This window comes from Streptomyces sp. NPDC000151, from assembly GCF_040301705.1.
In the GTDB taxonomy this organism is placed as follows: domain Bacteria; phylum Actinomycetota; class Actinomycetes; order Streptomycetales; family Streptomycetaceae; genus Streptomyces.
In genome coordinates this window covers 1-48051 of the sequence record NZ_JBEPFC010000040.1, presented here as the reverse complement: position 1 = coordinate 48051, position 48051 = coordinate 1, and the positions used below count along the sequence as shown (strand labels likewise).

Genomic DNA, 48051 nt, shown 5'->3' with positions numbered 1-48051 from the left:
CTCGGCGCGGCCCGGCGCAGCCTGCGCTGCCAGCTGTTCGCCTCCGTCTGTTACGTCGGCGGCGGGCTCGGCGGCGCTGCCGCGGCCGGCACCGTCGGCTCGGCCTGGGGCGTCGCCGCCGCGACCGTGAGCGCCTCGTCCGTGTGGTGGCTGCAGTTGCGGTACGCGCTGCGCGAGCGCCACCACCACCCCATCCCCGAAGTGAGGACCCCATGACCGCCCGACCCAGGCTGAGCATCGGCCTGCCCGTGTACAACGGCGAGGAGTACCTGGCCGAGTCGCTCGACGCTCTGCTCGGCCAGACCTACGAGGACTTCGAGCTGATCGTCTCCGACAACGCCTCGACCGACGGGACCCAGGACATCTGCCGCAAGTACGCCGCGCAGGACTCGCGCATCCGCTACATCCGGCTGCTCCGGAACGTCGGCGCCACGCCGAACCACAACTACGTGTTCACCCAGTCCCGCGGCGAGCTGTTCAAGTGGGCGTCGCACGACGACCTGTACGCCCGCGATCTGCTGCAGCGCTGCGTTCAGGCGCTGGACGAACGCCCTGACGTGATCCTCGCGCACTCCGGGCAGGCGGTCATCGACGGCGACGGCCAGGTGAAGGTCCCCTACGAGTACGGGCTCGCCACCGACTCGCCGCACCCGCCGGAGCGCTTCCGCAGCCTGCTGTTCGAGCCGGGCGGCGACGACTTCTACGGGGTGCTGCGGGCCGACGTGCTGCGCCGGGTGAAGCCGCTCGACAGCTACCACCACGCGGACCGCACGTTCGTCGCCGAGATCACCCTGCACGGGCCGTTCCACCAAGTGCCGGAGCTGTTGTACTTCCGCCGCGACCACCCCACCCGCGCCGAGCGGGCGAACCCTTCCAAGCGCGCCCGGTGCGTCAACCTGGACCCGCGCCGGGCGGGCCCGCTGCACCCGACGCCCCGGCTGCTCGCCGAGTACGTCCGGGGCTTCGCCTCGGCGATCCGGCGGGCGCCGCTGTCCCCGGCCGACCGGCGCGCGTGCTACCGCCACCTGGCCGCATGGATGACCAGCCGGGTCCGGCCCGGCGCCGGGGAACGGGTCGAGGACCGCGCCCCCGTCGACCCGAGCGGGCTCACCGTCTCCGTCGACGCGCTCGTCGCCGGCCGCGAGGGCCGTCAAAGGGGGCACGTATGAACTCCCGTGTGCGCATAGGGCTGTTCGGCCTGCTCGGCTCCGGCAACCTCGGCAACGACGGCTCGCTGGAGGCCGTGCTCGGGTACCTCCGCGCCGAGCACCCGGAGGCGGTCGTGGACGCACTGTGCGGCGGACCCGAGGCCGTCACGGCCCGATTCGGGATACCCGCGACGCGGCTGCACTGGAACCGCGCGGAGTACCGGACCGCGTCTCGTGCGGGCGCGATCGCATCGAAGGGGCTGGGCAAACTGGTCGACGCCTTCCGCACCGCCGCCTGGGTGCGTCGGCACGACGTGGTGATCGTGCCGGGCATGGGCGTCCTGGAGGCCACGCTGCCGCTGCGGCCGTGGGGCTTCCCGTACTCGCTGTTCCTGCTCTGCGCGAGCGGCCGGCTGCTGCGCACTCGGGTTGCGCTGGTCAGCGTGGGCGCCGCCGCGATCGGCAACCGGCCGACCCGGGCCCTGGTGCGCTGGTCGGCGCGGCTGGCCACGTACCGCTCGTACCGGGACGCCCAGTCCCGCGACGCGATGCGGGCGATGGGCGTGGACACCGCGCGCGACGAGGTCTATCCGGACCTCGCGTTCTCGCTGCCGTCCCCGCCGCGCGGCGCGCCCTCGGACGCCCCCGGCCCGGTCTGCGTCGGTGTCATGGACTTCCACGGCGGCAACGACGACCGCGCCCGGGCCGAGGAGATCCACCGCCGCTACCTCGACGGGACGATCCGGTTCGTGCGCGCCCTGGTGGAGGAGGGCAGGCCGGTCCGGCTGCTCACCGGCGACACGTGCGACGTGGCGGTGGTCACCGCGATCCTCGACGCGGTGGACTCACCACTGGTCACCGCTGCCGAACCGGCCTCGCTCGCCGACCTGATGCGGGAAATGGTGGCGGCCGACAGCGTGGTGGCGGTCCGCTATCACAACCTGATCTGCGCGCTGAAGACCGGCACCCCTGTGCTCGCCCTGTGCTACGCGGCGAAGAGCGACGCGCTCATGGACGGCATGGGCCTCGGCGCGTACTGCCATCCGGCGCGCGAGGTCGACGCCGATCGGCTGCTCGAGCAGTTCCGCGCGCTGGAGAAGCGCTCGGCCGAGCTGCGCCGGACCCTGGCCGAGCGAAACCAGGCCGCCGCACAGCAACTCGCCCACCAATTCAACGCGTTGACCACAGCCCTGTTCCCCGCGAACACCCACGCCCATGCCGATCGGGAGACACGATGAAAGCGACCCAAGTTCCGGAGATCGCCGGCGCGTACCTGTTCGAGCCGACCCCGTACGCCGACGAGCGCGGCTTCTTCTGCCGCACCTTCGACGCCGACGTGGTCCGCTCGGTGGGTCTCGACCCGTACGCCTTCACCCAGGACAGCGTGTCCCGCTCGGCCCGGGGCGTACTGCGCGGCCTGCATCTGCGCTCGGGCGCCGGCGAGGCCAAGCTGGTGCGCTGCTCGTACGGCAGGATCTTCGACGTGGTCGTGGACCTGCGGCCGGACTCTCCGACGTACCGGGGCCGGGCCTTCTTCGAGCTGTCCGACGAGATGCAAGCGACCCTGTACATCCCGGCGGGCTGCGCGCACGGCTTCCAGGCGCTGACCGAAACCGCCGACACCTCGTACCGGATCGACCGCCCGCACGATCCGGCCGAGGACGTGACGATCGCCTTCGACGACCCGGAGCTCGCCATTCCCTGGCCGCTGCCGGTCACCTCGACGTCCCAGCGGGACCGGGAGGCGCCGAGCCTCGCCGCGTTCCTGAAGCTCAGGGACGGGTGAAGTGGGCTTGAACAGCGAAGAGTTGAGGCTCTCCCGGTCGCGGACGGCGAACGAGCGGCTGCACGCCATGATCCCCGGGGGCGCGCACACCTACGCCAAGGGCGACGACCAGTACCCCGAGAACCTGGCCCCGGTCATCAGCCATGGCCGCGGTGCCCACGTGTGGGACATCGACGGCAACCGCTACATCGAGTACGGCTCAGGCCTGCGGTCGGTCAGCCTCGGCCACGCCCACCCGCGCGTGATCGAGGCGGTGCGGCGGGAACTCGACCGCGGCAGCAACTTCGTCCGGCCCTCCATCGTGGAGGTCGAGGCCGCGGAACGCTTCCTGGCCACCGTGCCGACCGCCGAGATGGTGAAGTTCGCCAAGAACGGCTCCGATGTCACCACCGCCGCGGTGCGTCTCGCCCGCGCCGTCACCGGGCGCCCGCGGGTGGCCGTCTGCGCCGACCACCCGTTCTTCTCCGTCGACGACTGGTTCATCGGTACGACGCCGATGGCCGCGGGCATACCGGCGACGACCACCGAGCTCACGGTGTCTTTCCCGTACGGGGATCTGGCCGCCACGGAGGAACTGCTCACCCGGTACGAGGACGAGGTCGCCTGCCTGATCCTCGAACCCGCGGGCCACACCGAGCCCCCGCCCGGCTACCTCGCGGGGCTGCGCGCACTGGCCGACCGGCACGGCTGCGTCCTCGTCTTCGACGAGATGATCACCGGCTTCCGCTGGTCCGAGGCGGGCGCCCAGGGCCTGTACGGCGTCGTCCCCGACCTCTCCACGTTCGGCAAGGCGCTGGGCAACGGGTTCGCCGTCGCCGCGCTGGCCGGGCGCCGTGAGCTGATGGAGCGGGGCGGACTGCACCACTCCGACGACCGGGTCTTCCTGCTGTCCACCACGCACGGCGCCGAAACGCACTCGCTGGCCGCCGCGATGGCCGTGCAATCCACCTACGTCGAGGAGGGCATCACGGCGCAACTGCACGTTCTTGGGGAGCGGTTGGCCGCCGGTGTCCGCGGTGCCGCGGCCGGCATGGGCGTCGGCGACCACATCGTCGTCCGGGGCCGGGACAGCAACCTGGTGTACGCCACCCTCGACGAGAACCGGCAGCCGTCACAGCGGTACCGCACCCTGTTCCTGCTCCAACTCCTCGCGGGCGGGGTGCTCGCCCCGTCGTTCGTGGTGAGCAGCGCGCTCGATGATGCCGACATCGACCGCACCGTCGAGGTGGTGGCCCAGGCATGTGCGGTGTACCGGAAGGCGCTGGACGCCGGTGATCCCACGCCCTGGCTGGGCGGGCGACCGGTGAAGCCGGTTTTCCGCCGCTTGGCGTGACGTCGCGTCGCGTCAGCGGCCCCTCCATGGACGGGCGTCAGCCATCCGGTCGACCAGCCACGCGGTCGCCGGAATCACCGCCAGCGCGGTGCACCAGCCGCCGAGGGCGTCGGTCGGGTAGTGCGCGCCCAGGGCGGCCTGGGCCCATCCCATCGCGGCGCCGGCAACCAGCGCCGTGGCGAGTACGAGTGACGTACCGGCCGTCCTGCCAAGGCCGAGTCGGCCGGTCGCGAGCAGCGCCACGATGAGGGCGAGCGCGGTGAGGAAGGCGGTGTGCCCGCTCGGGTAGGACAGATTGTCGCCGTGGATGGTGCGTCCCACCAGGGGCTTGAGCAACGTGGTCGCTCCCACGGTCATGCCGACCCCGGCAACGACGAACACCGCCGCCCGAGGACGCCGAAACAGCAGGCAGCCCGTCACGGCGGCCAGGACCAGCGCCACCGCTCCGGCGGGCTCCCCCAGGAAGTCCGTGGCCAGAGCGACGTACCGCCACGGCGGCGGCACACTGTCCGCCGTCGGCCGGATGATCCACCTGTCCACCCTGCCGGGCTCGCTGTGGCCGGCGTACAGGACCCCGAGCACGACGACCACCAGCACGGCGAGGCCCGCGATCGGCCCGAGCCACGCGCGCAGCGACGAAGGCAGCACCGCCAGGCGATCCAACGCGAGCCCCCTGTTCCGTAGCGTCCCCGAAGCCAGACTACGAGGCGGGGTCTGCGGTGCTGCACGCGGTGCCCGCTCAGCGCCGGGCACGCTGCCTGCTCAGTGGGCGAAGCCCCAGTCGAGCATCTTGATGGCGTCGTCGAAGCGGCCCTGGTCCGTGTCGTCCTTGAGAATCGCGCCGACCAGGGTGCGGTTGTTCCGCTCGGCGGCGAAGACGAGACAGTAGCCGTCCTCCGGACCACTGCCGGTCTTGATGCCAAGGGCACCGTCGTAGCTGCTCAGCAGCTCGTTGCTGTTGGTCCAGGTGTAGTACCGGGTATGGCCGTTGGCTGCCGGGGCCTCGGTCTTGAACTGCTTGTTCTTCACGACGTCGGCGAACAGCGGCTGCAGCATCGCGCGCTGGCCGAGCTTGGCCAGGTCGCGGGCGGTGCTGTGGTTGTTGCCGTGCGAGATGCCGTCGAACGTGTCGAAGTGTGTGCCGGTCAGGCCGAGTTGCTGCGCCTCGGCGTTCATCTGGTGCACGAAGTCGGCGATCCGCGCGTCCATGGTGTCCCCGGAGCCGTAGTTGTCGGCCAGGGCCATCGCAGCGTCGCCGCCGGAGGGGAGCAGCATGGCGTACAGCATCTGCTTGACGGTCAGCTTGTCGCCGGTCTGGAGGTCGGCGGTGCTGCTGCCGTTGTTCTGGACGTAGTCGCGGTACTCCTGCTTCACCGTGATCTGCCGGTTCATCCACTCCGGGTGCTTCAGTACCACCAAGGCGGTCATGATCTTGGTGGTACTGGCCATCGGCACGCTCTCGTCCGCCTTGGCCCCGGCCCACAGCTCCCGTTCCTGGCTGCCGTCGCGGGCGTCCAGCAGGAAGGCGTGGTCGGTGTGGATTTTTGGGGCGGTCTGGTCCTTCGCGTCCTGGTTCTGGTCGGCGGAAGTGGTGGCCGCAACGCTCTGCCGGCCGTTCTCGTCGGCGGAATGCGTGGCGCCGGGGGTGGCCGCCTCGGCGAGGCCGCCGGCGGTGAGCGGCAGGGCGGCTCCGAAAAGCGCCACCGTCGCGATTCTGACGCCGGTCCGGTGTATTCGGTTGGGGCGGGCGTGGGAACCCATGGGCGTCCCTTCTCCCGGCGTAGGGACGCCGGTTTTCAGTGAAGTCGTTTCGTACTGAACCTACTTGCGCAATGGCAGCAACTGTCAAGATCGCCATGTCATGGTCAGGTAACGGAGCGCCTCACCGTGGAGATGTTGTGCAGGCGACTGGTGGGGCCTGTGGAGGGCCTCGCGTACAGTGCTCGGCCGGCCCCCCGACGACACCGGATGACCGCTCGCCGTTCCGTGCGCGGTGCGACCGTGACGCCGTCCGGCAGACCCCCTCGGGCGGCGACGCCCCGCCCGCCGCCGGTCATCAGCACGAGCGGCCCCATGCGCGGCGTACGCCACGTCGGGTGCGCCGCGTAGGGCTAAAGTGACGCTGACTCAGTAGTCATACGGATATCGAGGAGCGACCACCCATGGCGGTCTCGGCCGGATTACATGTCAGCCCGGAATTTCCCGCGATGCTCGAGCGAATCGAGGCACTCGGCGGAGCGCTGGAGGCGAACGCGGACGAGGCCGAAAAGCTCGGCAGACTTACCGAGGACACCGCGCGGGCGCTGCTGGACGCCGGGGTGGTCCGGGCCGAACTGCCGCAGAACCTCGGCGGTTACGAGTTCTCGCCGCGCCAACTGATCGAGACGGTCGAGCGGATCAGCTACCACGATGCCGCGGCCGGTTGGACGATGCTGGCGCTGCAATTGATGACCGGCACCACTGCGGCCTATCTCGATGCCGTTGCGGCGGCCGACTTGTTCCCGGACGTCGCGGGCGGGGATCACGCGCTATTGGCCGGTCATGGCACCCGGCCCGGCCGGGCCGTCCCCGTGGAGGGTGGCTACCTGGTGAGTGGCCGTTGGCAGTTCGCCTCCGGTATGGCGCACGCCACCCACATCCACAGTGCGATCCAGGTCGAGGGCACCGGGGAGCTGCGGGTGCTGGCGATGCCGAAGTCGCAGGTGGAGCTCGTCGACAACTGGGATGTGCTCGGGCTGCGCGCGACGCACAGCATTGACTACCACTGCGCCGATGCGTATGTCCCGAAGACGCACACTTATCTCGCTACAACGACGACCCCGGCCAACGGTGGCGCGATCTACCGCCTCGGCCTGGTCAACATGTCCGCGATCGGGCACACCGGCTGGGCGTTCGGCGTCGGGCGCCGCCTGCTCGATGAGCTGAAGTGGGTCGCCGCGGCAAAGTCCGGCACGCGTAACGCCGCCGTCGACACCGCGCAGTTCCACGCGGAGTACGCCACCGCCGAAGCCAAGCTCCGTTCGGCGCGGGCGTGGGCGATGGAGGTATGGCAGGGCATCGAAGCCACCCTGGACGCGGGCGAGTTGCTGAGTACCGAGCAGGACACGCTGCTCAGGCTGGCGCTCAACCACGCGACGTGGACCGTGCAGGACGTGGGTCATACGGTGCACCGATGGGCGGGGACGGCGGCGATCCGGCGCGGGCCGATCGACCGGTTCCTGCGTGATCTCAGCACAGGTACCCAGCACATCACCTCAAGCCCGATGGTCCTGCAGAACTGCGGGAAATGGCTCAGCGGCGCCCAACCTCAAGCACACTGGGAATTCCTCGGCTTGACGCCGTGAACAACAGGTCGGCGTCGGCCCTCCGGCCGGGCGGAATCTCAGCTCGGGAGGCTCGGGTTATCGAGGCGCCTCTGCCTCGCTGGTCTTCTTGCTCGGTTCGGCGAGCGGTGTGGGGGCGTTTCGTCGGCCGCTGAGGATGGTGGCGACCGGCAGGACCGCTACCAGCCCGCTGAGCAGGATCCCGGCGAGTGCGCCCAGGATGGCGGGTTGGTTGTTGAAGGCGATGCCGATTGCGGCGAGGGCGGGGCCGGCGTTGCGGACGGAGGCGACGCCTCCCATGGTGGTTCGGCGTTCCGCCGGTCCCGTCGCCAGCAGCGTTCCGATGGCGAAGGCGGCAGCCGCGAGAAGGAATCCCGCGAGGAGAGTGAGTGAGCCGAGGAGGGCCACCACGTCCTTCCAGTTACCCAACAGCATGCCTGCGAGGACTACCAGGAATGTGATGTTGGAGACCTTGGTCGCGGTGGGGTGCCATGCCCGGGCGGTGTCCGTGGCGTAGCGGCGCAGGAGCAGTCCGATGGCGAAGGGCACCAGCTGGAGAAGGGCGACGGTGCGGATCAGTGCCCCTACGTCGAGAGAGACGTTGGTGCCGACATCGGCGGCGGTGAGCAGGGCGTTGACGGTCGGCGCGAAGGTGATGCTGCCGACCGCGGCGAGCAGGACCTGCATCGCCGCGCCTCCGACCACATCGCCCTTCTGCACCATGGCCAGTTTTGCCCCGAAGGGGCCGCCCGGCGAGGACGCGACCAGGATCAGTGCGACGAACGCGGCCGATGGGAGGCTGAGCAGCGCGCCCAGGCCCCAGCCGAGCAACGGAAGGATCACCATGTTGGCGAGCAATGCCAGTATCAGCAGTGGCGCGTTGGTGAAGACGCCGCGCAAACCGGTGAGGGTGGCTCCCAGGCCGGCGGCGAACATTGTGGCAGCGATGAAGATAACGGTGACGGCGTTGAGTACCAGATGCAGGGTGTCCATTGAACGTCCCCTCGGGCTCCGGAGCGTCTTCGGTCGGCGGCGCGGCGATCCGTTGCGGCCTGTCAGTCGCGAAGGTCGCCGAGCCAGCGCAGGGCGCTCAGACTCGGCAGGAAGCAGTACTCCCCGCCGCGGGTGACGACGAACTGGGGCAGGGCGGCCAGGCGGCGTCGCACCGGCCGTCGGGGGATGGTGTAACCGGTGGTGCCGTCCGCGGATCCGACGACCGGGTCCTTGGCGTCGTTTCCTCCGAAGAAGACGCCGTCGTTGATCCACTGCGACTGCACGAACTCGAACTGGCGCCCCAGGTGTGCGCCGATGAAGGCGAACATCAGGCCGCGGTCTGCTCCGTCGTCCTCCAGGACTCCTTCAGGCAGCGGCGGTCCGTAGACGGCACCGCGCCGGATCATTCGGTGCAGCCGTACCTCTCCGGCCACCGAGGCGTCCCGCGGGTTGGCCCGTCGGATATGGCAGCCGCGGGGCGTGTCGAAGCCCGTCGGATCGTCGCGCTCGTACAGGAAGGTGTTACGGCGGTGCGGGTCGGCGCCGAGTTCTGGGTCATCACGCTGCGGCGCGAGTGCCAAGGGGGCTCCGCTGCGCCAGCGGCCCATGACCTTGGCAGCGATCAGTTCCTCGTCGGCGGGTCCTGTGGAGTTGTCCTTCAGGTAGCGCCGGAAGCCGGCGACCTGCTGATGCAGCTTGCGAAAGACCGCGTAGCTGCCGTTACGGCCCAGAACGTCCGGCTGAGGGGTCTGGATGCCGCCGAGTTCGTCCCGGTAGCCCAGGATGAACTCCCCTGCTTTGAGGGGAACTTCCAGAGCGTTCGACCCGGGGATGCCGCTTGCCTCGATGGCCGGGTGGCTGACGCCGTCCCGGTAGCCGAAGTGCTCGGTCTCGGTGGGCAGGGCGTAGCAGTCCTGCCGCCAGACGGCCGTCACCCCAGGGAGGCGGTCATAGGCCGGGCGGGCCCGGTCGAGGGCCGCTGCCAGGAGCAGCGGGTCGGGCGCGACCGCTGTGAGCGCCACGTGGACGTCCGAGCTGCCCAGCGGTGCCTCCCAGTTCTCCGGGCTGCTTGCGCCGACGTCGCCGAGCGCCTTGGCGCGGGCCGCCATGCCTTGCCGGAACTCCCAGGCGAAAGTGTCCAGCGACGAGCGCGGCACACCGAGGGCCGACAGGCCGGCACAGGTGACGGCCACACTGACCCATGTCGGGCCGAGCGGGCTGACGGAGTCGGCGGCAGAGGTCACCGCTGTGCTCACCCTGCGCATCAGTTCCCGTCCGTGGACGCGGTCGTCGATACGGAAGAGGAGATACGTCGCGGCGTAGGGGGTCGGCCGGGGGCTGAGGGCCCCACGCTGAATGTCATCCAGTTCCAGTTCCAGTTCCGGTTCGGCTTCCCTTGGCCTGCTCACAGTGCGCCTCCCTGCGGTCCTACTTCGAAACGAGGTTGCGCCAGAAACTGCGCAGGCTGTCATCACCACCGAACAGGGAACTGAAAATCGTTGAGTCCGCCAGCAGCACGTCGCCGGCCCGGTCACCGCGTGGGGGCATCCACAGGAACATGTTGAACTCGGTGTTGCCGGCCTCGGTGAACGGATGCGGCCTGGACATATCGATCGGCTGCCTGGCCAGGACGCGGAGGGAGTCCGAGCCGTCGGTCAGCACCTCGTAGTGCGGCAGATGCATGTGAAAGTTGAAATTCCGCACCCCGTCCAGCCAGCCCTTGGTGTCCAGGTCCGCAACGGTGGACAGGGGAGCGATCCGGTTGCCCTCCTCAGTGGCGGGGCGCAGGCCGTAACGATTCACGGCCGGTATGCCCAGGCCCTTCATCAGGTCCCTGGCGTAGGTGGCGAAGCGCTGCTGGCGGGGCACCAGTGGATCGCGGTGGTGGCGGTATTCCATCTCCCGTTCCGACGGGTCGTCCGAGGCTCCGACGTCGTGGTGGGGGCCGAGCACCAGGCGGGCGTCCTCGCGGGCCAGGAAGTGCCGCAGAGCCTCGATCTCCCCGGGCTGCGCCTCCTGCTCGGTGATCATGTGGTCCAGTCCGAACACGAACAAGACGTCCGTGTCCGCCAGTACGCGCTCGTCCAGGGGCGTTGGGAAACCGGCCTGGTCGATGCGCTGGTACACCGGCACGGGATGTCCCGTGACGTCCTCGACGAAATCCTGGAACGGCACCCAGGCCCGGAAGAACAGTTCCAACGACCCGGCGATGCCTTGCTGGAACCGATAGGGGTCGGACCACTGGGGGTCCTCGTAAGCCGGCCACGCTGCTCGCCTGACCTCGGTCATCGTTGAGAAGCGGTTGTCCAGCTCCACCGCATACCGGCCGGCCTCGGCCGGATAGCTCCACGAAACGTAGATGCTCACCCGCCGTCCGCCCGGGGTGTACGCCCGTGGGCGGTGCCGCTGGTTGTAGACGCGCGCTGTCCTGGCCTTGCTCATGTCGATCGTCTCCGATCGCGGCGGTGCTTCGGTGCGGCGGCCCGCTCACACCGCAGTGCCGGGTCCCGGCCTCACTGCAACTGGTCGAGCATCTCGGACAGGGCGCTCTTGACGTGCAGAGCCTTCTTGATCTCGTCCGCCGTCACGTAGGGATACTCGCCATACTCGATGAAGCTCGGACAGTGATGCTCCCGCACGAACCTGACGAAGGCATCGGGGTTGGTCTGCCAATCCTCGGGAAACCCCTCCAGGTTCTCGAAGACCGTGTTCACGCCGGACTTCGAGAAGAGCGCGATCGCGTCCTCGGTGTACTTGTCGAAGTCGGTGTCGAAGATCCCCTGGTACATGAAACGCGTGTCGTCGTCGAAAAGCACCCATCGCAGATAGTGCAGCTTCAACGGTGCGAGGAGAGAGGGGTCTTGTTCCAGTGCTTTGGCCAGCGAGTGGCCGTATTCCCGCACGACGTCGGCGCGACCCGGTTTGACCCTCGCTACGATAGTGAATCCGTAGCAGGCGGGAGTCTTGGGGAAAACGGGCCCGTACTTACCCTGTTCGAGGTGGCCGGTGTCCTTGGGAATGACAGCTGCCTGCGGCTTGATCTCCATGTCCGCTCCCTCCCCAGCCGATGGACGGGGGACCGCAGTCTAGCGCTCCACCCGGTCACTTGGTGTGGTGCGCCTGCTGAGCAGAAACGGTCGATACACCGGGCTCCTGCTCACCCGAGACGATGGGTGCTTCGCGATGGACCAGGGAAGTCCGACCTGTTGGGACGCTCGTCGAGGTGCCGTGCCGCAAGACCGGAGGGAGGCTGAGGGGTGGCGCGATGTCCGCCCGAGCGACGACCTGCGGGCGGTGCCGGTCACCGCTGTCACGCCCGCATTCAACGCATCAGCGAAGGGACGTAGGTCGTACCTCGTCCGGCTCACACTACGTGATCGGTTTCCGGGGTACCTCACCCGCTGCGGAGGACGCGGCCTGGCGGTTCCGGCTGCTGAATGGGACCAGCTCCAGCCCAGCCTCATCGAGGAGTGATCGTGTGGTGGCACCGGCGCGGCAGGCCGGCCGGAATGCTCTCGCGTGTCCTGCCCTTCGCCCACCGTCTCGCGCAGCAACTCAGGCGCGTCGGCGTCCTGGACAACGCGACCCGCCTGGCCGCGCAGGCGTTCCTGACCGCACTGCCCATGCTGTTCGCGATCGCCACCTATTTCCCGGGGACCATACGCGCCGAGCTGCTCGCTTCGCTGCGCTCCGTCTTCGGTGCGCCGGCTGCTGTCGTCCGCCAGGTGGACGGGGTGTACCGAGGGGGCCCGGGGGCGCGGGAAACCTGGGGAGCCGTCGGCGTACTGGTCACACTCGTGTCCGCCACCGGCCTCGTCCGGGCCCTGCAACGGCTGTGTGAGCGGTCCTGGCAGCTGCCGCGTTCGGGAGTACGCGTCGCGGTCTGGCGCTGGTTCACATGGCTCGTCGTGTGGACGACGGCGCTGGTGTGCCAGGGAATGCTGCGCTCGGGCTTCGGCGTGGGGCCCGTACTGGGTGTCCCGCTCCAGCTGCTGGTGACGGTCCTGCTGTGGTGGTGGACCCAGCACCTGCTGCTGGCCGGCCGGATCGGCTGGCGTCCGCTCTTCCCCGGGGCCCTGGTGACCGGCGGTGCTGTGGTGGCATTCACCGGCGCGTCCGGGCTCTGGCTGCCGCACTCGCTCGAGCTGAGCGTGCAGCGCTACGGACCGCTCGGCTCCGTCTTCACGATGCTGTCCTGGCTCATCCTGTTTTTCGCCGCGGTCGTCCTGAGCATTGCCACGGGGTACGTACTCGCACAGGAGCGGCCCTTCGCGGTCGGCCAGGGGCCGGAGACAGGAGGCGGGGGGCCGGGGCCCAACGTCCCCGCAAGCCGACCGGATCGACCCTGAGAGCCGACACAACCCACCAACCGGGTTTCCGGTGTCACCCGGCCCGGGTGAGGCAGCGGCCGTGCCGCAGGCGGACCCTTGACGCGGACAGGTCGCTGAGCGTGCCTGCCTGTGCTGCCGCAGCGGCCGGGTCCTGCTCGTGATCGCGGCGCTGGTGATCCCCGGCGGCAAACTCACCGACCGCTACGGCCGCAAACGTTGCTTCCTGACCGGCCTCGTCGTCTACGGGATCGGCGCCCTGCTCAGTGCGGCCGCCCCGGAAGGTGATCGGCGTGTTTCGACCGTGAAGACGTGGGTGCGCCAGGCGGCCAGGTCGACGTAGAAGGCGGGGCCGGTCAGTTCGCTGCCGGGGCGCTCGTAGCGGGTGCCGTCCAGCAGGTCCGCCAGCCGGCAGGTGGCGGTGCCGAGGTCGGGCCACGGCAGGCGGATCCTGGCCTGGGAACCGTGCGCGGAGAGGTTGACGATGGTCAGGAACGTGCCCGCGGTGCCCCGCCAGCCCCAGGCGAGCAGGTCGTGATGGGTCGGGTTGTCGGCCCAGCCTTCGCAGTGCAGCGGTTCCCAGTGTCCCGTGCGCATGCCGCTGCGGTGCACGGCGGCCAGGAGCTGCTCGTGGAATGCCTGCAGATCGGCGTCGGACGGTTCGTCGGGGCGCCGGGTGAGGAACACGGGCAGGCGCGTCCGGCGCCCGGTGAACTGGCCTTCGTGCCACAGCGTCGCGCCGGGCAGCGTAGCGACGGCAACGGCTGCCGCACGCTCCTCGGAAGCGCCCATGACCGACGCGGCCCGGGGTTCGTCATGGTTCTCCAGGAACCGTACGAGACGCCGCTGGTAGCTCACGTCCGCCTGCAGGTGCTGGAACACCGAAACCGCCCGCTCGTGCAGCAGCCGGTCGTACAGGCGCTTGTCGTAGCAGTAGTCGAAGCCCTGTTGCTGCAGGGCCCATTCGAGGTCCCAGTACGCCTCGGCGATGAATGTCATGCCGGGCCGGCGCTGCCGGACGGCGGCCAGGACGGCGGGCCAGAACTCGGAGTCCGGTGGGGGACCGGCAAGGTGCCCCCAGGTCCGTGCGAAGACGTCGTTCATCAGCAGCATCGCCATGTCACAGCGCACCCCGTCGCACATCCCTCCGATGCGCGTCAGCACGTCGGCCGTGGCCTCCCGCATGCCGGGCCGAAAGGCATTGAGCTGCACCACGTCCGGCCAGGGCGGGAAGAAGGGGTCCCGGCCACGGGCGAAGACCTGTCCGCCTGCTTCGAGGTAGGCGGCCGGGTCGCGGCCCAGGTCGTCGACGGTTCCGCGCACGAAGTACTCGGGGTGCTCGGTCAGCCACGGGCTGTCCGGCGCGACGTGGTTGGGTACGTAGTCGAGCAGCAGGCCGATGCCGCGCCCGGCCAGCTCGGTACGCGCGGCGGCCAGTCCCGCCGCTCCGCCGAGCGCCTCGTCGACGGTGTAGGAGCGTACGCAGTACGGGGAACCGGCGATGTCGTCGTCCCGGACGTCCGGCAGCGCCTCGGTGAACGAGCGGCGCAGCTCGGGGTCCCGCAGCGCGATGTCGCGGCCTACGCCGCTGCGTTCCCATACCCCCATGAGCCAGACGGCGTCGATGCCGTGCGGGGCGATCCGGTCCCAGGCGTCCTTCGGGACGCCGTCGAGGCCGACCGGGCGTCCGATGCTCCGCTGCACCTCGCGCAGCCACACGCGAGTGTTGACCTCGTGGATGATGGGCTGTTCCGGGAGTGGGCTCATCACGTCTCCTTGCTGCCGGAGCCGGACGTCTCCTCGGCTCCGGGTGCCGGTGTTCCCTTCCCGCCCGGACCGGTGCGGAAGTGCTCGGGCGCGAGGGTGCCGAAGAGCGTCATCAACGTGGCGACCAGGCCGGTCCAGCCGGTCTGATGTGCGGCGCCGATGCCCGCGCCATTGTCGCCGTGGAAGTACTCGTGGAAGGAGAGCAGGTCGCGCCAGTGCGGGTCGTCCTGGAACTTCCGCTGGCCGCCGTACATGGGCCGGTGCCCCTCCGCATCACGCAGGAAGAGGCGGGTGAGACGGGTGGAGATCTCGCTCGCGACCTCGAAGAGGTTCATCCGGACGCCGGAGCCGGTCGGGCACTCCACGGTGAGATCGTCACCGTGGAACGCGTAGAGGTTGAGCAGCCCGCGGATGATGAGGGCGTTGGTGGGGAACCACACGGGCCCACGCCAGTTGGAGTTGCCGCCGAACATCCCGGAGTCGGACTCGGCAGGCAGGTAACCGACACGGTGCTCCGTGCCGTCGACGCGGAAGGTGTAGGGGTGGTCCGCGTGGTACCGCGAGAGCGCCCTGATGCCGTACGGACTGAGGAACTCGTCCTCGGACAGCAGCCGTGCCAGGACGCGGACCAGCCTCTTCTCGTCGACGACGGACAGCAGCCGTGGTCCGCCCTCGGCCCCCGCCATCGCCTCCGCGAGGCCGGGCGCCAGGGAGGGGTGGCGGTCGACGAAGCGGCGCAGCCGGTCGCCCAGGCCGTACACGCCGGCCAGCTGCCCGGGCTGCAGTACGGTCGCCGCGCAGAGCGGCAGCAGTCCCACCATGGAGCGGACCTTCAGACGCGTCGCCTGCCCGTCCGGCAGCCGGAGCACGTCGTAGAAGAACCCGTCCTCCTCGTCCCACAGGCCGTCCCCGCCGGTGCGTTCCATGGCAGCCGAGATCCACAGGAAGTGCTCGGCGAACTTGAGCACGTGGTCCTCGTAGCCGGTGGGGTCGTGCTGGACGAGCTCCAGCGCGATCTGGAGCATGGTCTGGCAGTACAGGGCCATCCACGCGGTCCCGTCGGCCTGTTCCAGGTACCCGCCGGTGGGCAGCTGGGCGCTGCGGTCGAACACACCGATGTTGTCGAGGCCCAGGAAGCCGCCCTGGAAGAGGTTGCGGCCGCTGGGGTCCTTGCGGTTGACCCACCAGGTGAAGTTGGTCAGCAGTTTCTGGAAGACGCGGTCCAGGAAAGCCCGGTCGGCATTGCCCGTGCGCAGTTCTTCCAGCGTGTAGATGAAGTACGCCGCCCAGGCGTGGACGGGCGGGTTGACGTCGCCGAAGTTCCATTCGTACGCGGGGACTTGGCCGTTGGGGTGCAGGTAGGTGTCCCGCAACAGCAGTTCCAGCTGCTCCTTGGCGAAGGGCAGGTCGACCACGGAGAGCGCCACGGTGTGGAAGGCCAGGTCCCACGCGGCGAACCAGGGGTACTCCCACTTGTCCGGCATGGAGACGATGTCGTCGCACGCCATGTGGAACCACCCGCCGTTGCGTACGGCGCGGCCCGGCGCGGTCCAGGGATCGAGGCCGTGCTCGGCCAGCCAGGTCTCCAGGTCGAAGGAGTAGTACTGCTTCGACCACAGCAGCCCGGCCAGTGCCTGGCGCAGCACCCGCGCCTCGTCCTCGCCCGCGCCGTCCGGGGTCAGCTCGCGGAAGAAGGCGTCGGCCTCGGCCTGCCGGTCGCGGAACACCGTGTCGAAGTCCTCTGACAGTGGCATCGAGGAGCCTGCGGGGGAGAGGCGGAGGCGAATGGTCTCGGCACCGCCGGCCGGGACCGAGAGTACGTAGTGCGCGGCGGCCTTGGTTCCCTGCTGCCCGGGGTCGACCGCCGTCTCCTCGCCGTTGACCACACAGCGGCCGATGCCGTCCTTCACGTACGGCGACGCGTTGGGCGTGCCGGACAGCCGCTCGGTGTTGGTGTCGTTCCCGGTGAACAGCAGTGGTACCTGCCCGCCGCACCGCAGCTCGTAACTGCCCAGCGCAGGATGGTCGGCCCGGACAGCGGTGGTACCCACCGGGCCGCGGGACGCGGACAGCCGCGGTTTCGTGGCGTCGTGGCCGTGGCTGCCGCCGTGGCCGTGGCTGTCCTCCCAGGACCAGGTGTTGCGGAACCAGAGGGTCGGCAGGAGGTGCAGGGTGGCTTCGTCGGGCCCGCGGTTCTCGGCAGTGATCCGGATCAGTATGTCCTCGGGCGATGCCTTGGCGTACTCGACGGTGACGTCGAAGTAACGGTCGTCGTCAAAGACTCCGGTGTCCAGCAACTCGTACTCGAACTCGTGGCGGCCGCGTGCCCGATTGGTCGCCACCAGGTCGTTGTACGGGAACTCGTCCTGCGGGTACTTGTACAGGTACTTCAGGTACGAATGGCTGGGCGTGCTGTCGAGGTAGAAGTAGTACTCCTTGACGTCCTCGCCGTGGTTGCCCTCGCCGTTCGTCAGCCCGAAGGCACGCTCCTTCAGGATCGGATCACGTCCGTTCCACAACGCGAGCGCGAAGCACAGCCGCTGCTTCTCGTCGCAGATGCCACCGAGTCCGTCCTCGCCCCATCGGTAGGCGCGGGAACGCGCGTGGTCGTGCGGGAAGGCGGACCAGGCGTCGCCCCCGGCGCTGTAGTCCTCGCGAACGGTTCCCCACTGCCGTTCGCTGAGATAGGGGCCCCACAGTTTCTCCCGGCCGCGGGTGTCGTCGGGCGGGTCGCTACGGCCGGTCTTCGTCGAAGTGGTCATCAGTACGCTCCCTGTCGACGGCGGCCCCGCCCCGGGCAGGACCGCGGCCCCCGCTGATGCTCTATTCCGCAGCCGATCCCGCCGAGCCGCATCACCCGGAGTGGGTGACCGGGAGCAGACCAGTTGGGTCACAGGCAACTTTGCGATCATGGCGGGGAGCCCCTGCATGGCTCCCCCCGACCCGTTGAGGAGCGGTATGGACATTGGCGTTTTCATTCCGATCGGTAACAACGGCTGGCTCATATCGAAGAGTTCGCCGCAGTACATGCCGACCTTCGAGCTGAACAAGGCCGTCGTGCAGAAGGCCGAGGAGCACGGACTCGACTTCGCCCTGTCGATGATCAAGTTCAAGGGCTTCGGCGGCGAGACGGAGTTCTGGGACCACTGTCTCGAATCGTTCACACTGATGGCCGGCCTGGCCGCCGTGACCGAGCGCATCAAGCTGTACGCCTCCACGCCGATCCTCGCCCTGCCGCCCGCGATCGTCGCGCGCATGGCGGCCACGGTCGACTCCATCGCTCCCGGGCGGTTCGGGGTCAACATCGTCACCGGCTGGGCGCCCGGTGAGTACACCCAGATGGGCCTGTGGCCCGGGGACGAGCATTTCGAGAACCGCTACGCCCGGGCCGTCGAGTACGTCACCGTGATGAAGGAGCTGTGGAGCGAGGGCGTCAGCGACTTCAAGGGGGAGTTCTACGAGATGGACGGCTGCGTGCTGTCCCCGCGTCCGGCGGACGGCCACATCGATGTCGTTGCCGCCGGTCAGAGCGGCACGGGAATGCGGTTTGCCGCCGAGCACGCGGACTACAACTTCGTCCTGGGCCGCGGTGTCAACACCCCGCTCGCGGTCTCGGACACCACTGCCGCGCTCGTGGACGCGGCGCGGACGACCGGCCGCGATGTCGGGGCGATGTCACTGTTCATGGTCATCGCGGACGAGACCGACGAGGCCGCCCGTGCGAAGTGGCTGGACTATCACGACAACGCCGACCACGCGGCGCTGGCGTACATGGCGGGGGAGACGGCCGCGGACGCGACGGACGACGCCTCTGCCACCGCCCGGACCATCGCCTTGCCCGAGGGCGCGGTGAACTTCAACATGGGGACGCTCGTCGGCTCGTACGAGAGTGTCGCGAAGATGCTGGACGAGATCGCCGGGGTCCCCGGCACCAAGGGAATCATGCTGGTCTTCGACGACTTCCTCGAAGGAGTCGAGAACTTCGGCACGCGCATCCAGCCGTTGATGAAGTCACGGTCGGGGCGGTCGGCACAGACGCCGTGACCGTCGGCGCTCCGCTCACTCGGGTGCGGCCGGTCGACCGGCCGCGCCCCAGTGCGGTGTCAGGTCAGGAACGTGTCCGGATCGGCGCTCACCGAGCACGTTGGGGCTCTGAACAATGGGACTTCCCTATGGGCCAGGTGCCACCGCCGACTCCGCGCCGCACTGCAGGAGGAGACCCGCTATGCCCGAAACAGGGGAGCACCCGCGCTCGGAGGCGTGGAAGACCGCGCTCACCGTGCTGCAGGAGGCCACTCCGCCCGCCATCCCGGAGGGCGCGCACGTGATGACCGTACAGATCGAATACCCGCCCGGTGACCCGGGCACCCCGCCGCACCGGCACCCCGGACCGGCCTTCGGCTACGTGCTGGAGGGCGAGATGCGCTTCGAGCTGGAAGGCGAGCCGGAGCGGATCGTCCGCGCCGGGGAGACGTTCTGGGAGCCGGGCGGGGACGTCATCCACTACCAGGACGGCAGCAACAGCACCGACACACGCCTGCGCTTCCTCGTCACCATGCTCTGCGTGCCGGGACAGCCCATGCTCGTCCTGGTCGACGACGAGGAACTGAAGCGGCGCGCACACCTGCGCGCCCCCCGGCCGTAAGAGCAGGCCAGAGCAGGTCAGAGCGAGTCAACGCGAGGAGTGCGCGGCGTGAAGATCGTGGTCATCGGAGGTACCGGCCTCATCGGCAGCAAGGTGGTCGGCAAGCTCAACGACCGTGGGCACGAGGCGGTGCCCGCCGCGCCCGGCACGGGCGTCAACACCCTCACCGGCGAGGGCCTCGCCGCCGCGCTGGCCGGCGCCCAAGTGGTCGTGGACGTGACCAACTCACCCTCCTTCGAGGCGTCGGCCGTGCTGGACTTCTTCACCACCTCCACCCGCAACCTGCTGGCTGCCGAGCAGACGGCGGGCGTGGCGCACCACGTGGCGCTGTCGATCGTCGGCATCGACGACCTGCCCGACAACGGCTACTTCCGGGCGAAGGTGGCCCAGGAGCAGCTGATCAAACAGGGGCCGGTCCCTTACTCGATCGTCCGGGCGACGCAGTTCTTCGAGTTCGTCAAGGGCATCGCCGACACCGCCACCGACGGCGACACCGTGCGCGTGCCGCCCGTGCTCTTCCAGCCCATCGCGGCCGTCGACGTCGCCGAAGCGGTTGCCAGGGCCGCCGTGGAGACCCCACTGAAGGGGACCATCGAGGTGGCCGGGCCCCAGGTGTTCCGCTTCGACGAGTGCGTCGCCGAAGCGCTGCGCGCGGGGAACGACCCGCGTACGGTCGTCGCCGACCCGCACGCCCACTACTTCGGTTCCGACCTGGCAGAACGCAGCCTCGTCCCCGACGACGGACGCGCCCGCCTGGCCCGCACCCGCTTCGACGACTGGCTGCGCCGCTCCTCCTGAGCGCGGCAACTCCTCCTGAGCACCGCAGCTCCTCCTGAGTACGGCCGCGGGCACGGCCCGGCCCAGCCCCCAGCCCGACCCGGAGTCCGCGAGGGTCCCCGGTCAGCGCAGTGTCCTGGGGCGAAGGCGGTCTGAGGCCGGACGGGTCGGGCGGGCCGGGCGAGTGGTGCTCAGGACCGCCCCGGTGCGCCGGCGCGGAGGCCCGCCATGACGAGGTCCAGGAGGCGGGTGGCGCGGGACTGCCAGTCGCCGTGGGCGCCGATCTGCCAGAGGCCGGCGATGGCGAGCAGGAAGTCGTCGGGGGTCACCCCCGGGCGGATGGTGCCGGCCTCCTCGTTCGCCGTCAGCAGGAGCGTGACGGCCGCGGTCAGCGGGGCGTGGCCCAGGCCGGCCAGGCTGCCCTGGGAGCAGGTGGCCCTGCGCATCGCGTCGGCCAGGCCGGCCTTGGCCATGGCGTACTGGGCGAGGCGGTCCATCCACTCCCGCAGCGCCTGGTCCGGCGGGCGGGTTTCGAGCAGCTGGGCCGCGGCGTCGGCGACCTGCTGCATCTCGTAGCGGTAGACCTCCAGGACGAGCGCCTCGCGGTTGGGGAAGTTGCGGTAGAAGGTCCCCTGACCGACGCCGGCCTTCTTCGCGATCGCGCTCAGCGGGGCGTCCGCCGAGCGCGTCAGTTCGGTCAGTGCCACTTCCAGGATGCGCTCGCGATTCCGTTGCGCGTCCGAGCGCAGTGGTGGGTCGTTCCGCTGCTGCACTCGTCCTCCTTCCGAGAACCGCGGACGGGAACCACCGCCGGGCGGGCCTTGCTAAGCGGACAGCTGTCCGATAGGTTCCATGGTTACGGACAGTTGTCCGCTTAGACTCACCATAGCGGCAGATGCGGGGGAGTGGACGGCCGGTGGTGACCGAGACCGGATCAGATCCTTCTGTGTGACGGGACCGTACGGTCCGCCGCCCGGCCGTGCCGACCACCGCCACCGCCCCGCGTCCAGTCGTCCACCGTGTATCCCAGGCCGATACCCACCGCGCACCACATACGCGAAAACCGCGCACCACATACGGAAACCGCGCACCACACACGCGAAAGAAGGCTGTTCATGGCCCCATCGACGTCCAGCGCCATCACCTTGCACGTCAACGGAGAGAAGTACACGCTGCCCGTCGACCACCGCACCACCCTGCTCGACGCGCTGCGCGAGCGGCTCGATCTGACGGGTACGAAGAAGGGGTGCGACCAGGGGCAGTGCGGTGCCTGCACGGTGCTGCTCGACGGGCGGCGGGCCGTTTCCTGTCTGCAGCTCGCGGTGGCCGCCGAGGGGCGCGAGATCACCACCATCGAGGGCGTGGCGGACGGCGACCAACTGCACCCGGTGCAGCAGGCGTTCGTCGACCTCGACGGTTACCAGTGCGGCTACTGCACGCCCGGACAGATCTGTTCGGCCCTCGCCGTGATCGAGGAGCACGCGGCGGGCTGGCCGAGCGCCGTGACCGACGACGTGCGGCCCGAAGCGGGACCGCCGCCGCTCACCGCCGACGAGATCCGGGAACGGATGAGCGGCAACCTGTGCCGCTGCGGAGCGTACGTGTCCATCGTCCAGGCGGTCGCGCGCGCGGCCGGAGTGGAGGCGGCGGTATGAGGGAATTCGGTTACCAGCGCGTCCTCGACGTCCCCGGCGCGGTCGCGCTGCTCGGCGTCGACCCCGACGCGCGCTTCCTCGGCGGCGGCACCAACCTCGTCGACCTGATGAAGACCGGCGTGGAGCGGCCCGCGCTGCTCGTCGACGTACGGGACCTGCCCCTCGACCGGATCGAGGTGACGGGGGACGGCGGTCTGCACATCGGTGCGACCGTGACGAACAGCGATCTCGCCGCGCACCCTGAAGTAAGGCGTCGTTACCCGGCGTTGGCGCAGGCCGTGCTGGCCGGTGCCTCGGGGCAGCTGCGCAACATGGCGACGGTCGGCGGGAATCTGCTCCAGCGCACCCGCTGCGGCTACTTCGCCGACACCGCCAAGCCGTGCAACAAGCGCGTCCCCGGCAGCGGTTGCCCCGCCATCGAGGGCGAGCACCACAACCACGCGATCCTCGGCGCCTCCGCGCACTGCGTGGCTACCCATCCCTCGGACATGGGGGTCGCGCTCAGCGCGTTCGACGCGGTGGTGACGTACGAAACGGCCGACGGGCCGGGGGAGTTGCCACTCTCGGAGTTCTACCTCCCCGTGGGCGACACCCCCCATTTGGAGACCGCCCTGCCGGCCGGCGCGCTGATCACCGGCGTCACCCTGCCGCCGGCGCCGGTCGCCACCGTCTCGCGGTACCGCAAGGTGCGCGAGCGGGCGTCCTACGCCTTCGCCATCGGCTCGGTCGCCGCCGCCCTGGACGTCCAGGAGGACGGGACCGTACGCGAAGTACGCCTCGCCTTCGGCGCGGTGGCGTCCCGGCCGTGGCGTGCGGCGACGGCCGAGCGGCTGCTGACCGGTGGCCCGGCGACCGCCGAAGCCTTCGCCGCAGCGGCCGACGCCGAGCTGGCCGCCGCCGAGGCGCTGCCCGACAACGGATACAAGGTGACATTGATGCGCAACCTCGTCACAGCCGTACTGACCGAGCTCGCCGAGGAGGCCGCCCGATGACCACGATGACCGGAAGTCCGGCGGTGACGGGCGCTGTCGGCACCGCGCACACGCGCGTGGAGGGCGTGGCCAAGGTCACCGGAGCGGCGCGCTACGCGGGTGAGGTCCCCTTCGCCGAACTCGCCCACGGCTGGCTGGTGCTCTCCACCGTCGCCCGCGGCCGTATCCGCTCCGTCGGCGCCGACGCCGTACTGGCCATGCCCGGCGTGCTGTCCGTCCTGCACCACGGGAACGCGCCGCGCGTCGACACCGACTACGTGGGGCTGCTCGGGCGGCCCGACCCGACCCTCGCGGTCTTCCAGAACGACCGCGTGCCGTACCTGGGCTGGCCGGTCGCGCTGGTCGTCGCCGAGACCTCCGAGCAGGCCAGGGAGGCCGCGGAGGCGCTGGTGGTGGAGTACGACCAGGAGCCGCACGACGTCGCGTTCTCCGCCGGCCGGGACGGTACGTACACCCCGGAGAACTCCGCCGTGGAGAAGGGGGACGTCGAGGCCGAACTCGCCGCGTCCGCCGTCGTCCTGGACGCCGAGTACACCACGCCCGAAGAGCACCACGCGATGCTGGAGCCGCACGCGGCGACGGCGCGTTGGGAGGACGGCCGGCTCGAGGTCGTCGACTCCAACCAGGGCACCATGTGGGTGGCGAACGAGCTCGCGAAGCTGTTCTCCCTCGACCCGGCCTCGGTGCGGGTGCGGTCCGAACACGTCGGCGGCGGCTTCGGATCCAAGGGAATGCGCGCGCACCAGGTGTGCGCGGTGATGGCCGCGACCACCCTCCACCGCCCGGTACGCGTCGTACTGACCCGCCGTCAGATGTTCTCGCTCACCGGCTACCGCAGCCCCACGGTGCAGCGCGTCAGGCTCGGTGCCGACGCAGACGGGCGGCTGCGCGCGTTCGACCACCAGGCGCAGAACCTCTCGTCGACCGTGCACGAATTCGTCGAGCCGAGCGCCGCTGTGGGGCGCGCGATGTACGCCTCCGACGCGCACCACTCCGTCAACCGCGTCGTACGCCTGGACGTGCCGACCCCGACCTTCATGCGCGCGCCGGGCGAGGCGCCGGGCTCGTTCGCGATGGAGAGCGCGCTCGACGAACTCGCCGAGAAGTGCGGCATCGACCCGATCGCGCTGCGGGTGCGGAACGAGCCGGACGCGGGGCCGATCTCCGGGCTGCCGTTCAGCAGCCGCAACCTGCTCGCCTGTTTCGACGAGGGCGCCCGCAGGTTCGGCTGGGCCGACCGCGACCCGCGCCCCGGCGTGCGCCGCGAAGGGCGCTGGCTGCTGGGCACGGGCGTGGCCGCGGCCTCGTTCCCCTCGGGCGCCGGCCCGTCCACCGCCGCCCTGACGGCGGAGGCGGACGGCACCTTCACCGTACGGATCAACGCGGCGGACATCGGTACGGGCGCGCGCACCGCGCTGACCCAGATCGCCGCCGACGCCCTGCAGGTGGAGTCCGGCCGCGTCCGTACCCGGATCGCGGACAGCGACTTCGGCCCGGCGTGGATCGCGGGCGGCTCGATGGGCACCCGCTCCTGGGCCTGGGCGGTCACGGCCGCGGCGAAGGACCTGCGGGAGCAACTGGCGCTCGGCGGCACCATCCCGCCCGAGGGCATCACCGTACGGTCCGACACGGGTGAGGCCCTCGCCGCACTGGCGCAGAAGGAGCGGCACTCCTTCGGGGCGCAGTTCGCCGAGGCCGCGGTGGACGTCAGCACCGGCGAGGTCCGCGTGCGCCGGATGCTCGGCATCTTCGCCTCGGGCCGGATCGTGAACCCGCTGACCGCGCGCAGCCAGTTCATCGGCGGCATGACCTGGGGCCTGTCCATGGCGCTGCACGAGGAGGCGATCCGGGACGCGGCATCGGGCGGCCACGTCGGCGCCGACCTCGCGGGCTACCACGTCGCCGCCAACGCCGACGTGCCGCTCATCGAGGCCGACTGGGTCGAGGACACGGACGCCGACGACCCGGTCGGGATCAAGGGCGTCGGCGAGATCGGCATCGTGGGAGCCGCCGCGGCGATCGCCAACGCGGTCTGGCACGCGACCGGCGTACGCCACCGCCACCTGCCGATCCGCCCCGACCGCGTCCTGCTGGCGGGCGCCGCGGCACCGGCCGGAGCCGGGGTGCCGGCCGAGGGCCCGGATGCTTGACATCGCCGCCGAGCTGGCCCGGTGGGTGCGCGAGGACCGCGAGTTCGCCGTGGCGAGCGTCGTAGCCGTGGGCGGCAGCGCGCCGCGCCGGCCCGGCGCCGCCCTCGCCGTCGACAGCGAGGGCACGGCGATCGGCTCGGTCTCCGGCGGCTGCGTGGAAGGCGCCGTGTACGACCTGTGCGTCCAGGCCCTCCAGGACGGCAGGACGGTACGCGAACGGTTCGGCTACAGCGACGAGGACGCCTTCGCCGTCGGGCTGACCTGCGGCGGAGTCATCGATGTCCTGGTCACACCGGTGCGCGCGGACGCGCCGGACAGAGCGGTCCTCGCGACCGCCCTGTCCGGCGCCACCCGCGGCGAGCCGACCGCCCTCGCCCGAGTGTCCGCGGGCCCACCCGCCCTGCTGGGCAGAGCACTGCTGGTCCGACCGGACGGCTCGTACGAGGGCGGTCTCGGCGGCCCGGCCGAGGACTCGTCCGAGGCCGGCTTCGGCGGCTCGTCCGAGGGGCGTCTCGGCCCAGGGCCGGAGCTGGACCGTACGGCGGCGGCCGAGGCCCGCGCCATGCTGGACGCGGGCCGCACCGGCACGCTCGACATCTCCGAGGACGGCTCACGCTGCCCCGGCGGCCTGACCCTGTTCGTCGAATCGAGCGTCCCGCCACCCCGCATGATCGTCTTCGGCGCCGTCGACTTCGCCGCGGCACTCGTACGTACCGGCAAGTTCCTCGGCTACCACGTCACCGTCTGCGACGCCCGCCCCGTCTTCGCCACGCGTACCCGCTTCCCCGAGGCCGACGACATCGTGGTCGACTGGCCGCACCGCTACCTCGAACGCACCGGCACCGACGACCGCACGGTCCTGTGCGTACTCACCCACGACGCCAAGTTCGACGTCCCCCTGCTGACGGCGGCCCTGCGACTGCCGGCCGCGTTCATCGGCGCGATGGGCTCGCGCCGCACCCACGAGGACCGCGACCGCCGCCTCCGCGAAGCCGGCCTCACCGACCACGACCTCTCCCGCCTCCGCTCCCCGATCGGCCTCGACCTCGGCGCCCACACCCCCGAAGAAACCGCCCTCTCCATCGCAGCAGAAATCATCGCCACGAGGCACGGGGGAACGGGCGCGCCGCTGACGGGGGCACGGTTCCCGATCCATCGCGAGGGAGGTCTTCAGGGAGCGGTGGCTGCGGGGTGACATGGAAGGTCAGCCCGGTGATCCGACCCGCCTGGATCACGGGGCCGTGCTGGACCCCGCCGCTGATGTCGTTGCGTACGGCCGCGGGCCGCTCCTCCGCCTCGCTCCCGAGGCGCTGCAAGGACGTGAGCAGCTCGCGCAGTTCGTCGCCGGTGGCGGCGTCGGCCCGCAGGAGATGCCGCAGGTAGGCGTGGCACTGCTCGGCGGTGTCGCGCGCGCCGTCCGGATCTCCGGCGGCCTCGGCGGCGAGCAGCCGGGCCCGGGCGGTGTCCAGGTCGGCGACCGCGGCGCCTCCCGTACCACCGCGCGAGAAGAACCGTCCGACGAGGTCACGGGCGTGCGTCCAGGAGTCGGTGACCATGAGCGAGACCAGCGTGGTCGCTCCGGACGCGGCCAGGGCGGCCAGTTCGCTGTCCATCGTTGTCCTCCATAACGGGGTCAGTTTCCCGGCGTCTCGTCGGCCGCGCCGTCCGGAGAATCCGGTGGCTCCTCCGCATCCGAGGTGAAGGACGCCGGCGGATCGTATCGACGCAGCAGTTCCTCGGCCGTCTCGTACCGCTCCTGCGTCTTGATGACGTCGGCGACCTGCTTGGCCAGCATGCCCCGCCGGACGTCGCCGTCCATGAAGCCCATGCCACTGAGGAACGCCTCGAAGTGGTCAGCGGCCGACGGCTCCCGCTCGAAGGGAGCAGGAGGTCCTTCCAGATGGTCCGGGTCGGGCTGTTCGCCGTGTGCCTGCGGGAGGAGGTCCCGCAGCCGTTCGGGTACATCCGTGTCGTTGGCGGCGGACGTGAGCCGCGCGAGGAGACCGAGGTCCGCCACGGTCTTCTCCACGTGGTCCTCGTTCTTGGCGAGCCACCAGACCACCGCGCTGCCGGTGTCCTTGAGCACGTCCTCGCCCAAGTACTCGCGCTTGCTCTGCTCGTACTTCCGCTGGTGCTCCCAGACCGCCTTGTCCTTGCGCACCTCGGCGAGCCTGTCCAGCCGCTCCTGGTCCTGCTCGCGCAGGGTGAGGGTGATGTCCTCCGCCATGACCTGGAGGTGTCCGGTGGCCTCCGGACGCATCCAGCTGAGCGACCCGCTCAACTCGTGCTGGACGAGGGAGGCACGGCCGGGCTCACGCTGTTCCGTGACGGCGCGGGCGCGGTCCAGCACGGTCTCGACGGCGAGGCCCGCCGGATTGAGGACCGGATCGTCCGCGGCGGCACCGAGGGGGTACCACCGTACGGTCGCGGAGAACAGGAAGTCGTAGTCGGCCCACTGGCTGGGCAGCGCCACGCGGCTGATCCGGTGCTCCCTGCGTTCGACGGGGGGAGCGGTGAAGTCCTCCACCAGAGCGACCGATACCGAGCCGCGTCGCATCGCGGCGATCCTGAAGGCCGCAACCGGCACGCCGACCAGGAAGACGGCCACGACGGGCCACGCCCATACGGGCCAGTGCTGGGTCAGTCCGAGGATGGTCAGCAGCAGTCCGGATAAAACGGTGAGGAAGACGGTCGTCGTCTTGCAGCCGGTCGTCATGGTGTGTTCCCCCTGGGTGGTCGCAGTCCCTGAGCCTTGGAGATCTTCTGGAACAGCAGGTCGGTGGTGGCGACGCCGCGCGTGCGTCCACCGGGTGTGGTGGGCTCTGCGGCGCGGGCCACGGAGTACAGCGCGGCGAGGTGCTTGCCGTTCCGCCCGGTGGATTCGACCAGTAGGTCGAGCAGCAGGTCATGGCGGTCGTCGGCGTCGGAGGCGGTGTGCAGCCAATGCTGCGCGTATCGCTGCCAGTGCGGCTGCGGGAGGCTGTCGAAGACGGCACGCCAGCCGAGGACCACGCAGCCCTGCACGCCGTCCTCGTCCATCAGCGCGCGCGGCGCGTCGCCGGGGTCCGTCAACGGCACCGGGTCGCAGATCCGAAGAAAGAGACGGGCGTCGGCGGCCGGAGCGGACGAATGCCGAGTGAGGCGGTCGAGCATGCGGCGGCGGAGCCGGCCGCTCGTCGCCACCAGATCGCACAGAGCGTCCAACGCGGGCGTGGACCCCTGCTCGCGGCGGGCGAGGTGGCGCAGGCGGACCATTGCCTGGTCGGGGTGGGACGGCGCGATCGCTTCGGTGCAGACGCGGAGGAGAACGTACGCGAGGCCCCCCGTGAGTTGCTTGTCCTTGCACCACATGTAGATCAGCTGCCGGAAATGCCTGCCGTACAGCTTGTCCTCGACACCGTGGGTGAGCGCATGGACGGCTGCTCCCAGACGCGCCAGGCTCGTGGCGTTGGCGCCCCACTTGTCCGCCAGGGCCGCCAGCTCCTTCCACTGCCCGGTGCGCAGGTACTGGCCGGCAAGTCGCTTCACCAGTTCTTTGCGGAGATCCGGGGTGAGGTGCGGATCTTCCAGCTCCGTACTACGGGCGGCCCAGGAGCTGAGGAGGCGCCGGAGATCGGGCATGTGGTCCCAGAAGTGGGCGCGGACGGCGGCGTCGTAGTCCAGCTTGTCGAACCGTACGTGGCCGTCCGGCCCGGCCGACGCGGAGATCTCCGTCAGTCGCTCGGCCAGGTCCTTGCATTCGAGCAAGGGCATGTCGTCGCCCGGTGACTCGGACGTATGCAGCAGGAGAGCGGCTGCTTGGTGGATGACGTCGGCGTGCGCGCCGTGCAGCATGGCGGTGGTGAACAGTAACGCCCGCTGCGGTGCCTCGCGCCGCTCGGCGGCGAGCTCGGCGACTTCCTTTCGCCAGTCCTTCCGGGCCTCCCGGGCCTGCTCGCACCAGGTGGCGAAGCCGTCGCGAGCGGGATGTGCTGTACGGGCCCGTCGCACCCGGTCGGCGAAATCCGCGATCTCCTCCATCGATCGCTGCTGGTCCAGGAATTCCGCCAATGCGGGCGCGGATCGCAGGTACTCCTCGTGCGGCATCCGGTGGAGCCGAAGGTGGCGTCGGAACACCTCCTCGGCCGGAGGGTGTGTGATCTCGGCCCGGTAGAACTGGAGGTCCGATCCCAGTGTGCTCTCGTGCGGCATGACGATCACCAAGTGCGCCTGCTGTTCCTGTACGGACTTGCGGAGCGCCGACAGATCCCTGCGGTTCCTCGCCCATCGGGAGCCGTCGGCCTCGGCAAGGTCCAACAGCAGCCGGTCACCGGCGCCGACCAGTCCGGGGTCCGTGAGAGTGGCTTCCTCTTCGTCGCCGGGCAGTAGTTCGCGGAAGATGCCGGTGTCCCGGTGAAGTTCGTACAGGAGGACGCGTGCCGCGGCAGTTCTGCCGCTGCCCGGAGCGCCGTGCAGGATCACGGTGCTGTGCTCAGCCAGCAGGCGGCGTGCCTCTCCCATACCCTCGGGATCGACGAACCGCTGCCTGAGCAGACGAAGCTGGTCGTCCGCGATGCGGCGGGGACTGCGGCCGGCCGCCTCCTGCTTCAGCAGGCCGATGGTGACGTTGTAGAGGTCGCCGAAGCCGGTGTGCACCGGGCCGCTGGGGTGCTCGACCCGTGCGGTGAACGGCTCGCTCACTGTTCGTCGTCCTCGCGCCGTCCCGAGCCGCCGAACTGATGGCGATTGTCACCGTGATGGTCACCCTCGTAGTTCGTCATGCCGTCACCTGAGTAGTGCCGGCCACCCGACTCGTGGCGTGAGTTCTGATAGATGCCGCCCGTTCCGGTGTGCACGGGACCGCTGGAATCCTTGATGATCGTGCCCCCGACGTCCCCGGTGAAGTCCCGGCTCTGCACGGCCGTACCGTTGATGTCGCCGGCGGAGTTGGCCACGGACCCGGGGTCGGGGACCGGGACGTCGGCGCGCTCGAGGTCATGCAGCTCGGGAACCCTCTCGGCGACGAGGTCGCCGAGGCGCTTCAGATCCGCTTCGGCGTTTTGCGTGTCCAGCCGTACGGACTGGAGTTCCGCCAGCCGCGCCAGCTTCTTCGGCAGGTCGTCCTTCCTCAGGCGCTCCGTCTTCCTGCCTGCCAGGACGGGAATCACCGGCAACCCGCAGGCGAACGCTTCCAGAATCTCCTTCCGTACCCAGTCCTCCGGGTCGCGCAGCTTGGTCCGGAAGTTCATCCAGTCCGGTCCGATGACCGCCAGGAGTAGGGCGCTGCGGCGGAGGCTGGTCAGCAGGGCGTCGGGATAGGCGGTGCCGGGGACGATGGACTTGGACGCGCGGAACGCGCGGTCCCGTCCGAAACGGTTGGAGAGCTCGTTGTCGATCAGGGCAGCGGTACCATCACCGTCGCCCGTACGGTAGTTGATGAACACATCGGCCATGGCGGGTTCTCTCCTCAAGACTGGGGGAAGCGGGATAACGTGCCGAGCCGCGGGGCAAGTTGGCGCACCGCGGGATGGTCGGCGTGGCGGGCCAGGGCGCGGGCGAGGCGCCGGAGGTCGATCGTGACGGTCGCGGAGCGTACGGCTGCCACCCCGTCGAGCAGTGGCACGGTCAACGCGCAGGCGTGCTCGATCTCGCCGTCCGCCGCGTAGGCGAGGGCGCGGCGTACGCCGTACCGCACCTGGGTCCGTACCGCCTCGGGCGAGACCAGCGCGAGTTGCCGGTTCAGCTCCTCGGCGGCCTCGTGCGGGCGCCCCAGGTCGAACAGGCACCAGCCCGTGACCATGCCCACCGAGTCGGGCAGGTGCATGCTGCCGATCACCGGTGCGTCGGCGTCGCTCTCCTGCCGGGCGAGCAGCGTACGGGCCCGGTCCAAGCTGCGCAGACACGCGTCGCGGTCGCCCGCGAGCGCGTGCCCCTGTGCCTCGCGCTGCGCGGCCAGTCCGCGGATGCGCGGGGGGAGAGTGCCGCCCTGTGCCCGCTGGGCCAGTGCGACGGTCTGCTCGGCGTCGTCCTGGTACAGCGTGACCAGCGCCCGGCGCACCAGTGCGTACCCGGCGAGCGCCCGGTCGCCACCCGCTGCCGCGAGGTCCACCGCGCGCTGCGTCCACCACAGCGCCGCCTGCTCGTCGCCCGTCTCCTGCACCAGCCAGCCGACGTATTCGGCGTACCGGGAGCCGAGCGCCAGCAGCTCCTGGCGGGTGCGGGAATCGGCGTGGACCGACAACTCCCGCAGCGTGTGCGTCTGCGCGATCAGTCCCGGCAGCAGGAAGCCGGGCTCGACACTCTGGCCGAGCCGCCGGTAGTGCGTGAACAGGGAGCGGGACGCCTCCAGCATCCCGGCACCGGTGGCCGGCGAGACCGGGGTCTGGCCGCTCGTACGCCATCTCATCAGTGAGGCTGCGCCGGCGCTCACGACCTGGCGCCGGCCCATGGGCTGGAACCAGCTCGGGCCGTCCGGTGACAGCTGCATCGTCCACTCCTCCTCGTCGATTCCGTGGGGCACCGGCTCGCTCGGGGAGTCGGCGGCGGGGGCGGCGACCAGGGCGATCAGTTCCCCGTCCGCCTCCAGCGCGGCGTCGCAGAGGCGGGCGAGATCGCGGCTGGGTGCCTTGATGCCCCGCTCGACCTTGCTCAGCTGCGCCTTGCTGTAGTGCACGGTCGCGGACAGAGCGGTGAGGCTGAGACCGGCGTCCAGACGCCGCTTCCTCAGCTCTTCGCCGAACTCGGTGGACGGCTGCGGCACGGAAACCTCCATAACCATCCATCCAGGCGAACGGGGCTGCCGCACGAAAGAGTGCGGCAACCCCGGCCGGACGGACAAGGCGAATGCTGCTGTTTCCCGTTTCCTTCTCCGCAGGTGAGCGCGGCATTCCCGGAGGTGTGGAGTTGTGTGGTGCGGCTTCCCGCAAAGGCGGGTGCCCGCACGCCCCGCTCACCAGGTGTCGATGAACCTCCGCCCGCCCAGAGGCAGTTCCTCCGCCCGGTAGCCGTCCAGCGCTGAGGTGATCCAGTCGCGGGAGGTGGCCGGGTCGATGACCGCGTCGATTTCCAGGGCTGCGGCCGCGTTCACCGCCTTGCCGTGCTCGTACAGTTCGGCGACGCGGGTCTCGAATGCGTGCTGTCGCTCGTCCGGGTCCGCGATGGCCTCCAGTTCCTTGCGGTAGCCCAGGCGTACCGCGCCCTCCAGGCCCATGCCGCCCAGTTCGCCGGTCGGCCAGGCCGCGGTGGCCAGTGGCGCGCGGGTCGAGCCGCCCATCATCGCCATCGCGCCGAGTCCGTACGCCTTGCGCAGGATGAGGGAGACGACGGGGACGCGGAGGTTGGCGCCGGTGACGAAGAGGCGGGAGAAGTGGCGGACGGTGGCGGTCCGTTCGGAGTCGGGGCCGACCATGAAGCCGGGGGTGTCGCAGAGGGCAAGGACCGGCAGGCCGAAGGCGTCGCAGAGCTGGAGGAAGCGGGCCGCCTTGTCGGCCGCGTCGCGGTCGATCGCGCCGCCGAGGTGCTCCGGATTGTTGGCCAGCAGGCCCATCGGGCGGCCCGCCACCCGTACCAGGGCCGTCACCACGCCCGTACCGAAGCCGGCCCGCAGCTCCAGCACCGAACCGGTGTCCGCGAGGCCGTCGATCACCCGGCGGACGGGGTACGCGCGCCGCCGGTTCTCCGGAATGGCGTGCCGCAGCAGCCGCGGGTCGGGCGCCTCCCACTCCTCGACCGGGCCGCGGAAGTACGACAGGTAACGCTTGGCCGTGCGGACCGCCTCGGCCTCGTCCGCGACGGGTATGTCCACCACGCCGTTCGGGACCTGTACGGACAGTGGGCCGACCGCCTCGGGCGCGTACGTGCCGAGCCCGCCGCCCTCGATCATCGCCGGGCCGCCCATCCCGATCGACGCCTCGGGTGTCGCGATCACCACGTCGCAGCAGCCCAGCAGCGCCGCGTTGCCCGCGAAGCAGCGCCCGGACGCGATGCCGACGAGGGGCACGAGGCCGCTCAGTCGGCCCATCTGATGGAACGTCATGATGTCCAGGCCGGCGATCGAGGCGGTGTCGGTGTCGCCGGGGCGGCCGCCGCCGCCCTCCGCGAACAGCACGACGGGCAGCCGTCGTTGCTCGGCCACGCCCAGCAGCCGGTCGGTCTTGCGGTGGTTGTTGTGGCCCTGCGTCCCGGCCAGCACGGTGTAGTCGTACGACATGGCCACGCAGGGCGCGCCGTTGACCGTACCGGTGCCGGTGACCATGCCGTCGGCCGGGGTGGCGGTGATGAGGTCGTCCAGCGTGCGCCGCCTGCGCTGTGCCGCGATCGCCAGCGCGCCGAATTCCGTGAAGCTGCCCTCGTCGCAGAGGTCGTCGATGTTCTCGCGCGCGGTCCGGCGACCGAGCTTGTGCCGCTTGGCGACCGCTTCGGGGCGCTGCGCGTCCAGCCCGACCGCGTGCCGGGCCAGCGCCGCCGCGAGATCGGCGCGTATGGCGTCAGGGTCGGCCTCCGCGGCGGCCGCCGCATCGGCCGCGTCGCCCGCGACCGGCTCCAGGAGCAGCAACGGCTGACCCTCGGCGGCCGTGTCGCCGACCGCTGCCCGTACGGCGCGCACGATCCCGGCGGTCGGCGCCGTCACCACGTGCTCCATCTTCATCGCTTCGAGGACGAGGAGCGGTTGGCCCGCCGGTACGGTCTCGCCGGGTGCCACGTCCACGGTGACGACGGTGCCGGCCATGGGCGCGACGACCGCGCCGTCCTCGTCGTCGGTGTCCGTGGCCGGCGGCTCGTCATGATCGGTGATCAGCTCGGGCAGGTGCTCCGTCACCCAGGAGGTGTGCGTGCCGCCCGCCGCGAATTCCGGGTGGCCCAACACCGCACGCAGCAGCGGAATCCCGGTCCGTACGCCCTCCACGGCGAACTCCGCGAGCGCCTGCCGGGACCGCTCGCAGGCCGCGGCGAAGTCCGGTACCGGGATGCGTGTCACGACCTTCGCCAGCAGCGGGTCGTAGCGTGCGCCGACGGTCAGCCCGCCGCGCGCGCCGGTGTCCACCCGTACTCCGGGACCGGTCGGCACCTCGAAGCGGGTCAGCGTGCCGGCCGAGCCGCGTACCGTACCGTCCGCCGCCGTCACCTCGGCGTTGACCCGCGCCTGTACGGCGAAGCCGCGTGCCGCGGGCGGCCCGTCGGCCAGCCCCAGATCGGCCAGCGTCGCCCCGGCCGCCAGCCGCAGCTGCGCGTCGACCAGGTCCACGCCCGTCACCTCCTCGGTGACGGTGTGCTCCACCTGGAGTCGCGGATTGGCCTCCATGAAGTGGAACTCCTCGCCGCTCACGAGGAATTCGAAGGTGCCGACGCCGGTGTAACCGACCTCGCGGGCCATCCGCAGGGCGCACTCCAGCAGCCGGTCCCGCACGGCGGCGGGCAGCGCGGGCGCGGGCGCGATCTCGATGAGCTTCTGATGGCGGCGCTGCGCGGAGCAGTCCCGTTCCCACACGTGCGTGACCGCGCCGGTCGCGTCTCCGATGACCTGTACCTCGATGTGCCGCGCTCCCGTCAGCAGCCGCTCGACGTACAACTCGCCGCGCCCGAAGCCCTGTACGGCCTCCGAGCGGCAGCGCTCCCAGACCTCGGCCAGCTCGGCCGCGTCCCGTGCTCGGCGCATCCCGCGGCCGCCGCCCCCGCCGAGCGCCTTGACCATCACGGGGCCGCCCGCGCCGGGGCCTTCGGTGAGGAACGCGCGGGCCTCGTCGAGCGTGGTTGGGCCGCCGGTGCCCGGCAGTACCGGTACGTCCAGGGACTGCGCGAGCGCGCGGGCCCGTGCCTTGTCACCGAAGAGGCCGAGCACCTCGGGGGAGGGACCGACGAAGACGGTGCCCGCCTCGGCGCAGGCCCGCGCGAAGCCGGCATCCTCGCTCAAAAAGCCGTACCCGGGATGGACGTACGCGCAGTCGGCCTCCCGGGCGACGGCCAGCAGGGCCGCCCCGTCGAGGTACGCGGCGGGCCCGGAACCGGGCAGCGGATGTGCCTCGTCGGCGAGCCGGACGTGCGGCGCCGCCGCATCGTCCTCCGCGTACACCGCGACGCTCCGCAGTCCGGCCGCCGCCGCGGCACGCACCACCCGGACGGCGATCTCCCCGCGATTGGCGACGAGTACGGCTGACCCCATTGAGCAAGCACCTCCACGCTGGGAGCCCGCGGCGCAGCCCCGGCCAGGGCTGTTGCACAGACTCTGAGACGGCGCTGTCATGGTCATTGACATTGGCGTCAACGTCAATATGGTCGAGGCGTGGCAGAGAGAGAACAGTCGGCGCCCCGACAGCCGTCCGCGGGCGGCGCGCCGGCCGGACGCGGACACCGGCCCTGGGCGACCCGCACCGCCCGCGACCGCAGCGACACGCCCGTGCGCCACCGGCTGCTGGACGCCGCCGAGGCGGTCTTCGCGCGCCGCGGCTACGGGCCCGCCACCATCGCCGACATCGCCGCCGAGGCAGAGCTGTCCCGCGCGGGTTTCTACGTCTACTTCGCGTCCAAGGAAGAGATCTTCCAGGTGCTCGCGGTGCGCGTACGGGACACCTTCCTCGCCGCGCAGGAAGTGCCCGGCACCGATCCGGACGACGTACGGGCCGTCGCCCGCGACTCCACCGCCGCCTTCATCGCCGCCTACGCCGAACACCTCCCGCTGCTGCGGCTGATCGAGCAGCAGGCGCAGGGGGACGACGAGGTCCGCGAGCTGTGGGAGGAGATCGACCGGCGGCCGACCCGGCGTACCGCCCGCTACATCCGCCGGGTGGCCGCCGCCGGGTACGCGGCGCCGGTCGCGGACCCTGCGGCGGTGGCCACGGCCGTCGGCGGGATGTGTGTGCGGTTCGCCCGGCTGGTGGCGGAGGACCAGGACGCGTACGAGGACGCCGTACGCGATGTCACCGCCATGTATCTGCACCTGCTCAGGCCGTACCACCCCGAGGGACACCAGGCGATACCGGAGGAGTAGCAGTGAGCCGCGCGACGCGTATCGAGCACTACCTGACCGATCTCCGCACCCGACAGGACCGGGCCCGCAGCGGCCGGCAGTCGGACACCATCAGGCTCCGGGCCGGCGAGCGGACCGTGCCCGGTTACGTGCGCCACTGGGCCACCACGGCCCCCGACCGCCCGGCCCTCGTCTTCGACGGCCGCGAGATCACCTACCGGGAGCTGGACGAGGCCTCCGACCGCCTCGCGGGCTGGCTGGCGGAGCGCGGCGTGGAGCCCGGCGACCGGGTCGGCGTCCACCTCCCCAACTGCCCCCAGTTCCTCGTCGCGATGCTCGCCGTACTGCGCCTGGGCGCGGTCCACGTACCGGTCAACCCCATGTTCAAGGCGGCCGAACTCCGCCACGAACTGACCGACTCCGGCGCCCGCCTGGTCATCTCCCGTACCGAACTGGCCCCGGGCATCGAGGAGATACGCGCGGACACCCCCGTACGCGAGGTACTCCTCGCCGACACCGATGCCTGGGACGAAGCCCTTACGCACGCCCCGCACGGCCGGATCGCCGACGACCTCGACGCGCTCGCCGCACTCAACTACACCGGCGGCACCACCGGCATGCCCAAGGGCTGCGAACACACCCAGCGCCACATGGTCTACACGGCCACCGCCATCGACTCGGGCCGGGCCCCCGACCTGGCCCCCGAGGGCATCGTCTCCCTCTGCTACCTGCCCATTTTCTGGATCGCGGGCGAGAACCTCGGCATTCTCGCGCCGCTGGTCTCCGGCGGCACGAGCGTGCTGCTGCCGCGCTGGGGCCCGGCAGCGGTCCTCGACGGGCTGGAGCGGTACCGCGTCGCCACGATGGCCGGCACGGTCGAGAACTACCTCGAACTCCTGGACCAACTGGACCTCGCGGGGCGCGACCTCGCCGCCTTCACCGCGCCGCTCACCGTCTCCTTCATCCGCAAGCTCACCCCCGAGATACGCGAGCGCTGGCGCCGCGCCGTCGGCGGCCACAGCGTGCTGCGCGAGGCGTCGTACGGCATGACGGAGACGCACACCAGCGACACCTCCACCCTGGGCTTCCAGGACGGCGACGCCGACCTGCACAGCGAGCCGACCTTCTGCGGGCTGCCCGTCCCCGGTACGGACATCATGGTCGCCGACTTCGCCACCGGTGAGCCGCTGCCGCTCGGCGAGCGCGGCGAGATCGTCGTCCGTGGCCCGTCTGTGCTGACCGGGTACTGGCGCGCCCCCAAGGCCACCGAGACCGCACTCCGCGACGGCTGGCTGCACACGGGCGACATCGGCAGCATCGACGAGGAGGGCTGTCTGCACTACCTCGGCCGCGACAAGGACATGATCAAGGTGAACGGGATGAGCGTCTTCCCGACCGAGGTGGAGACGCTGCTCGGGCGGCACCCGGACGTGCTGGCCGCGGCCGTCGTGGCCGTACCGGACGAGCGGCGCGGCCAGCGCCCGTACGCCTACGTCCGTACCGTCCCCGGCAGCACGCTCACCGCCGAGGCCCTGACGGAGTGGGCGGGCGCGGCCATGGCCGCCTACAAGCTGCCCGCGATCGAACTGACCCCGGAACTGCCGCTCACCGCCACCGGAAAGATCAAGAAGACGGAGCTGGCCGAGCGAGCCATGCGTATGCGGCCCGCGCAGTGAACTCCCGCTGACCGCCCCTGAAGAGGAGCCCGGCGGCCTCGAACGCCGGGTCTCCGGCGGTCTCCGCCACGTACGGGATCGCGATGCACCGCATCCCGGCACGGCGCGCGGCTTCGGCGCCGGGAGCCGCGTCCTCCAGCACGACGCAGCTCTCCGGCGCCACCCCCAGCCGCCGGGCCGCCTCCAGGAAGACATCGGGCTCGGGCTTGCCGCGCCCCACCTCCTCGGCCGACACCCGCGTGCTGAGCATCGTGTCCAGATCCGTGCCCTTCAGTACGGCGTCGATCGCGGCCCGGGACGAGCCGGACGCCACCGCGACCGGGTGCCCGGCCGCGTGCAGCTGCTCCACGAACGCCCGCATCTCCGGGAAGACCTCGGTCTGCGCCCCGGCCAGCTCCAGGTAGATCGCGTTCTTCCCGGCCAGCAGCTCCGCCACGGGCGCGTCGATCCCGTACTCCTTCTTCAGGATCTCCAGCGTCTCGCGCGTCCCGATGCCGATGAACCGCGCGTGGTGCTCCCAGGTGAAGTCCTCGACCCCGTACCGGGCGAGCAGCCGCCGCCCCGCCTCGTAGTAGTTGGGCTCGCTGTCGACCAGGGTGCCGTCGAGGTCGAAGATGACGGGCGTGCGGGAGGGGGCGTCGGTGCTCATGCCCCCAGGATGCCAAGCCCGCGGTCAGCGCGCCGCCGCGGCCCCGCCGACGTCCTCCACCAGCGGCAGCAGCCGGTGCGGCACGCGCTCGCGCAGCGCCACCTCCGTGCGCGTCCGCACCACCCCCGGCATGTTGATCAGCTGCTGGATCACGTCCTCCAGATGCGCCGCGTCCCGCGCCACCACCTTGGCCAGCAGATCGCCGCCGCCCGTGGTCGAGAACGCCTCGATGATCTGCGGCACCTCGGCGAGCAGGGCCGCGACCTCCTCCAGGTGCCCCTGGGTGACCTCGATGTGCGCGAAGGCGGTGACGGGATGCCCGAGCGCGGCGGGGGAGAGCCGAGGCCCGTACGCGGTGATCACACCGTCCCGCTCCAGCCGGTCCAGGCGTGCCTGCACCGTGCCGCGCGCGACGCCGAGGAGGCGCGCGTACTCCCGCACGCTCGTCCGCGGCTGCTCCAGCAGCAGCCGGAGGATCCGGGCGTCGAGTGCGTCCACGGCCATGGGAAGCGGCTCCTTGCGGGCGGAACGGAGGCGATACCGGTCGGTCACCTCCCTCCAGTCTGCGGCGTACGGCGGTGACCTGCGACAGCGGGGTCAGTCGGCGTCCTGACGCGTGACCGACCGGACTCCAGTTCACCTGTCTGTCACCACCTGTCCACAGTGAGTGGCCGACACCGTCACCTCGATGGGGCATGGGTGGAGGAACGGTAGTCGCGGCCCCCTCCCGGGAGCCGCGCGGACACGAGGGAACAGGAGAGTGGTTCCGGTGGGTGAACTCCTTTGTGCGGCGCTGGTGAAGGCCGGCCTCGTCATCGCCGAGGCGATCCTCACCAAGTTCGTCATCGATCTGTACACCGCTTACGTGCGCAAGCACCGTACGGAAACGGCGATGGCGACGGCGTGAGGTGAAGCGCTACTCGGCGACCGGCGCCCGGCCGGTCGGGACGTGCAGGTCCGCGTCCCGGAGCCGGGCGGTCGCCACCATGCTCACCAGGCCGGTCAGGGCGAGGTATCCGCAGGCGAGCCAGGGCGTGCCGGAGCCGAGGGCCAGCAGTGCCGTCATGACCAGCGGGGTGATCCCCGAGGCGAAGATGCCGGACATCTGGTAGACGAACGACATTCCCGTGTAGCGCACCGGGGTGCGGAACAGGGCGGCGAACAGGGTGCCTTGCGCACCGTAGAACGAGGCGTGCACGAGGCCGAGGGTGATCAGCAGCGCGGCCGCGAACGCCCAGGTGCCGCCCGTGCCGAAGAGCCAGAACGCCGGGAAGACCGAGACGGCGAAGGCGCCCATGCCCACGAGGTAGACGCGGCGCGCGCCCAGCCGGTCGACCAGCGCGCCGGACACCGGTATCAGGAACGCCATGACGAGCGCGGCGGCCGTCACCGCGAGCAGTACCGGCGTGCGGTCGAGCTTGAGCGTGCCCGTCGCGTACGTGATCGCGAAGACGCCCCAGGTGTTGAAGGCGGCGCCTTCGCCCCACCGCGCCAGCATGCCGAGCAGCACGTGCCGGCGGGCGGCTGGCTCGCGCACCAGCTCCACCAGGGGCGCGGAGCGCGGCAGTTCCTGCAGTCGGCGTACGGCGCGGAAGGCCGGCGTCTCGTCGATCTTGAGCCGCACGGTCAGGCCGACCCCGACGAGCACCAGGCTGACGAGGAAGGCGATCCGCCATCCGTAACCGAGGAAGGCGGCGTCGCTGAGCACGTCGTTCAGCAGCGCGAACACCCCGGTGCCCAGGGCCAGTCCGAGCGCCAGCCCGATCTGCGGATAGCTGCCGAACCGCCCCTTGCGGCCGTCGGGCCCGTACTCGACGGCCAGCAGCACCGCCCCCGCCCACTCGCCGCCGAGCGCCACGCCCTGCGCGACGCGCAGGACCAGGAGCAGCGCGGGGGCGAGCAGTCCGACCTGCTGGTACGTCGGCAGCAGGCCGATGAGGGCGGTGGAGACGCCCATCAGGCCCATCGTGAAGGCGAGGGTGCGCTTGCGGCCGATCCGGTCACCGATGTGCCCGAACAGCAGCCCGCCGACCGGCCGGGCGACGAAACCCACCGCGAACGTCGCGAACGACAGCATCGTGCCGACCGTGCCGTTGGCGGTCGGGAAGAACAGCTTGTTGAAGACCAGCCCGGCGGCCGTGGAGTACAGGAAGAAGTCGTACCACTCGACGGTGGTGCCCAGCAGGCTGGCGAGCACCACGGTCTTCAGCCGGGTGGGCGGGGTGCCCGCCTGCCGCTCGTCCGGATGGGGTGGCGCCTGCGAGGGCGCGGGTGCCGGGCTCATCGGCCGGCGAACGGGACGATGCCCGCCTCGGTCGTGCGCGGCCCGGCCGGGTGCTGCCACAGGCCGCGCCGCTCCAGCAGCGGCAGCACGCCCTCGCCGAACCAGTACGCCTCCTCCAGGTGCGGCACACCGGAGAGGACGAACTCCTCGATGCCCAGCCGGGCGTACTCCTCGATGAGGTTCGCGACCTCGGAGTGGCTGCCCACCAGCGCCGTGCCGGCGCCGCCGCGGACCAGGCCGACGCCCGCCCACAGGTTGGGGTAGATCTCCAGGTTGTCGCTGGACCCGCTGTTGTGCAGCTCGCGCATCCGGCGCTGGCCCTCGGACTCGCTGGTGGCCAGGCCCTGCTGCACCGCCTTGATGCGCTCGGGGTCCATCCCCTGCAGCAGCCGCTCGGCCTCGGCCCACGCCTGCTCCGTGGTGTCCCGGCTGATGGTGTGCAGCCGGATGCCGAAGCGCACCTCGCGGCCCTGCGCGGCGGCCAGCGACCGAATCCAGTCGATCTTCTGCTTCACCTGCTGCGGCGGCTCGCCCCAGGTCAGGTACACATCGGTGTACCGCGCCGCCACCTCGCCGGCCGCGGGCGAGGAGCCGCCGAAGTAGACCTGCGGCACCGGGTCGGGCAGCCGGTTGAGCTTCGCGCCCTCCACCCGCAGGTGCTCGCCGTGGTGGTCGACCGTCTCGCCGTCCCACAGCCGCCGCACGATGTCCAGGAACTCGCCGGTGCGCGCGTACCGCTGGTCCTTGTCGAGGAAGTCGCCGTACGCGCGCTGCTCCGCCGACTCGCCGCCGGTGACGACGTTGAGCAGCAGCCGGCCGTGCGACTGCCGCTGGTAGGTCGCGGCCATCTGCGCCGACAGGGTCGGGCTGATCTGGCCGGGCCGGAAGGCGACGAGGAACTTCAGCCGCTCGGTGACCTGCGTGAGCATCGCCGTGGTCAGCCAGGCGTCCTCGCACCACGCGCCCGTCGGCGTCAACGCCCCGACGAAGCCCAGCTGTTCGGCGCTGCGGGCGATCTGGCCGAGGTACTCCACGGAGGCGGGCCGGTCCCCGCCGGCGGTGCCGGGCAGCGAGCCGTGGCCGCCGCCGACGATGTGCCGGCTGTCACCGGTCGTGGGCAGGAACCAATGGAACGTCAGCGGGGACGTCAGAGCAGAGGACATCGAGGACTCCGGTGGGAGGAGGAAAGAGCAGCGGGCGACGCACCGGGCAGCCGTGGCAGGGCACGGCGGCCCGGCGGGCGGACCCGGGAGACGAAAAGGGTGTTCACGGCGCTGCGCAGCAGCGGATACCCACGGCGGTTCGCCGCGGACGTCACGGAAGCACAGAAATCACCGACGCGCGGGCATCACGGATGCACAGGCATCACGAGCGCGCGGGAACTGGGGAAACAGCCGTCAGGCGCGACAGCCGGCGCTGGTCTGGCGACACAGGTCGACGTGGAGTCGTTCCACGAGGAGGTCGGCAGCAGCAGTCATGCCTCGCATTCTGCGCCGTCCGACCTGCTCGGATCAAGCCGCTGAGACGAGTATTCCAGCACGTGAGACGGTCCGCCGCCGGAGCGAGCTCAGTGTTCCGTTCGGTCCGCCGCCGGAGTGCGCTCAGCGGGGCCACGCCATCGCCGCGGGCTCCGTCGGATCCAGGTGCGGATGTGGCGGGAGGCTCACGTCGGTGGTCCATTGGCACCGCCCGGATCTCGCGGGCGCGCGTCGCCCTGTGCCAATGGCGCAGTGATCTCGACTTCTGTTGAGCCAGTGGGCTCCCAGGTGTTCTGATGGTCGTGTCGATGGCGCTGCGGATTCCGCGGCGCCTTTTTCATGCCGTGCCGTGCCGGTCGTGTCGGAACACCGAAGCCGGTCGTGTCGGAACGCAGAAAGGGCGGGGATCTGTGCTGAAGAGGGTGTTCGTGGCTCCGGATCCGGGGCGGCTGCGGTTGCGCAGTGCGTTGCGGGCGGTGCTCGGCATCGGGTCGGCGGTGGCCCTGTGCGGTGCGGCCGGTCACTCGATGGCCGCGGCCATCACCGGCGGGCTCGCGGCCCTGCTCGCCCTCTTCACGGTCACGGACTCCACGGTCCGCGGGCAGGCGATCACCACCGCGCTGTTCCCGGCGGTGGGGCTGCCTGTGCTCGCCCTGGCCGCGATGCTGCACGACCACCCGGTGGCACGGGACGCGGCCTTCCTCGCCGTGGTCGGTGCCGGGGTGTACGCCCGTCGGTGGGGCCCGCGAGGGCACTCCCTCGGTGTACTCGGCTTCATGGTCTTCTTCGCGGCGCAGTTCCTGCACGCGGTGCCCGGCCAGTTGCCCGAGCTGTACGGAGCCGTGCTGCTGTCCCTGCTGGCCTCCTCGGCCGTGCGCTTCGGGCTGTGGTGTTACGAGCGCCGGCTGCCGCCGCCCGCCGCGGTACCGCCGCTGAACATCGGCACCGGGCTCGCCCGGCCGACCACGCGGCAGGCGGTACAGGCGATGGCCGGCGGTGCCTTCGCGCTCGCGGCGGGCCAGGTGCTGTCGCAGGAGCGCTGGTACTGGGCCGTCGGGGCGACGTGGTGGGTCTTCGTGAACACGGCGTCGAGCGGCGAGACGCTGGTACGGAGTTTCCGGCGGGTGCTCGGCACGGTGATCGGTATCGCTGTGGGACTGGGTGTCGCTGTGCCGTTGCACGGTGCGCCGGTGGCGACCGCCGCGCTCGTCGCCGTCTGCGTCTTCGGGATCTTCTACACGGCCGCCGTCTCGTACACCTGGATGATGCTCTCGGTGACGGTGATGGCCGGGCTGCTGTACGGGCTCCTCGGGGTGCTGGATCCGGGGCTGCTCGTGCTGCGGGTCGCGGAGACGGGTGTCGGGGCGCTCGGCGCGGTACTGGCGGTCCTGCTCGTACTGCCCGTCACCACGCACGCCACGACGGACGCCTGGATCGAGCGTGCGCTGCGTTGTGTGCACGCCTGCACCGCCGAATCCGCCGCGCGCCTGGCGGGCTCCGCGGACGCCGACCCCGCGCCGCGGATCGCCGAGCTGGAGCTGCTGCTCGGCAAGGTACGGGTGTCGCTCGCGCCGCTGGTCCACCCGCTCAGCCCGCTGCGCGCCCGCAAGGAGCGGGCCCGTCAGGTACTCGCCCTGCTCGACGACTGCGCCCGCGAGGTCCGCGGGCTGGCCGCCGTCGCCGCCGACCCCGAGGCGTCCCACGACGACCGCCTCACCGCGGCCTGCTGGCGCGTGGAGACCGCGGTGGAATGCCTCACCTCACCACGGCCGACGCGGGCACTGGAGGCCGCCGCCCTCGTACCGCCGGGCGTTCCCGCCGCGGGGCCCGCCCTCGCCCACCTGCACGGCCTGGAACGAGCGCTCGCCGAACTCGCGGTACCCCTGCGCGACTCCGACCGCGCGCCGCTGATCGGCGCCTGAGGACAGGCTCCGCGCCGCCCGGCTGTTAGCGTCGGTGACCGACCGATGCGGGGCGTGCGGACGAGATGCGGGGTATGAGCGTGAACGGTGACGGCCGGAACGGTGCCGGGCGGCGGGCGTACATCGGGTCGACGGCCGGCGGGGCCGGCGTGGTGACCGCAGAGGTCGATCCGGAGAGCGGGGCGCTGAAGGAGCTGCACCGCACCGACGCGGTGGCCAACCCCTCCTACCTGGCGGTGTCCGGCGACGGCCGGCTGCTGTACGCGGTGAGCGAGACGCCCGACGGCGCGGCCGCCGCGTTCTCGCTCGCGGGCGACCGGCCGGAACCGCTCGCGCCGCCGGTGCCCGTCAACGGCTCCGCGCCCACCCACCTCACCCCGCACGCCGGTCACCTGCTGACCGCCAACTACCGCTCCGGCAGCGTCAGCGCGCTGCCCCTGCGGGCCGACGGCGCGCCCACCGCGCCCGGCCCCGGCGCGGTACTCCAGCACCACGGCAGCGGCCCGAACGCCGAGCGGCAGACCGGCCCGCACGCGCACGCCGTGGTCGCCGACCCCACGGGCCGCTGGGTGCTCAGCGTGGACCTCGGCACCGACTCCGTACGCGTCTGCGACATCGACCCGGGGAGCGGGGAGCTGGTCATGCGCCGCGAGGTCGCGCTGCGCGCCGGCAGCGGCCCGCGCCACCTGCGCTTCCACCCGGGTGGCCGGCTCGCCTACGTCATCAACGAGCTGGACCCGACGGTGACCACCTGCCGCTGGGACGCCGTACAGGGGGTGCTGACGCCGGTGGGGGAGACGTCCGTACTGCCCGAGGGCGGTGTGACGCCGACGCTGCCCTCCGAATTCGTGGTCTCCGCCGACGGCCGCTTCGCCTGGTCCGCCAACCGCGGCGACGACAGCATCGCCGTACTGACGCTGCATCAGGAAGGCCTCGCCCCCCGCCTCGTAACAACCGTCCCGTGCGGCGGCACTTGGCCCCGCGACCTGGCGCTGCACCCAGCAGGACGCTTCCTGTACGCGGCCAACGAACGCTCCGGGGACGTCACGTGGTTCACGGTCGACCCGGAAACGGGAGTCCCGGAGCGCGGCGGTTCGCTCCCGGTACCGTCGGCTTCCTGCGTGGTCTTCGGAGGCTGAGAGCCTGCGTCCGGTGGGCCGGACCCTCTTGATTTCCGGCCGATGAGTATGTTCAGCCGATAGCGGACGCTTGGCGGTGAGATCGTCCGAATGCCGGGCGCGGCGGCCGGGAAACGGGCAGTCTGACGGCATGACCGTCGGATTCAGTGGTGAAGTCGCCGAGTACTACGCCCGCTTCCGGCGTGGCTACCGCCCGGAGCTTTTGGACGCACTGCAGGAAGCGTTCGGCCTGACCGCCGGCGACACCGCGCTCGACCTCGGCTGCGGCACGGGACAGCTGGCCGTGCCGCTCGCCGCGCGGGTCGGCGCCGTCCTCGGCATGGACCCCGAACCGGACATGCTGCGGCTGGCCCGCCGGGCCGCCGACGAGGCAGGCGTAGGCAACGCCACCTGGGTGCTCGGCGCGGACACCGACGTCCCGGCGCTCGGTACGCTGCTCGGCCGCGGCGCGCTGGCCATGACCGCCATCGGCCAGGCGCTGCACTGGATGGACCACGAGCAGCTCTTCCGCGAGCTGCGCCCGCTGCTCCGGCCCGGCGGCGGCATCGCCGTGATCGCGAACGGCGTACCGCTCTGGCAGCAGGAGAGCTACTGGTCGGACGCGCTACGCGGCTACCTGGAGCGGTACTTCGGCACGGTCCTGGAGGCCACCTGCGGCACGGGCGACGACGATCAGGCCTGCTACGCCCGGGCGCTGCGCGCGGCGGGCTACGACGGGGTGCGCGAGATCGACCACCGCTACGGCGTGGAGCTGACGTTCGAGGAGCTGGTCGGCGGCGTCTGCTCCGCCGTACCGGCCGACCGGCTGCCGCCCCCCGCCGACCGCCCGCACTTCACCGCCGGCCTGCGGGCCGCACTCCCGGAGGGCCCGTACGCGGAAGAGGTACGGGTACGGGTGCTGGTGGGGCGGACGAGCGGGTGAGGGACGATGGGCTGCCCCGGATACGGCGATGGGCCGCCCCGCGTGGTGCGAGGCGGCCCATCGGTGCTTCGTTCGGCTATATCCGAGCTTCGTCTACTGGTTCTTCCACCAGGCTGTTACTGGTTCGTCCACCAGGCCGTGTCGTCGGCCACCCGTGGCGGCCGGCGGCGGTTCAGTGGGTCGCTGCGCCCTGTGCCGACTGCAGCGTGATGCCGAGCGACGCCGCGTAGTTGGACAGGACCAGGCGGCCCACCGCCATGTACGCACCCAGCGCCTCCGCGGAGGCGCAGCCCGCCTCGGCCGCGGCCGCCCCCAGCAGCCCGTCGGCGATCTCCGGGCCGATCAGGTACGGGGCCAGCGCCAGCTGCTGCGACCCCGAGGCCCGCAGCTGCTCGGCCGTACGCGAGATCGCGCCGTCCTCGTCCAGCGCGGCGGCCAGCACCGGCACCGCGAGGCGCGCGGAGAGCAGCATGCCGGTGATGCCGGCGGCCTGCACGGCCTCCTCGCCGCCGACGGTGGCGAGGATGATGCCGTCAGCGGCCGTTGCGACCGTGAACAGCCGGGCGCGGTCGGCGCGCGCCAGGCCGGCCTCGGACAGCCGTACGTGCAGGCCCTCGGCGAGCAGCGGGTGCGGCCCGAGCACGTCGGTGAGCTCGGCGGCGGAGCCGCTGTTCATGATCGCCTGGCGTATGCGGCGGAGCAGGGCGTTGTCGGGGCCCGCGAGCAGCGGCACGACGACGGCTGCCGGGCTGTCCTTCAGGTCCTGCGCACCGTTCTCGATGCGGGCCCTGCGCTCGGCGGCGGCGTGCGCGAGCACCGCCTCCAGCGACGGGAACTCGCCGTCACCGCCGTCGACGTACCCGATCCGCGCGTCGAGGCCGGGCAGCTCGGAGCGGGCGATGCTGGACACCTCCTCCGCCAGGCCGCGCGACGCGGCGGTGGGGGCGCCGGGAACGGCCAGAACGAGCGCGGGCGCGCCCTCGGGCGCGGCGACCGGCTCGGGTCGGCGGTGGCGTCCGGACTGGCGCGGACGCGGCATTCGTACAGGCAGGCCGGGTGCGGGCCCAGTGGGGGAACTCATGGCGCCGCATGCTAACGCCTCTTCGGCACCCCGTGCCGAGGGAGGGCACAGTCGGGTGTCTTGTGTACCGATTCGTCCCGCGCGTCTTCGTGTGAACATCCCACGACACGCCGTGTGATCTGCGCTGACTTGTGCGGCGGGCGATCGAAAGGGGTGCTGATGGGGGGATTCCGGTTATGGGTCGATGGGGGCGTTGGTGACGGGGGCGTCGATGGCGTGGGCGTCGGTGACGGGGGCGGAGCGGCTGCTGGACGGCGGGGCGAAGGGAGGGGTGGGGCGCGATGAGGGCGGTCGACGCGTGTGCGACTGCGAATAGTGCGAGCGCGTCGTCGTTGGCGGGCTCCCCGGCGTACTCATCCGCCTACGCGCAGCAGCCGCTCATCGGTGGGCAGCCGCAGCGCGTCCCGCGCCACCGCCGACGCGATCAGCAGCGCGCCGTCCAGCGGATCGCCGTCCGCCGCGCGGAGGCGTACGCCGGGCAGCCGTACCGCGAGCGCCGCCCGCAACGGCTCCAGCAGCGGTTCGCCGATCTTGAAGAGGCCGCCGGTGTACGCGACCTCCCGGCCGGTGGGCGCGACTTCCCGCGGGCAGACCGCGGCCGCCGAGTCGGCGATGTGGTGGGCGGCCTCGTCGAGTATGGCCGCGGCGAACTTGTCCTCGGCGGCGCAGCGCGCGACCTCGGGCGCGAAGGAGGCCAGTACGGCGGGCCGGTCCGTACGCGGGTACAGCTTGCCGGGCAGGTCCGTGACCGGCCCGAACACCGCTTCCGCGCGGGCCAGCAGCGCCGCCGAACCGCCGGGCCTGCCGTCGTGCGCGCGCAGCGCCGCCTCCAGCCCAGCCCGGCCGATCCAGGCGCCGCTGCCGCAGTCGCCCAGGAGGTGGCCCCAGCCGTCGGCGCGGCGCCAGCCGGTCGCCGGGCTGAGGTCCGTGCCCATCGCGATCATGCCCGTGCCGGCCGCGACCACGGCCCCGGGGCGCTGGCCGAGCGCCCCCGCGTACGCGGTGACCGCGTCGGCCGTGAGGGCCAGCCGGTCCGTGCCGAGCGCGCGGGACAGCGCGGC

General features: G+C 71.2%; 41 protein-coding genes and 2 pseudogenes. 21 read left to right on the top strand and 22 right to left on the bottom strand.

Annotation, left to right across the window (positions count from 1 at the left end):
• The 5 genes and pseudogenes from ABT381_RS14580 to ABT381_RS14560 form a co-directional block, all read left to right on the top strand.
• Window positions 1-216, top strand: a pseudogene (locus ABT381_RS14580) (hypothetical protein); the annotation flags it as partial.
• A complete protein-coding gene (locus tag ABT381_RS14575) occupies window positions 213-1169 on the top strand; it encodes a glycosyltransferase family 2 protein (RefSeq protein WP_351592992.1) in 957 nt (318 codons plus the stop codon). The pseudogene ABT381_RS14580 and the gene ABT381_RS14575, both read left to right, overlap by 4 nt.
• Window positions 1166-2386: a polysaccharide pyruvyl transferase family protein gene (locus ABT381_RS14570; RefSeq protein ID WP_351592989.1), complete on the top strand. Its 1221-nt coding sequence runs from the start codon at window positions 1166-1168 to the stop codon at window positions 2384-2386. The genes ABT381_RS14575 and ABT381_RS14570 overlap by 4 nt, the downstream gene beginning before the upstream one ends.
• Window positions 2383-2934 carry a dTDP-4-dehydrorhamnose 3,5-epimerase family protein gene (locus tag ABT381_RS14565; protein WP_351592986.1) on the top strand — a complete coding sequence of 184 codons (552 nt, stop codon included), beginning with the start codon at window positions 2383-2385 and terminating at the stop codon, window positions 2932-2934. Before ABT381_RS14570 ends, ABT381_RS14565 begins: the two co-directional genes overlap by 4 nt.
• Window positions 2935-2941: 7 nt before the next feature.
• Window positions 2942-4267, top strand: a complete 1326-nt coding sequence (locus ABT381_RS14560) for a glutamate-1-semialdehyde 2,1-aminomutase (protein WP_351592998.1) — start codon at window positions 2942-2944, stop codon at window positions 4265-4267.
• A 12-nt stretch (window positions 4268-4279) separates the two neighbouring features.
• Here ABT381_RS14560 and ABT381_RS14555 read toward each other — a convergent pair whose 3' ends face one another.
• The gene (locus ABT381_RS14555) at window positions 4280-4930 is read right to left on the bottom strand and encodes a phosphatase PAP2 family protein (RefSeq protein WP_351592983.1); all 651 of its coding nucleotides are present in this window, start codon (window positions 4928-4930) and stop codon (window positions 4280-4282) included.
• A gap of 99 nt (window positions 4931-5029) precedes the next feature.
• Window positions 5030-6028, bottom strand: a complete 999-nt coding sequence (locus tag ABT381_RS14550) for a D-alanyl-D-alanine carboxypeptidase family protein (protein WP_351592980.1) — start codon at window positions 6026-6028, stop codon at window positions 5030-5032.
• A 401-nt stretch (window positions 6029-6429) separates the two neighbouring features.
• Here ABT381_RS14550 and ABT381_RS14545 point away from each other — a divergent pair, with 401 nt between their 5' ends.
• Window positions 6430-7611, top strand: coding sequence for an acyl-CoA dehydrogenase family protein (locus ABT381_RS14545; RefSeq protein WP_351592977.1), 1182 nt, complete (start codon window positions 6430-6432; stop codon window positions 7609-7611).
• Between the two features lie 57 nt (window positions 7612-7668).
• On the opposite strand, the gene ABT381_RS14540 is transcribed toward ABT381_RS14545, so the two are convergent.
• From ABT381_RS14540 to ABT381_RS14525, 4 genes are all read right to left on the bottom strand, one after another.
• Window positions 7669-8583, bottom strand: coding sequence for a hypothetical protein (locus ABT381_RS14540; protein WP_351592974.1), 915 nt, complete (start codon window positions 8581-8583; stop codon window positions 7669-7671).
• A gap of 62 nt (window positions 8584-8645) precedes the next feature.
• Window positions 8646-9992 (bottom strand): Dyp-type peroxidase, encoded by a 1347-nt coding sequence (locus tag ABT381_RS14535; RefSeq protein ID WP_351592971.1) that lies wholly within the window; start codon window positions 9990-9992, stop codon window positions 8646-8648.
• A 19-nt stretch (window positions 9993-10011) separates the two neighbouring features.
• The gene (locus ABT381_RS14530; RefSeq protein WP_351592968.1) at window positions 10012-10899 is read right to left on the bottom strand and encodes a hypothetical protein; all 888 of its coding nucleotides are present in this window, start codon (window positions 10897-10899) and stop codon (window positions 10012-10014) included.
• A gap of 197 nt (window positions 10900-11096) precedes the next feature.
• Window positions 11097-11630: a hypothetical protein gene (locus tag ABT381_RS14525; protein WP_351592966.1), complete on the bottom strand. Its 534-nt coding sequence runs from the start codon at window positions 11628-11630 to the stop codon at window positions 11097-11099.
• A 462-nt stretch (window positions 11631-12092) separates the two neighbouring features.
• On the opposite strand from ABT381_RS14525, the gene ABT381_RS14520 reads away from it, so the two are divergent.
• Together ABT381_RS14520 and ABT381_RS14515 are read left to right on the top strand one after the other, a co-directional pair.
• A complete protein-coding gene (locus tag ABT381_RS14520) occupies window positions 12093-12932 on the top strand; it encodes a YhjD/YihY/BrkB family envelope integrity protein (RefSeq protein ID WP_351592964.1) in 840 nt (279 codons plus the stop codon).
• Between the two features lie 133 nt (window positions 12933-13065).
• Window positions 13066-13191 (top strand): annotated as a pseudogene (locus tag ABT381_RS14515) (MFS transporter); the annotation flags it as partial.
• On the opposite strand, the gene ABT381_RS14510 reads toward ABT381_RS14515, so the two are convergent.
• Together ABT381_RS14510 and ABT381_RS14505 are read right to left on the bottom strand one after the other, a co-directional pair.
• Window positions 13155-14678, bottom strand: a complete 1524-nt coding sequence (locus tag ABT381_RS14510; RefSeq protein ID WP_351592961.1) for an alpha-amylase family protein — start codon at window positions 14676-14678, stop codon at window positions 13155-13157. The pseudogene ABT381_RS14515 and the gene ABT381_RS14510 sit on opposite strands and share 37 nt — an antisense overlap.
• Complete coding sequence (locus ABT381_RS14505) at window positions 14678-17440, bottom strand: MGH1-like glycoside hydrolase domain-containing protein (protein WP_351592959.1); 2763 nt, start codon at window positions 17438-17440, stop codon at window positions 14678-14680. Before ABT381_RS14505 ends, ABT381_RS14510 begins: the two co-directional genes overlap by 1 nt.
• 196 nt (window positions 17441-17636) lie before the next feature.
• Between ABT381_RS14505 and rutA the strand changes: the two genes are divergently transcribed.
• From rutA to ABT381_RS14490, 3 genes are all read left to right on the top strand, one after another.
• A complete protein-coding gene (gene rutA, locus ABT381_RS14500; protein WP_351592956.1) occupies window positions 17637-18722 on the top strand; it encodes a pyrimidine utilization protein A in 1086 nt (361 codons plus the stop codon).
• Between the two features lie 181 nt (window positions 18723-18903).
• Window positions 18904-19323: a cupin domain-containing protein gene (locus ABT381_RS14495; RefSeq protein WP_351592954.1), complete on the top strand. Its 420-nt coding sequence runs from the start codon at window positions 18904-18906 to the stop codon at window positions 19321-19323.
• A gap of 48 nt (window positions 19324-19371) precedes the next feature.
• Window positions 19372-20121 (top strand): SDR family oxidoreductase, encoded by a 750-nt coding sequence (locus ABT381_RS14490; RefSeq protein WP_351592951.1) that lies wholly within the window; start codon window positions 19372-19374, stop codon window positions 20119-20121.
• A gap of 170 nt (window positions 20122-20291) precedes the next feature.
• Here the strand turns inward: ABT381_RS14490 and ABT381_RS14485 are convergent, their stop codons facing one another.
• Window positions 20292-20873, bottom strand: a complete 582-nt coding sequence (locus ABT381_RS14485; RefSeq protein WP_351592948.1) for a TetR/AcrR family transcriptional regulator — start codon at window positions 20871-20873, stop codon at window positions 20292-20294.
• Between the two features lie 342 nt (window positions 20874-21215).
• Between ABT381_RS14485 and ABT381_RS14480 the strand changes: the two genes are divergently transcribed.
• The 4 genes from ABT381_RS14480 to ABT381_RS14465 are packed head-to-tail and all read left to right on the top strand — an operon-like array spanning window position 21216 to window position 26092.
• Window positions 21216-21755, top strand: coding sequence for a 2Fe-2S iron-sulfur cluster-binding protein (locus tag ABT381_RS14480; protein WP_031055651.1), 540 nt, complete (start codon window positions 21216-21218; stop codon window positions 21753-21755).
• Window positions 21752-22747, top strand: a complete 996-nt coding sequence (locus tag ABT381_RS14475; RefSeq protein ID WP_351592945.1) for an FAD binding domain-containing protein — start codon at window positions 21752-21754, stop codon at window positions 22745-22747. The genes ABT381_RS14480 and ABT381_RS14475 overlap by 4 nt, the downstream gene beginning before the upstream one ends.
• Window positions 22744-24897, top strand: coding sequence for a xanthine dehydrogenase family protein molybdopterin-binding subunit (locus ABT381_RS14470; protein ID WP_351592942.1), 2154 nt, complete (start codon window positions 22744-22746; stop codon window positions 24895-24897). The genes ABT381_RS14475 and ABT381_RS14470 overlap by 4 nt, the downstream gene beginning before the upstream one ends.
• Entirely contained in the window at window positions 24890-26092 is a 1203-nt protein-coding gene (locus ABT381_RS14465) for an XdhC family protein (protein ID WP_351592939.1), read from the top strand. Before ABT381_RS14470 ends, ABT381_RS14465 begins: the two co-directional genes overlap by 8 nt.
• Here the strand turns inward: ABT381_RS14465 and ABT381_RS14460 are convergent.
• The 6 genes from ABT381_RS14460 to ABT381_RS14435 form a co-directional block, all read right to left on the bottom strand.
• Window positions 25992-26510 (bottom strand): hypothetical protein, encoded by a 519-nt coding sequence (locus ABT381_RS14460; protein WP_351592937.1) that lies wholly within the window; start codon window positions 26508-26510, stop codon window positions 25992-25994. The genes ABT381_RS14465 and ABT381_RS14460 overlap by 101 nt on opposite strands.
• Before the next feature lie 20 nt (window positions 26511-26530).
• A complete protein-coding gene (locus ABT381_RS14455) occupies window positions 26531-27613 on the bottom strand; it encodes a hypothetical protein (RefSeq protein WP_351592935.1) in 1083 nt (360 codons plus the stop codon).
• Window positions 27610-29577 carry an nSTAND3 domain-containing NTPase gene (locus tag ABT381_RS14450; protein ID WP_351592932.1) on the bottom strand — a complete coding sequence of 656 codons (1968 nt, stop codon included), beginning with the start codon at window positions 29575-29577 and terminating at the stop codon, window positions 27610-27612. Before ABT381_RS14450 ends, ABT381_RS14455 begins: the two co-directional genes overlap by 4 nt.
• Window positions 29574-30329 (bottom strand): TIR domain-containing protein, encoded by a 756-nt coding sequence (locus ABT381_RS14445; protein WP_351592929.1) that lies wholly within the window; start codon window positions 30327-30329, stop codon window positions 29574-29576. Before ABT381_RS14445 ends, ABT381_RS14450 begins: the two co-directional genes overlap by 4 nt.
• Window positions 30330-30343: 14 nt before the next feature.
• Window positions 30344-31636, bottom strand: a complete 1293-nt coding sequence (locus ABT381_RS14440; RefSeq protein WP_351592926.1) for a helix-turn-helix domain-containing protein — start codon at window positions 31634-31636, stop codon at window positions 30344-30346.
• A gap of 189 nt (window positions 31637-31825) precedes the next feature.
• Window positions 31826-35035 carry an acetyl-CoA carboxylase family protein gene (locus tag ABT381_RS14435; RefSeq protein WP_351592923.1) on the bottom strand — a complete coding sequence of 1070 codons (3210 nt, stop codon included), beginning with the start codon at window positions 35033-35035 and terminating at the stop codon, window positions 31826-31828.
• 120 nt (window positions 35036-35155) lie between these two features.
• On the opposite strand from ABT381_RS14435, the gene ABT381_RS14430 reads away from it, so the two are divergent.
• Window positions 35156-35860, top strand: a complete 705-nt coding sequence (locus ABT381_RS14430) for a TetR/AcrR family transcriptional regulator (protein WP_351592920.1) — start codon at window positions 35156-35158, stop codon at window positions 35858-35860.
• Between the two features lie 2 nt (window positions 35861-35862).
• On the top strand, window positions 35863-37515 hold the full coding sequence (locus ABT381_RS14425; RefSeq protein WP_351592917.1) for an AMP-binding protein: 1653 nt from the start codon (window positions 35863-35865) through the stop codon (window positions 37513-37515).
• Here the strand turns inward: ABT381_RS14425 and ABT381_RS14420 are convergent.
• Together ABT381_RS14420 and ABT381_RS14415 are read right to left on the bottom strand one after the other, a co-directional pair.
• Window positions 37463-38164 carry an HAD family hydrolase gene (locus tag ABT381_RS14420; RefSeq protein ID WP_351592914.1) on the bottom strand — a complete coding sequence of 234 codons (702 nt, stop codon included), beginning with the start codon at window positions 38162-38164 and terminating at the stop codon, window positions 37463-37465. The two genes, ABT381_RS14425 and ABT381_RS14420, sit on opposite strands and share 53 nt — an antisense overlap.
• Window positions 38165-38188: 24 nt before the next feature.
• On the bottom strand, window positions 38189-38668 hold the full coding sequence (locus tag ABT381_RS14415) for an Lrp/AsnC family transcriptional regulator (RefSeq protein WP_223733963.1): 480 nt from the start codon (window positions 38666-38668) through the stop codon (window positions 38189-38191).
• Between the two features lie 265 nt (window positions 38669-38933).
• On the opposite strand from ABT381_RS14415, the gene ABT381_RS14410 reads away from it, so the two are divergent.
• On the top strand, window positions 38934-39071 hold the full coding sequence (locus ABT381_RS14410) for a hypothetical protein (protein ID WP_351592910.1): 138 nt from the start codon (window positions 38934-38936) through the stop codon (window positions 39069-39071).
• 9 nt (window positions 39072-39080) lie between these two features.
• Here the strand turns inward: ABT381_RS14410 and ABT381_RS14405 are convergent, their stop codons facing one another.
• The 3 genes from ABT381_RS14405 to ABT381_RS14395 form a co-directional block, all read right to left on the bottom strand.
• Window positions 39081-40448 carry an MFS transporter gene (locus tag ABT381_RS14405; protein WP_351592907.1) on the bottom strand — a complete coding sequence of 456 codons (1368 nt, stop codon included), beginning with the start codon at window positions 40446-40448 and terminating at the stop codon, window positions 39081-39083.
• Window positions 40445-41611 carry an LLM class flavin-dependent oxidoreductase gene (locus tag ABT381_RS14400; protein WP_351592904.1) on the bottom strand — a complete coding sequence of 389 codons (1167 nt, stop codon included), beginning with the start codon at window positions 41609-41611 and terminating at the stop codon, window positions 40445-40447. Before ABT381_RS14400 ends, ABT381_RS14405 begins: the two co-directional genes overlap by 4 nt.
• Window positions 41612-41845: 234 nt before the next feature.
• Window positions 41846-41926, bottom strand: coding sequence for a putative leader peptide (locus ABT381_RS14395; RefSeq protein ID WP_351592995.1), 81 nt, complete (start codon window positions 41924-41926; stop codon window positions 41846-41848).
• Window positions 41927-42336: 410 nt separating this feature from the next.
• On the opposite strand from ABT381_RS14395, the gene ABT381_RS14390 reads away from it, so the two are divergent.
• From ABT381_RS14390 to ABT381_RS14380, 3 genes are all read left to right on the top strand, one after another.
• The gene (locus tag ABT381_RS14390) at window positions 42337-43848 is read left to right on the top strand and encodes an FUSC family protein (protein ID WP_351592902.1); all 1512 of its coding nucleotides are present in this window, start codon (window positions 42337-42339) and stop codon (window positions 43846-43848) included.
• A 74-nt stretch (window positions 43849-43922) separates the two neighbouring features.
• Window positions 43923-44987: a lactonase family protein gene (locus ABT381_RS14385; protein ID WP_351592899.1), complete on the top strand. Its 1065-nt coding sequence runs from the start codon at window positions 43923-43925 to the stop codon at window positions 44985-44987.
• Between the two features lie 130 nt (window positions 44988-45117).
• Window positions 45118-45909 carry a class I SAM-dependent methyltransferase gene (locus ABT381_RS14380; RefSeq protein ID WP_351592896.1) on the top strand — a complete coding sequence of 264 codons (792 nt, stop codon included), beginning with the start codon at window positions 45118-45120 and terminating at the stop codon, window positions 45907-45909.
• 172 nt (window positions 45910-46081) lie between these two features.
• Here ABT381_RS14380 and ABT381_RS14375 read toward each other — a convergent pair whose 3' ends face one another.
• Both ABT381_RS14375 and ABT381_RS14370 read right to left on the bottom strand, forming a co-directional pair.
• Window positions 46082-46990, bottom strand: coding sequence for a sirohydrochlorin chelatase (locus ABT381_RS14375; protein ID WP_351592893.1), 909 nt, complete (start codon window positions 46988-46990; stop codon window positions 46082-46084).
• A 353-nt stretch (window positions 46991-47343) separates the two neighbouring features.
• Window positions 47344-48051: N-acetylglucosamine kinase (locus tag ABT381_RS14370; RefSeq protein ID WP_351592890.1), on the bottom strand; the 708-nt coding region annotated here is incomplete at its 5' end.

What these genes read in the sequence shown, in the direction of transcription:
- ABT381_RS14545 (WP_351592977.1), top strand. Translation starts at nt 6,430, where the DNA reads ATGGCGGTCTCGGCCGGATTACATGTCAGCCCGGAATTTCCCGCGATG.
- ABT381_RS14505 (WP_351592959.1), bottom strand. Translation starts at nt 17,440, where the DNA reads ATGACCACTTCGACGAAGACCGGCCGTAGCGACCCGCCCGACGACACC.
- ABT381_RS14470 (WP_351592942.1), top strand. Translation starts at nt 22,744, where the DNA reads ATGACCACGATGACCGGAAGTCCGGCGGTGACGGGCGCTGTCGGCACC.
- ABT381_RS14380 (WP_351592896.1), top strand. Translation starts at nt 45,118, where the DNA reads ATGACCGTCGGATTCAGTGGTGAAGTCGCCGAGTACTACGCCCGCTTC.
- ABT381_RS14520 (WP_351592964.1), top strand. Translation starts at nt 12,093, where the DNA reads ATGCTCTCGCGTGTCCTGCCCTTCGCCCACCGTCTCGCGCAGCAACTC.
- ABT381_RS14420 (WP_351592914.1), bottom strand. Translation starts at nt 38,164, where the DNA reads ATGAGCACCGACGCCCCCTCCCGCACGCCCGTCATCTTCGACCTCGAC.
- ABT381_RS14525 (WP_351592966.1), bottom strand. Translation starts at nt 11,630, where the DNA reads ATGGAGATCAAGCCGCAGGCAGCTGTCATTCCCAAGGACACCGGCCAC.
- ABT381_RS14540 (WP_351592974.1), bottom strand. Translation starts at nt 8,583, where the DNA reads ATGGACACCCTGCATCTGGTACTCAACGCCGTCACCGTTATCTTCATC.
- ABT381_RS14395 (WP_351592995.1), bottom strand. Translation starts at nt 41,926, where the DNA reads ATGACTGCTGCTGCCGACCTCCTCGTGGAACGACTCCACGTCGACCTG.
- ABT381_RS14495 (WP_351592954.1), top strand. Translation starts at nt 18,904, where the DNA reads ATGCCCGAAACAGGGGAGCACCCGCGCTCGGAGGCGTGGAAGACCGCG.
- ABT381_RS14460 (WP_351592937.1), bottom strand. Translation starts at nt 26,510, where the DNA reads ATGGACAGCGAACTGGCCGCCCTGGCCGCGTCCGGAGCGACCACGCTG.
- ABT381_RS14400 (WP_351592904.1), bottom strand. Translation starts at nt 41,611, where the DNA reads ATGTCCTCTGCTCTGACGTCCCCGCTGACGTTCCATTGGTTCCTGCCC.
- ABT381_RS14550 (WP_351592980.1), bottom strand. Translation starts at nt 6,028, where the DNA reads ATGGGTTCCCACGCCCGCCCCAACCGAATACACCGGACCGGCGTCAGA.
- ABT381_RS14375 (WP_351592893.1), bottom strand. Translation starts at nt 46,990, where the DNA reads ATGAGTTCCCCCACTGGGCCCGCACCCGGCCTGCCTGTACGAATGCCG.
- ABT381_RS14385 (WP_351592899.1), top strand. Translation starts at nt 43,923, where the DNA reads ATGAGCGTGAACGGTGACGGCCGGAACGGTGCCGGGCGGCGGGCGTAC.
- ABT381_RS14405 (WP_351592907.1), bottom strand. Translation starts at nt 40,448, where the DNA reads ATGAGCCCGGCACCCGCGCCCTCGCAGGCGCCACCCCATCCGGACGAG.
- ABT381_RS14465 (WP_351592939.1), top strand. Translation starts at nt 24,890, where the DNA reads ATGCTTGACATCGCCGCCGAGCTGGCCCGGTGGGTGCGCGAGGACCGC.
- rutA (WP_351592956.1), top strand. Translation starts at nt 17,637, where the DNA reads ATGGACATTGGCGTTTTCATTCCGATCGGTAACAACGGCTGGCTCATA.
- ABT381_RS14475 (WP_351592945.1), top strand. Translation starts at nt 21,752, where the DNA reads ATGAGGGAATTCGGTTACCAGCGCGTCCTCGACGTCCCCGGCGCGGTC.
- ABT381_RS14510 (WP_351592961.1), bottom strand. Translation starts at nt 14,678, where the DNA reads ATGAGCCCACTCCCGGAACAGCCCATCATCCACGAGGTCAACACTCGC.
- ABT381_RS14445 (WP_351592929.1), bottom strand. Translation starts at nt 30,329, where the DNA reads ATGGCCGATGTGTTCATCAACTACCGTACGGGCGACGGTGATGGTACC.
- ABT381_RS14565 (WP_351592986.1), top strand. Translation starts at nt 2,383, where the DNA reads ATGAAAGCGACCCAAGTTCCGGAGATCGCCGGCGCGTACCTGTTCGAG.
- ABT381_RS14415 (WP_223733963.1), bottom strand. Translation starts at nt 38,668, where the DNA reads ATGGCCGTGGACGCACTCGACGCCCGGATCCTCCGGCTGCTGCTGGAG.
- ABT381_RS14570 (WP_351592989.1), top strand. Translation starts at nt 1,166, where the DNA reads ATGAACTCCCGTGTGCGCATAGGGCTGTTCGGCCTGCTCGGCTCCGGC.
- ABT381_RS14435 (WP_351592923.1), bottom strand. Translation starts at nt 35,035, where the DNA reads ATGGGGTCAGCCGTACTCGTCGCCAATCGCGGGGAGATCGCCGTCCGG.
- ABT381_RS14575 (WP_351592992.1), top strand. Translation starts at nt 213, where the DNA reads ATGACCGCCCGACCCAGGCTGAGCATCGGCCTGCCCGTGTACAACGGC.
- ABT381_RS14455 (WP_351592935.1), bottom strand. Translation starts at nt 27,613, where the DNA reads ATGACGACCGGCTGCAAGACGACGACCGTCTTCCTCACCGTTTTATCC.
- ABT381_RS14480 (WP_031055651.1), top strand. Translation starts at nt 21,216, where the DNA reads ATGGCCCCATCGACGTCCAGCGCCATCACCTTGCACGTCAACGGAGAG.